Below are 57,286 nucleotides of genomic sequence, written 5' to 3' on the forward strand. Positions count from 1 at the left end.
CTGGCAATCATGTTCGATCGATTGGTTTAAGTCTACGGATCTGCCATCAATTTTTCCAGCTACAGCACTTTTTTTCAGACTGGTACTTATGGCACCTGCTGCTTCCTTAATCGTCGTTCCTTGCAGTACCTCTCTAATTGTTCCGTTTTGCAGTGTTACCTTGATCTCCATGATTGTTAGCCTCCATTTCTCAAAAATTGTTAGTGGTGAACGCAAAAAAACGCATCTCTCCCAGAAAGGGACGAGTGCGTTCAGCTCGTGGTTCCACCCTAATTCGACCTATCACAAGGATAGGACCTCATTGGTATCCGATATCGGGGATAAATCGGTGTCACATACTACCGCGAAATTTGGATCAACGGATTCAGCGCCACAGCTACAAAGGGGTAACTTCACAATCGTTTACTGGAGAAGCTTTCAGCCTGGACCTCTCTCTCTGGACAGTTCGTATAGGAAATCATGTCTTTGATCATTGCCATATGATGTTGCTCGTTCATAGTACTCAATTGCACACCATAAAGTCAAGAGGGAAAAACCCAGAAGTAGAGGATCTTTTTATTTATGGTCACCATTTGTGTATTGGCAAAGGAGATGAAGTACTCATTGGCGAAAGTATGATATCAACCCATTTAAGGAGGTTTGATATGCAGATTCTCGCTATGCTGACTATGCTAATCGACCATATTGGCTATATCTTTTTTCCAGAGGATATTGCTTGGAGATATGTAGGGAGAATAGCCTTTCCCATTTACTGTTACGGACTTGTGCAGGGACATATCCATACTTCATCCAGACCAAAATATTTGTTCCGACTGCTCATAATCGCTATTATTGCTCAGATTCCATACAATTTTGCAATTAATCCTGGCGGATGGAATGTTGTATTTACACTTCTGTTATCGGCAATCGTTTTGGTTATTTTGGATAAGCTTCCCACTCTATGGCTTGGTATACCTGTTGTCATTGGGGCTATCGCGTTAATGGATTATTTCCCTATAGACTATAATGCGTATGGTCTCCTATTAGTATTAATCTTCCGTTATACGAAGTCATACTGGCTTGTCGGAGCTCATTTAGCACTGAATGTATTCTATATGTTCTATAATTTTTGGACAGTGCAAATGCTTAGTATTATACCTACGCTGTTGATTGCTTTGACGCCTGCACTATGGGAATATTTAGAGCGTCACCGGGTGCCACGCTGGGTGTGGTGGTCTTTTTATCCAGCACATTTATTGATTTTGGGCATATTCAAGGGTCTGATTTACAATGATTGGCTTTCTATTGAATGGCGAAGTTTGTTGAATTTATAGTATTTTTACAATAATTAATACTTTGATTTACAAATGTTACCTTTGCTGAGATAATGGATTGATTTCAAAAAAATCTTAAAAAAGGAGACTTGCTATGAGGAGAATGAAAGCTAAGGCAAAATGGTTTATTCCTTTTGTCGCACTGCTGCTTGTTCTGGCCGGTTGTCAATCGGTTGGAGGTTTCGATGTTAATAAGGCATTGATCGGGGATGTCGATGTTAAATCATCAGAATCCAGCATGACGTTTTCTATGAACGCTGAGCCTTCAGAAGGAATTAGCGCAGAAGATAAGGAAATGGTCGATCTCATAAATTCTTTTTCCGTGAGTATCAGTAATGCAAAGTTACAAGAGAATGGTAATGTATCTGCAAATGGAACGATCGGCTATAAACAATTGAATATTCCTTTCGCATTGTTTATGGACAAACAAACTTTAGTCTTTACTGTTGAAGGAGCAAAACAACCGTTTTACTTCCCAATTCAAGGCTATGATGAGGTTTTTGCTGAAGTCGGTTTGGATCTGACTAAAGCTGAGGATCTTAGTAAGCTGCTAACGAAGTTTGTGGTGAAGAATCTTCCGAATCCAAGCGCAATTAGCGTAACACCAGTTAGTGAGGCTGTGTATGGTCAGCAAGTGAATATGACGAAGTTACATACCGAAGTGACGGGTGATGAGCTTCCAGCTTTGTTAAAAGGATTCCTGAAATCGATCTCTAAAGATACTGAAGGCTTTACAGAATTGGTTGGTGGTCTGTACGACTATCTGTACCCAGTGATCAAAGCTATGGACGAAAAAGGCTCCGGTGATTTGCGGAATCTTGGTTTTGGAGATATCCCTTTAGATGATAAAGAAGCAGTAGTTACCGTACTTCATGATGCAGCAAAATTGGCTGTCGATGCGGTACTTCTGGTATATGACAATCAACTGGATAGTCTTTACAAATCCACCCCTGAGCTTAAGACAGTGCTGAGTAAGGATACGAAGCTTGCTGTCGACATTTTTGTTGATAGCAGTCTACATGTTCGTAAACAGAATGTTGATCTGAAAGTGGCACTTCCAGGTACTGAAGATATGCCGTTAAAGAGTTTCTCCCTTAAGGCTTCCAGTCAGGTTTGGAACATTGGTGGTGCTGTAACCGCAGATCCAATCAGTACAAAAGGGGCACTTGATGTTTCTTCCGGTAGTTTAACGCCTGCAGAGACTTTGAACAATTTCGACCCGAATTCTAACGTTTATCGTATATTGAAAGACGATCTTGGTATCACCAAGAGAACGATTGTCATCGAGCCTGACGACGAATATTATTATCCGATCGTAGACAATTATACGACCTACATTCCACTGCGATACCTGGCAGAAGATTTAGATGCTACTGTGGAATGGGATACAGTCAATCGTGCCATTATCGTAACGGATGGTGTGTACGGTGATAAGCTGGTATTCAAATTCGGTTCTTCCGAAGCAGTAATTAACGGTGAAAAAGTGAAGCTTGCTGAGCCTGTATTTGTTGACGAATATGGTGATGCCTATGTATCACTGCGTGTGCTTGCTGAAGCACTTCATGCTTCTGTGTATGTAGATGATGAGGGTTGGATTACTATTACTCGGAAATAGTTGTTCGATCTTCATCAATCAAATAACACATCCAAACCCAGCTTCTTATTTCGCAGAAATGCGAGTGGGAGCTGGGTTTTTCCTTATAGAATATGCCATTCTTTTATTGCTTCGTTAAAACCACCTCTAAGTCGACATTACTTAACGCTTTTTCTTCAGCCATACTTTGAACATAACCTCCCAAGAAACCGTCCTGCTGTCCCTCCCAAAGCCTGTAGCCCGGCAACGCTTTAATATCTTTAGCGAATGTACCCGCAGTTCCTGCGAAGTATCGTACATTCAACATGGACATTACCTTCGCCATGGATTCTTTTTCAGCTTCTGTTAAAGGACTTTCCTTAAGACTATCCATAGCTTTGTCATAGGAGTTAGAAGCAAAGGCTTCTTCGGCATATGCCTTGAAGTTTAAGAGATTGTGATCTGTAATCTGGTTAGCTTCAGCCCAACCTTCAACGTTTAAGGCTGCTGTTTTATAATTTACGGCCCGCGTGACGGGATCGAAGGTCATGGCACCATATTGATGTGGATTGACGGCCATTGCACTCGTAGCGATATCAAAGATTGGCATTTGTTCAGTGGATTCTGTGTCTTGATTCGTGTCTGCTGGATCTACTTGAATGTCCTGCATATGAATATGGCCTGAAAGGACTAGATTCAGCCCATTCTTCCGTAGGGATTGTATAGCTTCCTGACTGTTATTAAGCTTAAATCCTGAAACAGACATAGAAGTATGGCTAAGTAAGTTATGGTGCATCACCGTAATCACTGAAGCGTGTTCTTTGGCTGCAAGCTTAACGGATTCGTCCATCCATGAAAGAGTAGAGGAAGCAATACGTCCATCCGTCTGAGGGAATCCGTATTTCAGATTATTAAGATATTGGCTGCTGTCTATCATGAGAATCCATAAGTTGGGGGCGGCCTCGACGATATAGCTTAATGATTCCTTATCACGTGATACAGCCTCTTTGTAGCCGAAATCCGCATACATTTTGACGAAGTCTTTGTCCGTAATTGAATCCGTAAGGAGCTGTTTATCGCCGCTGAAGGATCTAGCCCAAGGATTGAATATGTCGTGATTGCCAGGAATGACATAAACAGAGGTTCCTTGTTGTTCAATTCGTTTTAACTTTTCGGTTAACTTTTGATGGCAGCTGCGTTCCCCATTATTAGTTAAATCACCACTGAGGATGATAAACGCAGGCTTTTTCTGTTCAGCTTCATAGACCATAGCTTCAGCCATTTCATCACTGTAAGGCAGCATTTTCCCGTCACCGCCCGTGACATAGGTCTGAAAAGCCTGACCACCGTCCTGAAGATCCTTATCTAAAAAGTGAGTATCTGTAGCTACCCAGAAAGATACAGGTTTAAGTTCAGTCTGATCAAGTTCTACAGCATTTAAATTAGACGATTTTGTGTCTTTACAGCCAGTAAGCGCCAAGCTAAGGCAAAGGAGCATCATACAAGAGAATATGACCGTTTTTTTATGTAGGATGAGCGCTTTATCTGTTGTGAATTTCATATAAATAACCTTCCTTCTGTACTTTTGCTGCACTATTGTAGCTTATTTTCAGCAGTTATGTATATCGGAAAAGTGAAGAGGAGATGTTACTTACCGGGAGCCTTTTATATCCGACAATATTAGTTGTGAATAAATGTTGTGTTTTTAGAAAAAAGGTGATAAGATGTACAAAAGTAAGTTACTTAAATAAATGGAGGTAGTTATTTTATGTCTAACAATTTTCTAGAAGCGGTTAAAGGAAGACGTTCTATTTATGCTATTAGCAAAGAATCCACTGTAGCTGATGCTCAAATTATTGAAATCGTTGAGCAAGCAGTTTTGCATAGCCCAACTTCATTCAACTCCCAAAGCTCCAGAGCGGTTGTTCTTTTAGGTGAACAGCATGATAAATTATGGGATATCACTACTGAAACTTTGCGCAAAATCGTTCCAGCTGAACAATTTGAAGGAACAGCGCAAAAATTAGCATCTTTCAAAGCAGGTTACGGTTCCGTATTGTTCTTTGAAGATCAAGCTGTAGTGAAGAACCTTCAAGAAAACTTCGCGTTATATGCTGAGAACTTCCCAGTTTGGGCTAACCAATCCTCAGGTATTCTGCAGTTCGTAGTATGGACTTCACTTTCTGAAGTAGGTTTAGGCGCATCTCTGCAGCACTATAACCCACTGATTGATGACGAAGTGAAAGAAGCATGGGGCATTCCTCAAGAGTGGAAGCTGATTGCTCAAATGCCATTTGGTAAGACTGTAACTCCAGCAGGTGAGAAACAATTCCAACCTATTGAAGATCGCGTTAAAGTCTTCAAATAAGCTTAAAAGAGTGTTTAAAACCTCCTTGACCAGGCTAATTAATTATATAGTCTGGTCAAGGAGGTTTTTGGTATGCCATGGAATAAAGACGATTATCCAGATTCACTGAAAAACTTCACAGCACCTGTTCGTAATAAGGCGATTGATATTGCTAATGCACTCCTGGAAGATGGATATGAAGAGGGAAGGGCGATCTCTATTGCTACCGCACAAGCGAAAGAGTGGGGAGAGAACCGTGATAAACAGATCCGTAAAAAAGGACACTGATCATAAGCTCTGGAATAGGTACAAAAAAAGCAGGACAGCGTCTATTAACGCTTGTCCTGCTTTTTACAGTCGTATTATTTAGCGGATTCATTTCCTGCTTCTGCACTTGCAGATGGTTCAGGAGAAGCTGTTGCTTCTTTTTTGGCATCCGTAAGTGAATTTGTGATTGTTGCTTTTGCAGTTGTATCTGACAACCAAGTGGTGGAAAGAGTGGAAACCTTTTGAGACACAAGCGTCTTTTTGATTTCATCTTTCTTTTCTTCCAGGGTATAGTTTTTAGCGTCTTTGTGGTCGGTTACTTTAATGATGTGATAACCGTAATCGGATTTCACAGCATCACTTGTTTCCCCGACTTTAAGTTTAAAGGCTACATCGGAGAATTCAGCTACCATATCTCCACGTTTGAAGAAGTCTAGATCTCCACCGTTAGCTTTGGAACCAGTGTCCGAAGATTTTTCTTTAGCAAGTTCAGCGAAATCTGCTCCATCTTTCAATTGCTTCAGAATTGCATCAGCTTCTTCTTTAGTCTCAACGAGAATGTGGGAAGCACGAACTTGTTCTTCTTCATTGAAAGTAGCTTTATTTGCTTCATAGTAGTCTTTAATTTCTTGATCCGTTATAGTCACTTGCGGCTCAAGGATCTTACGCAGTTTTACTTGTAATGGCATTTGTTTCTTCAAGTCATCAACAGTCATTGAACTTTGTTGCAATGCAGCATTAAATGCAGCTTCTCCGCCGAATTGTGCTTTAAGGTCTTCTAATTCAGCATTGATGTCTTCATCAGTGACGGTTACGTTGACTTTTTTAGCTTCTTGATCAACGAGTTCTGTAGTAATCATAGCTTGTAGCGTGCTTTCTCCGCCTGCTTCGATTAATTTATCATAAAGTTGTTCTTTAGTAATGTTAGTTCCGTTAACGCTAGCAACAGCTGTGTTGCTGTCGTTCTTTTGGAATGGAGGCTTAATCAGTACAATGATGAGTGCCGCAGCCAGTACCACAGAGGCAATCATCCAGCCCTTGTTACCTTTAGGAGTAACTGGTGGAGCAGGTGGGGTCGTATTGTTGTTACTGCTGACTTTGTTCATTACTGGAATACTTTCCTCTTTTGTTGTATTCACAGGTTCTTCAGCAGGTAAGACCTCCACTTCATTTACTTCATTGGTATTATCGGAAGTGTTCAACTCTTCTTCCGTAGTCCCGTTGTTTTCTAAGTTCTCATTTTCATTCAGATCTTTTTTATCCATTATTAGTAATGACTCCCTTCAATATAGGTGTTGCTTGTCTATTTACAACTTTAACAGAAATCATGATCCTAAACCTTAAGAAAGTATAAAAAAAGATAGGATCTTTTTAAGTTTCTATTAATAAAAAGCAAAAAGCCGGAAATGGCATCGGTAACATGCCCTTCCGGCTTATGGGAATAAGATGTTTACTTCAGTCCTTTCAATAGATGACGAATACTTTCTTGTTTCCGTCGTGGGATCCGTACGTTTTTAGCGAATAGGCCCTTTTCTCCGAAATAAATGCAGTCGTCTTCGATAGAACTGATCTTGTTCAGATTGACATAACAGCCACCGTACACATGATAGTAAGTTGAGTTGGATAACAATCGCTTTAATTGCTCGGCAGTCATTCTCTTTTTTATGTTGTAGTTTCTGCCGTGAAAAATGACCAAATCATGGTCTCCGACCTTAAAGAACAGAATGTCTGTTTCCACCTCGAAGTCCTCGTATACATTTCTGGCTTCCAGCAGGATGCTACTCATTCATGTTCCCCCTTTGTACTTAATAAAAGACTAATGTTAGCGCTTTCATTATAACACACTCCCTAATCCTTGGAAAGCCTTATTTTTGAACTATTTGTCACACTTTTTACTTTATAGTTTGTCATTAACGTTTAAAAACTGTAAATTATATAATAGCAATACTTTGAAGGAGGAATATAGTGATGGAAAAGCAGACTAAGTTATTGCTGTTTACGGGTTCTTATGCAAGTGCCACGGAAAGCGGTGTGCAGGTATTTGAATTCGATGGCGAAGCAGGAGGTACGTTAAAATTAATCGACTCAGTTCAGGGCTTAACTAACCCTACCTTTGTTAATGTGGATGCTACAGCGCTGCGTTTATATGCCATAGGAGAAAAGCCGAATGGTGAGGGTGGAAAAGAGGGCGAAGTCGTTACCTTTGCAATCGATGCTAAGAGTGGGAAATTGAGCGAATTGAACCGAATAGCCACAATGCCTGCTTCAGGTAATGGCCAAACAACCACATGTCATATTTCTAGAGACTTAAACAATGAATACGTTGTTGTATGTAGTTATCATGGTGGCACTGTAGGCTTGATTACATTAGATGAAGAAAAAGTTGCTAGTCAACTTACGGATGTCGCCATTCATTCCGGCCACGGTCAACATCCTGAACGTCAGGATCGCCCGCATCCCCATTCAGCTATCTTCAGTCCGGACGGGCAGTATCTGTTTGTTTCTGATCTTGGTCTGGATATCATTCGGTCCTACAAAATCAACAGAGATTTGAACAAACTAGAAGTTCACGCTGATACGGTGCTTCATCCGGGAGCGGGACCTCGTCATTTTGCTTTTCATCCAGATGGAAAGTCAGCTTATGTAATAAACGAAGTGGATTCCACGATAACATCGTTTACATATGACAGTGCTACAGGTACTCTTCACACTGTAGATACAGTTTCTACTTTGCCTGAGGATTTTAAGGAAGAGAATACTTGTGCCGAAATTGCTACTTCAATAGATGGAAAATATCTTTACGCATCTAACCGTGGAGCAGATAATATCGCAGTATTTGCGGTGGATCCCGCTACTGCCAAGCTTACATTAATTGAATATGTATCCACTCGTGGAGGGCATCCTCGACACTTCTCTTTAACTCCGGATGGGGCTTATCTGATTGTTGCGAATCGTGACGCTAATAACTTGGTTGTATTCTCTATTGAAGCAGCTAGTGGTCGTCTCGTATTTACTGGAAATACAGCCGAGGTATCTAAGCCGGTATGTGTGAAGCCTGTGATTTTCCCTGTATAAAAGAAGCTCATTAACAAGAGTGAATTAGACAATTTAAGAAAATAATAAAGGGAACACCGGATATGTTGTCCGGTGTTCCCTTTATTATTGAAAAGAGGATGAAGAAATGAAATGAGCTTGTGAGCTATTTGAGTGAGACGGGCTTAAGAGGTACAATAGTGGATACTGCAGATTTAAATAGCACATTCTGTCTGCCATCACCTTGACCCTGTAAAGTGATTGTGAATGCATCATACGAGGTTACGACGCCTTGCATTTTCACACCATTCGTTGTGAAAATCGTCACGGGCACCTTTGTGGAAATAAACTGGTTCAACAAACGTTCCTGTAATTTTAGACTCTCCACTTTGGCAGCACTCCATCTTTTTGTATATTTATTTCTCTATAATTATAGCACGGGTTAGAGCTTCACTGGAAATGCGATCGACAGGCACAAAATTAGACACGGAGGTATTTATGCTTTATTATCAGAACTGGTCTAGAGGTTTTCGTTATTTTATAGGGTTTGCTGCTTGTTTCGTCGTTATTGCGATTCTAGTTCATATGAATAAGGTATCATCATTTGATAACTATATGATTCATTTGGTTCAATCCGCTGAATCACCTGGGCTGACCTCATTTGCGAAAGGATTATCTCTGATTGGTTCCTCTAAGGTAGCGATTGGAATATCTATCGGTACGATGGCTCTGCTCTATTTTCTGCTGAAACATCGGCTTGAGCTAATTCTATTCCTATGGGTTGGACTAGGCTCACAGCTATTGAATACACTTATGAAGTTGTGGTTTCAAAGGGAACGCCCGAATTTCCATCGTATTGTCCAAGAGATTGGGTATAGTTTCCCAAGTGGACACTCTATGGCGGCCTTCTCCTTGTATGGGGTAATTGCCTATTTACTGTGGCGTCATTTGCCGCGAAGAAGTGAACGGATCATGTTAATAATGTTTGCAGTATTCATGATCGTAGGCATTGGCTGGAGTCGTATTTATTTGGGAGTCCATTATCCTAGCGACGTCATTGGAGGTTTTGCTGCGAGTGGCGCATGGCTGATGTTATCCGTCGGTCTATTTGAAGCCTATAAAAAACGGATATCTTCATAAGGAATGGAGATACCCGTCGATTAGTTAAGGATTCATCACATGATGTTCCGAAGATTTGCGATCTTGGAAATGACCCATTTTACCTATTTTTTTCTTCAGCATAGAAGGAAGTCCAGCCTTTAGCTTTTGGGCTTCTTCTTTCGTTAGCCGTCCCTCGGTGATGGCTTGATCCAGCCGCTTACTTGCGGATTCGCTGAGCTTCTGAATATATTGATCCTCTGTCCAGCCTTTTTTCTCATGGGCTAGCTCGGGGAGGGTTTTGCCTGATTTAAGGCTATTGATTAGCTCTGTTCGATCCATCTCAAGCAGCTTGGCTGTTTCGAAAATAATGAAATGTCCGCCGGCTCTGAATTTCCCGTCTTTCCCTGGAGGGGGTCTATGACCTTTTTCCAAGGGCCCAGAATCAGGTGCAGCGGAAGTTACATTCTCAGCTGACGCATGCCCAATAGGAGCAAGAGCTGAAGACAGACTGAGGAAAAGAACCGCTGTAATAGTCGCGAATTTTTTGATGTTGTTATTCATTCACTCACCTCGTATGTTATATGTGATAGGTACTTACTTGAATTAGTATTCCCTGAAAGCTGAAAGAATCATGAGTGAGAGCTTAAATGATCTTAAAATTCATCAACTCTAGGCTTGGGTAATTAGAGGAATGAGGGATTAACAGATGTCCATATTGCAGAGTGGGCCAATTTTTAGGAGGGATATTTTTGGCTTTTGGAGCTCGCATATTTAAAACAGGAATGGCAGTCACGCTTGCCTTGTATCTAGCCGAACTGCTACATTTCCCATCTTCTGTGGGCGCTGCAATCGCAGCAATTTTCGCTATGCAGCCATCGATTTATCGCTCTTGGCGTTATTTTCTTGATCAGCTGACAACGACTACTATGGGCGCGATACTCGCTCTTCTGGGAGGAATGCTGTTATCCAATAGTCCAATTGCGGTTGGGTTGGTCTGCATTCTTGTCATAATGATCAGTATGAAAATTAACCGAGCGGATACAATTAGCCTGACGCTAGTCACAGTTATCACAGTGATGGAGGCTTCTGGAGAATGGCAGTTCGCACTGAATCGTTTCTTATTAACATTGACAGGGATTGTTTCTGCATTTCTAATCAATATTATAGTAGTTCCTCCGAAACCACGTAAACAGTACATCAAGCAGATTGAGAACGTCTTTGCCAGCCTATCCTTGCTGCTAAGAACGGCAGTATCTCATGAGATGAAGGAAAGTGTGTTTCGTGATGAAAAGCTTGCACTGGAGTCATCCATTAAATCTTTAGCGGATAAGTATGCTTTGTTTGAAGAGGAGCAGAAACAGCTAAAGCGGGCGAAGTACAGTCAGACTAGACAGATGGTTGTCTATAAGAACCTGTTATCATCTTTACAAAAAGGCTTCGATGTTCTTGAGGCTGTGGACCGGCATTATTTTCAAGCGGATCGAAGCGAAGAGACTGATGCATTGTTTGACAGTCATTTGGAGCAGTTAATCAAATATCATCAACTGATCTTGTTGAAATTTGAAGATAAACTAAAACCGAACACCAATGAATCAGAACCCTTGGGAGACGAGAATGATGGATTTTTGAATTCAACGATCCTAGGGTATAATGCGGAGAAAATAGGTCAACTACGTTTGTATGTTGTAGCCGCAGCTATTTACGATTACGGGTATCAATTAGAACGCCTGGATAAAGTGGCAGATCAAATGAATCGTATAGCGACTGAGGAAAAAGAAACGGATCGTGAAGCATAAAACATAACCTTTTGATGTGCAACATATAAGCTTAAGGATTATGTTCAGGGTGAAACTCCAAAAGGGGATGAAATGTAGTGGAGAATCATGAAATTGAATGGAAAGAAGAACAGCAGCGAGTAGACGGAGTGACCAAGCTTTTGTCTGCCCATATCCGGCGTTTATCTGAGGAGCTCGGACTTCATCGTAGTGATGTGGTAGATATGCGGAAAGACTTCTGGGAAGAGGTTACGGTAAACTTCAGTAGTCCAGATGATTTAGGGGAAACTTCAACAAGTCTTCGCCAACAATCCCAAATCTTGAATGAACGCGAACGCCATCATTTACAGTCAAGCAAGGCACTGAAAAAATATAAAAAGCTGCTCGTCTCTCCATACTTTGGGCGTATTGACTTTACAGAAGCACCAAATGGAGAAACTGAAAAGATATATCTAGGAATTGGATCTTTGATGGAGGATGATGGCACCTTCTTGATCTATGACTGGCGGGCACCCATATCGAGCTTATATTATGACGGAGCACCTGGTCCTGCAGCTTATGAAACGCCTGGTGGACTAGTTTCAGGCACAATGAATCTTAAGCGGCAATTTGTAATAGCTGATGGTGTTATTGAAGTGATGTTTGATACTGGTGTTACGATCGGTGACGAGCTTTTGCAGCAGGTGCTTAGCCATAGTGCCGATGATCGAATGAAGAGTATTGTAGCTACCATTCAGAAAGAGCAAAATGCGATTATCCGTAACGATAAAAGCCGGATGCTGGTTGTACAGGGTGCAGCAGGGAGCGGGAAAACCTCAGCTGCACTGCAACGGGTAGCTTATCTTTTGTATAAATACCGTGAAGTTCTGCAGGCAGATCAAATGCTTTTGTTCTCGCCAAACCCACTGTTTAATAGCTATGTATCTACCGTACTCCCAGAGCTAGGTGAAGAAAATATGCAGCAAACCACCTTCCAGATGTATTTGGAGCACCGTCTGGGACATGAATTTCAGCTTGAAGATGTCTTTAGTCAAACAGAAAGCCTATTGAATGCCCCTGACGGCCCTGAGGTGGCTATACGCAGAGAAGGCATCGCTTATAAATCATCCGTACCTTTTCTCGATGCAATTCGTCGATATGCTACGATGCTTGAGCATGAGGGCATGATGTTCAAACCCTTAATGTTTCAAGGAAGGGCAGTCGTCAGTAAGGAAGAGATGGAACGTCACTTCTATGCTTATGATCCAGCCATTAAGCTAGCGAACCGTGTAGACCTGATGACACGTTGGCTGCTGAAGAAGATCGCTGATTTTAGCCATGAGGAAAGAAATGCTTCATGGGTGGAAGATCAAATTGAGCTATTGGACTCCAGTGATTATCATCGTGCTTATCAGATGCTGCGACGTAAGAAGAAAGCTACGCAGGATAGCTTTGATGATTTTGATACGGAAAAAGAGGTGTTATCCCGGTATGTAGTCAGCCAACGCTTAAAACCACTGCGCGGGTGGACTAAACGAGGCCGTTTTGTGGATGTTAAGGGGTTGTACAGTACGCTGTTTACTGATCGTGAGCTTATGGAACGTCTAAATGGTGTTAATTCTCTACCGGAAATCTGGGATGAGATCTGTGAGCAAACGCTAAAATCTATCGCAGCTAACGAGCTGGCTTATGAAGATGCCACTCCATTCCTGTATTTAAAGGAGCTCAGCCAAGGCTTCCGTACCAACACGTTGATTCGTCATGTGATTGTGGATGAAGTACAAGACTACTCTCCTTTCCAATTAGAGTTTATGCGCCGTTTATTTCCAAGGGCTAAAATGACCGTATTGGGTGATCTGAATCAGGCGATTTATGCACAAGGTGAAGTGCTAGGCGATCTGTCTAGTTTGGTTAGCATCTATGGTGAAGAAAATACAGAAGTGATCTCATTAACCCGTAGCTACCGCTCCACTTATGAGATTGTGGAATTTACCCGGGCAATGATTCCTGGCGGGGAACGTATTGTGCCGTTTAATCGACGCGGAGAAGAACCTCAATTAAATGTAGTATCTAGCGAGGATGAGCTTCTAAATGCAGTTGAAATGGATATCCGGAATTTGCAATCAAAGGGGTATCATTATGTGGCTGTCATCTGTAAAACAGCAGAGGAAAGCGCACGGGTTCACGATGAACTACATAGTAAGCTACCGGTAAGGCTCGTTACGAAGGAAACACCGAATTTCCAGAAGGGAACACTGGTGCTACCTGCTTACTTAGCCAAAGGTGTGGAGTTTGATGCTGTTATCATCTACGATGGTTCAGCTGAACGATATGGCAGAGAAAGTGAGCGTAAATTGTTCTATACAGCTTGCACTAGGGCTATGCACTTGCTTCATATTTTTAGTCTGGGGGAACCGAACCGATTCCTTCCAAACGTAAATGCGAAGACCATGATTGCAAATTCGCTGTAAAGCCTAATCTTTTAAACTTAAGATCGTCCTTTCGCTTTGGCGGGGGACGGTCTTTTTGTATGGATGAATAAAGAGGGATGAACAAACCACAATATAGAGAGTCGCAAACAATGCAAAGGTGGTCAGTTCATGAAGGAAAGAAAATGGGATCTGTTTGCACTAGCATCCATTCCACTTATTATGACCCTCGGTAACTCCATGTTGTTGCCTATTTTGCCGCAGATTTCTAAAGAACTCGGCATTAGCTCTTTTCAGGTGAGTATGCTGATTACTGTCTATGGATTGATGGCTATTGTGATGATCCCTATTGCAGGGTACCTGTCTGATACGTATGGACGAAAAAAGGTGATTCTTCCGAGCCTGATCATTGCTGCTATTGGTGGTATCATCTGTGTGGTGGCGGCTTGGCTTATGAAGGGCATTAGTGCTTATTGGGTCATTCTGGCCGGTCGTTTGTTACAAGGCATAGGCGCGGCCGGTGCTTTTCCGATTGTGCTGCCCTTTGTTGGTGATTTGTTCAAGAAAGAAGAGGATGTAAGCAAAAGTCTGGGAATCATTGAGACCTCTAATACGTTTGGTAAAGTACTCAGCCCGATTCTTGGCGCTTATCTCGGTTTATGGCTCTGGTTCGCACCTTTTATCGCAATTCCTGTTCTATGTCTAATCTCATTTGGCTTAGTTTTGTTTCTGGTTCGAAAGCCGGAAGCAAAGGAGCAGCCTGAGAAACAGAGTATACGAAAATTTTTAAATGGAATTGTGAGCATTTTGCGTAAAAAGGGACGATGGCTGTATGCTATTTTTGCCATAGGTGGTATCTGTATGTTTGTGACCTTTGGCGTTCAATTCTATTTATCAGAGATACTGGAATCTAAGTATAAAATGCATGGGGCGATGAAGGGGTATGTACTGGCGGTACCGTTAGCCTTGTTATGTTTGTCCTCTTATGGAACTGGAAAGATTATTGGTCAAAACAAAACGCTAATGAAATGGCTTGGCTTTGGGGGGATGGTATTACTAACTGCAGCAATGATCTTTGCAGGGTTCAATAAAGGCATTTATTTCTTAGTTGGATTTATGGGTTTAGGCTGTGTTGGAATTGGGATTGTTCTGCCTTGCATGGATGCATTGATAACAGAAGGGATTGAAAAGGAGAATAGTGGAACTATAACCTCTCTCTATAGCAGTATGCGGTTCATCGGGGTATCTTTGGGGCCGCCGGTGGTATCGCTGCTGATGAGCAGTGGACATTGGGTATTGTTCGCTTTGATGGCTACAGTTGGCGCTATCGGTGGTTTGCTGACCTTATTTGCAGTTACGCCAAGCAAAGGAAGCAAGGGGGAATCCGGTGTGAAAGAAACAGAGAAGATCAATCCCCGCCTTTTGTCAAAGCGTGTTCGTCAGACTTCGGCGATGTCCATTGATGGAAAAAAGAGCTATCCTTAAGCTACGTTGCCATAGCTTCTGGGATAGCCCTCTTGATAAAAGAATAAAAGACTCTTCTTATGCCTGTGGTACGGATTCCCAATCCTTCAGGAAGCGTTCAATACCGTTATCTGTCAGCGGATGCTTCCAGAGGGTTGGCAGGAGCGAACCTGGGATGGTAGCAATGTGAGCACCAGCAAGCGCTGCTTGCTCTACATGTGCAATGTTACGAATGGATGCTGCAATAATTTCGGAAGTCATACCGTAGTTGGTCAGGATAGTCTTTAGATCCTTGATCAGTTTCATTCCGTCAACACCGATATCATCCAGACGTCCTACAAAAGGAGAGATATAAGTTGCGCCTGCTTTTGCAGCCATCAAGCCTTGAGCCGCTGAGAAGACAAGCGTTACGTTAGTTTTGATACCTTTTTTAGTAAGCTCATAACAAGCTTCCAAGCCATCTTCAGTCATAGGGAGTTTAATGACAACGTTTGGAGCCCATTCAGCAATCTCATATGCTTCTTTCAGCATTTCTTCTGCTGTCAAACCGATTACTTCTGCGCTAACAGGACCTGGAACGATGGCTACGATTTCTTTAATAACATCTTTAAACAATCTTCCTTCTTTAGCGATGAGCGACGGGTTAGTCGTTACGCCATCCACCAATCCGAGGCGAGTAATACGTTTGATCTCTTCAATATTTCCGGTGTCCAAGAAAAACTTCATTTTAAGTTTCCTCCCTTGATTTCCATATGGATTGACAAACAATATTCATATTTTCATTATGAGACATGTCAATCGAAGTTTCAACTGTTATTTTGAATATTTCAAAATAACTTTATAGATTGAGGGCCTTTTACACTTGTTAAATCGAAGATAATATAAGATTGGTCTATGCATCTATCCATGATAATATATAATCGGTATTGTTATTATGGCGTATTGGGTGGGACGTGATGAAATGTACTCGGTATTAGTTATTTTGCTTGTGCTCGTGTTGTCAGTTGCCGGATTCTTGGCCTATCAAAACAGCAAGTTGGTATCTAATCAGAAGAAATTAGGAACTTTATCACGCAATCCTGCACTAATGTATTCTATTTTTGACCAATCTTGCACTGCTAGTGTGGAAGATCCAGATGTAATTCCTTTAATTCAATACACAGTTTTTGTGGAGTCCAGTGGACAGGTAGTTGTGAATAAGCCTTTGGCTATCATTAATCTATGTAGAGTTAGCGCGGGTAAAGGGGATTTAGTTCTGGCTGATGTCGAACGTAGTGTGCTAGAGTGCATTAAATCGGCAGCTCCCTCGGATTCATTCATTACGCTTAAAGCTTACTTACATAGGGCTGCTAACCACGCTGAAAAAGAGATGATCCTAAATTTAGAGGATGTAGTGAAATTACAATATACATAGGGCAGAATGAAGATTATTGATTTTTTCGGCTGCAAGAAGGATAATACGAAATTGGATACAAGAAATGAGGGAAATAGAGTGCCGCCCGTTACAGAAGTGAATTTTGAAGTGGTTGACCCAGAGAATGCTGATTTAAGAGAGCTTATTACGTTTCTGGATGAGGAACTGAAGATGCGTTATCCGCATGAGACGATCTATGTCGTCGATTTCGAGGATCCCAAAGTAAAAGAAATGACTTTCGTAGTAGCCTACTTGAACGGTAAACCAGTGGGTTGCGGCGGGCTTCGTCCATTGGATTATATCGGCACTGAGAAGGCTGCGATGGAGTTGAAGCGTTTTTATGTAGATTCTAGTTATCGCAAAATGGGCATAGCTACTAATATGCTGTTATTCCTTGAGGCACAGGCAATCGCTGCCGGCTTTAGGGAGATCCGATTGGAGACTGGAATCAAACAGCCTGAAGCGATTGCGCTTTACGTCAAACACGGCTACCAACCGATTGATTTGTTTGGGCCCTATATCGGTGATCCGGATAGTCTCTGTTACGGCAAAATATTGGATGTCGGTGCTTAACCGGAATCCTACTGAATTATGGGAATTTCAAGTTTACTATAAATCTTTATAACGGATAACATGGGGGTATTTATATGAGCATCAATGTTAAACAATTAGCAGCAGAAAAAGCAGTAGAATACGTAGAAGATGGAATGAAGGTAGGTCTGGGTACGGGATCAACTGCTTACTGGGCGATCCGTAAGCTTGGCGAACGCGTCAGTGAAGGTCTAAAGATTACCGCAGTTGCTACTTCACGCGCTTCCGAGGAACAAGCACGAGAGCTAGGGATTCCACTGGTAGCTTTTGGTGATATTGATAGTCTGGACCTGACCATTGACGGAGCGGACGAGCTGGACAACAGCTTGCAACTAATTAAAGGCGGCGGCGGCGCTTTGCTTCGTGAAAAGATTGTAGCTAGTAATAGTACTCGGATGATCGTGATTGCCGATGAGGGTAAAGTTGTAAGCACGCTAGGCAAATTTCCACTGCCAGTGGAAATCGTTCCTTTCGCCTGGGAGTGGACTGTGGCGGAGCTTGCTAAACTGGGTTGCCAACCCGAATTGCGCCGTAACGGAGAAGAGTTGTACAAGACGGATAATGGCAACTACATAGCGGACTGCCGATTTGAAGAGATAGAATCTGCGCCAAAGCTTGCATTGACCATTCAAAGTATCCCGGGTGTTGTAGATCACGGCCTATTTATTGGAATTGCAGCGATGGCTATTGTTGGTAAACATGACGGAAGCATCGAAATAATAGAAGCTCAATCTAAGAATTGATTAACCGCAGACTTAGAGAAACTAGCCGTTCATGGCCGCTAAAAGGATTGACACGGGTAGTACTAACTCTGTATAGTGCTACTGTTATCTATTGGATGTTTCTCGGATTTGGACGTGAAGTTCACACTGGAGGTCCTCTTCAGTACAATCTGGTTCCATTACGTACGGTGTCACTTTATTTCAACTTGGATAACGGGTTATCACTGATCAATCGTCTAGTGAATCTGCTAGGAAATGTTGTAGTTTTTATTCCATTTGGTTTTCTTTGGCCATTAGTAAAGACACGTTCGATTTCTTGGCTTAGGATCTCGTTATATGCTGTCCCTTGCATACTGCTTTTGGAGTGTTTGCAAATGCTGCTGCATGTGGGAAGCTTCGATATTGATGATTTACTATTAAACATGCTAGGTGTGTGGATAGGCTACGGATTGTTTCGAGTGATTAGCTTTAAAAGTAACAAAGAAGGAGAAATGTGAAGAATGTTGATTGATCTTAAACCCCTCATTGGTACACCTGAGGTGAATGAGCTGTTGACCTATGCGGTCATTGATGATCCGAGTGCCCTACAACAGACCTCGTCTGAGTATAGCGAACAAGCCGGGCTTAAACTGTACGGGTGGGAAGAGGAAGAATTACTGCTTGGTCTCGTGGGCTTTGAAGAAACAGAAGATGGCTCTTTGGATATTCGGCATATTGCTGTATTGCCAGAGAACAGAGGAAAAGGTTATGCACGGGGGATGATTCTGGAGCTGCTTACTACGCGGCAGCCGCGTTATCTTGTAGCAGAAACTGAGGATGAGATCGCTGCAGATTTCTACCGTAGTCTTGGTTTCATGGTGTACAGCCTCGGTGAAAATGCAGCAGGTATTGAGACGCTGAGATGTGTCTATGAAGTGGATGAGATCGAGGATGAGGAATAAAAAATATGTAGAAGACATAAAATGGCAGGTCGAGATGAAATCTCGGCCTGTTTTTTTGTTGTGCAGATCATAAATTATTCAGCAGCATTGTAAGTTGACTTTTGAAAAAAATGGGATTATAGTTTGACAATGAAACTGTTCTACAGTCGAACTATATTTTTGGAGGTAGGAAGCTTTGGAGGATGAGGTTCAGCATTGGATTAACCGTTATATGGATGCATACATGATGGTGACAAGACAAGTAGCGGCAAGAATTAAGGATAGTATTGCTGCGGATACAACGAATGATCAGTACCAGATTCTGCGTCTGATTAATGCTCAGGAACAATGTACGTCTACATATCTAGCTGAAACCTTTTGCGTGGGTAAAAGCTCCATTACAGCGATAATTAACAGACTGGTGCAAGCAGGCATTATCGTGCGAACCCGAGACGAGAACGATCGTCGTCAGGTGTATTTATCGATGTCTGAGCATGGCAAAAGAGTATTTGAAGCAGCAGAGTCGCAAGTACATGAAGTGGTGGCCCCGTATTTGTTTCATTTTGAAAAGAAGGATATTGAGATGTTCATCATGATGTTTGAGAAACTGGCGAATTTAATTCAGAATGACAATGGAGGGAAGAGCCAATGAAGACGATTCTAAAAGCAAGATGGGCGGTCATCGCAATCTGGCTCGCTGTAGCGGTTGTGCTAATGATGACGGCCCCATCGTTCTCAGATCTTGTCCGTGAGAAGGGGCAGGTTACGGTTCCTGAGGGATACCCTTCATCAAGAGCAGCAGAAATCATGAAGGAAGCGGCAAGTGACAAGGGTGGCGAATCACTCCATCAGGTAGCTCTTGTATTCAATAACCCGAAGGGGATCGGAGCAGAAGAAACAGCAAGTATTCAACAGGGCGTTGAGAAGCTGGCTGCAAATAAGGAAGCTCTACAATTAGATTCTATCACCGATCCTTTTTCACAAAGCGAGCTTAAGGATACGCTGATTGCCAAAGATGGCAAGACCATAATGGTGGCGTTGTCCGTAAAAGGTGAAGGAGAGGCTGTTACTGCGCTGCCAGATAAAGTGGATGAATTGCTTACAGATGTTAAAGCAGATCATTATTTGACCAGTGAAGGTCTCATTACAGAAGATATGATCGCAAGCTCAGAAGCAGGTCTAAAGAAGTCGGAGTATATTACAGTTGTATTTATTCTACTTATTCTATTCGTCGTTTTTCGTTCGTTTGTAGCGCCTTTTGTACCGCTGCTGACAGTAGGTCTCAGCTATATTGTATCCCAGTCTGTCGTGGCTTTTTTGGTGGATCGTTATGATTTTCCATTATCTACGTTTACTCAAATCTTTATGGTCGCCGTCATGTTCGGGATCGGTACGGATTATTGTATTCTGCTGATCAGCCGTTTTAAGGAAGAAATGATGACCGCAGAAGATACCAAAAGTGCTATTATTGCAACTTATCGTAAAGCTGGAGGAACGGTTTTCTATTCAGGCTTAGCGGTGTTCGTAGGTTTTGTAGCGATTGGTTTATCGAAATTCATTCTTTATCGTTCAGCAGTAGCTGTTGCAGTTGGAATTGCAGTTATGCTATTGGCACTTGTGACGATTGTTCCATTCTTCATGGCGGTGCTTGGCAAAAAGCTATTCTGGCCTTCCCGTGGCAAGCTGGAGCATAGTGAGAGCCGGATTTGGGGATGGGCAGGTTCTTTTTCTTTAAAAAGACCGTGGGCCGCTCTTCTAATTGTTGCAGTAATCGTAGCCCCCTTCTTACTCACCTATAGCGGTAAGCTGTCCTTTAACAGCTTGGAGGAAATCGGCTCGGAATATGCTTCGGTAAAAGGGTTCAATATTATTTCGGAGAGCTTCGGGCCAGGGGAATCAATGCCTGGCAAGATCGTAATCAAGAATGATGATCGCATGGACAATTCAGAATACCTGGGCCTTGCGGAGAAAATCAGCCGCGAGCTGGAAAAAGTGGATAGCGTAAAATCTGTTCGCAGCATGTCACGTCCAACAGGTGAGCTGATTAGTGATTTCTTGATTCCTAATCAAGTTGGTACACTTTCTGATGGATTGGATCAGAGTAACGATGGACTGACCAAGATCCAAACCGGATTGTCTGAAGCAAGTAAACAGCTTAGCGATAATGCTCCTAAACTGACAGAGGCTGTTGCAGGAAGTGCTAAACTGACAGAAGGCACAGCAGACCTCAAAGACGGAATCGTTGCTTTAGGCACCGGGCTAGCCCGGATTGAGAGCGGGATAAAGAGTGGCTCAGCGGGTGCCGGAGAAATCAAATCCGGTCTTCAGCAGGCAGCAACTAGTGCTAAACAGTTAGCAGATGCTAATACGAAGTTACTTGAGGGCTATAAAAAAATCGGCGGCGGCTTAACCCAGCTGGATGAAGGACTAGGACAGCTTCCGAAGCAGCTACAAGGCGTTGCAGAGGCATTAAAAGGCCTGGACGGTTCCTTCGCTGGCTTAGAGAGCAGTTATCCGGAAATTGTTCAGGATGTAAATTATTTGACGATCAAAGGCACAGTAGCACAAAGTGGTACGGGTGTAGCGCAGCTAGCAGCCGGTCTTGGTCAGGTTTCAGAACAGCTTAAAGGTGCAGCTACTGGCTTAAATGAAGCGAATGCCGGTTATGCCAAAGCTGCGGCTGGGCAAACCGCGCTCGCGCAAGGTTTAGCTAAGCTTGTAGCTGGAATCGGTCAACTGCAATCTGGACTCGATCAGGCGGCAGCAGGTCAAGGGCAGATCGTAGATAAGATTCCATCTATCACAAGTGGTCTTGATCAATTGCAAGGCGGACAGAAGCAGTTAGCGGACGGCTTTGGTGAATTGACAGGGCAAATTGGAGCCTTAACCACTGGACTAAGCGATAGTGCTGATGGATTGAAGCAAATTACTAGCGGTCTGGGCTCGGCACAAGAATACTTGAATCAGATTCAAGCGGCTAAGGATGAAGAACTGAGCGGATTCTTTGTACCAGCTGAGGCACTTAAAGCTGAAGGTATAAAGCAGGTATTTGATACGTACTTGTCTGATGACCGTAAGGTGATGACATTGGACGTGGTATTCACCGAGAATCCTTACAGCTCAGAGGCTATAGATAGTGTGGGTGATATTCAAGCAGCAGTAGATCGTGCAGTAAAAGGAACGAAGCTTGAAAATGCTGAAACAGCTATTAGCGGGGTTACAAGCAGTCAAAGCGATTTGCGGAATATTTCCAATGAAGACTACTCGCGTACAGTAATCTTAATGTTGAGCGGTATTTTCATCATATTAGTGTTACTGCTTCGTTCAATCGTAATGCCGATATACCTTATTATTTCACTTTTGATCACTTACTTTTCAGCGTTGGGTGTTACGGAGGCTATTTTCGTTAATCTACTGCACTATGAGGGGATTACCTGGACGACGCCATTCTTTAGTTTTGTTATGCTGATTGCACTAGGTGTGGATTATAGCATTTTCTTAATGGCCCGGTTTAACGAAAATAAAACTTGGGATGTAAAAGAAGCGATTCTACACGCCATGCGCAATATGGGTACAGTTATCCTTTCTGCTGTAGTTATTTTGGGAGGGACCTTCGCTTCGATGTATCCTTCAGGGGTACTGTCGATGATGCAGATTGCAACAGTGGTGCTCGTGGGATTGGCCTTGTATGCTCTAATATTCTTGCCATTCTTTGTCCCTGTTATGGTACGAATCTTTGGTCGAGGAAATTGGTGGCCATTCTCAGTTAAAGAGAGCGGAGAAGCTAACAAACAGGATTTAAATATGTAAATGGGGACTATATCCCATTTATGAAAATCAGAAGTCATAACAAGTTGTTTTTTGCAGCCAGTCACCGATCAATGAATCGGTGACTGGCTTTTTTGAGTAGAATGAATCGCTTCGATGGGGCATTATTAGCGGGGAGAACTACTAATCCGTTCAATTGTCATGGGTCTTTTATCCATTGTTGTCTGGTTCTTTAGGTTATTGTTATTATGTTTTCGGAAAATTATAATAACTCTGGATTCGTTTTCAAAGTCTCCAAATTACAACTAGAAAGCGAGATGATGAATGATGAAAGTAAACATGAAGATCAGCAGTATCGCAAAGAAGGTTGCTCCATTTGTTATTACAGCTGGGGTTATTGCCGGAGTAGGACTTATTATCGATACCGATAAAGCATTTGGACACGGTTATGTATCCGAACCTTCAAGTCGTGCGAAGCTTGGTGCAGCGAATAATGTGGGTTCTGTTCAATATGAGCCACAGAGTCTAGAGGCACCAAAGGGCTTCCCATTGGCGGGTCCTGCGGACGGGAAGATAGCATCAGCGGGTGGCATGTTCGGAGGAATTCTGGATCAACAAACAAGTGATCGCTGGATTAAACATGATATGGTCGGCGGATTAAATGACATCACTTGGTATATTACAGCACAACATAGAACAACAAAATGGCATTACTATATTACGAAAAAAGGTTGGAATCCTAATGCACCGATTAAACGTTCTGATTTAGAGCTTATTGGAACTTTTGAGAATGGCGGTAAACAGCCTGAGCGTTCTGTGACACATAAAGTAAATGTCCCAACTGACCGCAGTGGATATCATGTTATTTTGGCTGTGTGGGATATTGATGATACTGCGAATGCCTTCTACCAAGTGATTGATGTGAATCTAAAAAACGGTGATTTAGGACCTGGGGTACAACCAGACACAGAGAAGCCGTCGACGGTAACAGGGTTACACACGATGAGTGTAGAATCGAGCACTGTAGACCTTATGTGGGATGCTGCAACAGATAACGTAGGCGTAGATCATTACTTGATTTACCGCGGTGAGAACATTGGTAATGCGAAACAAGTTGGTATTTCCTCAACAACGAGCTATAAAGACATAACTGTAGGATCCGGCAAAATCTATACATATTACATTGTAGCAGTGGATAGTGCAGGAAACACGTCAGGTTCAAGTAATAGTATTGTTGTTAGCACACCAAACCCGGAAGAGGTTATCCCTCCAGTGGAAACACCAGATACTGTGAAGCCTTCGATGGTTGAGGGGCTGCATACCATGTCAGTGAAACACAATAGTGTTAATCTAATGTGGAACGCCGCCCAAGATAATGTAGGGGTTGATCATTATGTTGTATATCGGGATGGTGTTAAACTGACCCAAAGCAAGGAAACTTCCTTTACGGATTTAACGGTGCAAGCTTCCACTACGTACAATTATTATGTGAGAGCTGTAGACGCTGCTGGTAATATTTCAGACAAGAGCTCTTTGTATACAGTCACAACCCTTGTGAAACCCGTATTACCAGATGTAGCAGCTTGGAATGCATCCGGGTTGTATATTGTTGGAACAAAAGTTGAATACAAGGGTAACCTTTATGAAGCTCGAGTGACATTTAGAAGTTATGGTGATAACAACTGGAATGGGTCTGTCAATAATTTTGTGTAAACTCTTTTAAGCACAGATTCCCCCGAGGGGGAAGTCGCGAATTTAACGCAAGTGTTGACCGACCCGATCGGGGAAAAAGACCGACAGCTGGAGCAGCATTTGCCCCCAGTTTTGGACACGTCCTGTCCATTTCCGAGTGACGTCGACGGTGGCCAGATAGAGCATTTTTAGTAGCGCCTCATCTGTGGGAAAGATGCTTTTTCCCTTCGTCACTTTACGAAGCTGACGGTGGTAACTCTCAATCATATTGGTGGTGTAAATCAGTTTGCGGATCTCAGGCGGGTACTTGAAAAAGGTAGCGAGTTCGTCCCAATTGGTCCGCCAGGAACGGATAATGAGGGGATATTTCGCTCCCCAAACTTCCTCGAAACGGTCGAGTTCAAGCAAGGCACCTTCCTCGGTAGCTGCCTTGTAAATAGGCTTTAAGTCGGCTGTTACCTTCTTAATATCCTTGTACGACACGTACCGTGTGGAGCTGCGGATTTGGTGAATAATACACTTCTGGATTTCCGTTTGAGGATAGCAGGCGGCAATCGCTTGAGAGAATCCGGACAGGTTATCCACGCAGATAATGAGAATGTCCTGAACCCCGCGATTCTTCAGTTCATTCAGCACACTCAGCCAGAACTTGGAGGACTCATTCTCACCAATCCACATCCCCAGCACGTCTTTGTTTCCGTCCAGATCAATGCCAATGACCATGTAGGCAGCCTTATTGATAATGGCCCCATCTTGCTTGACTTTGAAGTGGATCGCATCCAAATAGACGACGGCATAGACCCCTTGCAGAGGCCGGTTCTGCCATTCTTTAATGAGAGGCACAATCTTGTTCGTGACATTGGAAATGAGCGTTGGAGATACCTCAATACCATACATCTGCCCTAAATGGTCCTGAATTTCTCGGGTGCTAATCCCTTTCGCATACAGCGCAATAATTTGTTCTTCGATGCCCGTTACATTCGACTGATGCTTCTTGACGACCAAGGGCTCAAACTCGCCCAACCGATCCCGAGGAATAGCGATTTCCTGCTCACCATACTCACTGACTACGGTTTTACGGCTCTTTCCGTTACGGCTGTTTGGCGTGAGCTTCGCTTTCACCTCATGCTTTCCATAGCCCAAATGAGTATCCATTTCGGCTTCCAGCATCTCCTGAATCGTCTCCGCAAACAGCTCTTTTAGAGCATTCTGCGCATCCTGTGCGCTTACCAAATTGTTTTCCTTAATAAATTCCCGTAACTGCTGTTTTGTCCAAAGTCCCATGTGTTCTCCCCAGCCTTTCTCTTACTTCCATTTTAATGGGTTTGAGAGTTTACACAATATATTTTACAGACTCACTGGAATCCGGAGTCGGCATTATCACTCTGGAAATTAGTAACGAACTAACGAATAACATCAGATCACCGTCTAATTTCAAATAGATTATAAAAAATACGGAAATCATTTCTGGTCATTAGAAATGGTTTCCGTATTTTTAGGTTAAGAAGCCTTTAAAGTTTATTTCATCTTGGCGAAAAAGCTGCGTAACGCCCAACCGCGTTCTTGCCGTTTTTTATATTTCGGCAGTGAACGATAAACAGCGGTGGATTCTTCGAACGCTCGTTTCGCATCTTCTGATCTGCCAAGTGCTTTATACATAGAGCCGGCTAGATAATACGCCTCAGAGGAAGAAGACTGGATTTCTTGATACTGAGTAACGTAATGTAATGCTTTATCATGATCTGTATGGCGAAAAGTTTCAGCTAACCAAAGATAAGGCTGTCCATATCGGGCCTTACTGTTGATCTCCAGACCTCGAAGCATCTGTGCCTCGCCTTCCTCCAAAGCGCCCAGCTTTAGATTCACATGTCCAAGCTCTACCCAATATTCAGCAGATTGTTCATAACGGTCCTCGATTTGGAGTAGGAGATCCTTTGATTCCCTGTATTTTTTACGTTCAGCCAAACTCCGAGCTAAATCAAATTTGGATGAGACATCATTAGGATTCAAAGAAATGGTTGTACGCAGCTTGGAAATTTGACGCATTCTTTTGAAGGGCTTTGTAATACTGGGGAAGATGCCCACATATCGTCGATCCAAGAAATATAAGATAAGAAGCAGGATGAATATAGCCAGAAAAGGGTTGCCCACTAATCTGAAGAGCAGTAAAACACCAATAAATTTAAGCATAACTTCCCTCCATAATCATTTGGTTCCGGTATTGCGATTGAAAAGACTAGATCTAAAGCAGCGTAATTATAACATAAATCAAAGCAATCTGAATCCCGGGATTTAAAAATAATACAACTTTGAACAGCTTTATACCGTCTTAGTGTAAGATGAATAATAATTACAATAATATCATAAGAAGGGAAAAACAAGATGAACTTATTTGCAAGGAAGATACGACTGTTTAGTTTGGTTGTTTGTTCTGCTTTAATGGCTACAGTGTCAGTTCCACAAGCGAATGCAGCTCCATCATCTGCTAAGCTGAGCGGAATTAAGGAGATTGTTGCTGCGCCTGGTTTTTGGGGTGGCAGCTCCTTTGCATTGGGAAAGGACGGAACCGTTTGGGCCTGGGGTAGTAATATGTTTGGACAGTTTGCGAATGGAACAGCAGGACCAGAGGGATGGACGATTACTCCACACAGTATCGCAGCGCTTGAACATACGAAGCAGCTAGAGATCGGTGGGGCTTATTTTGTAGCGTTGAAGGAAGATGGAACGGTTACGGCTTGGGGAGATTATCAGGACAAGAGTGCAGCGGAAGCTGGAAATGGGGCAAGCTCCAAACAACATAAGGTACTGCTGCCTCAAGTGATCTCGGGGATGACAGATGTAGTTAGTGTAACCTCAGGACTATACAATACTTTAGCTTTGAAAAAGGATGGGAGCGTACTCCAGTGGAGTCCTCCAGACGCTTCTAATGTAGGGTACACAGAGCTGCCTGCTGCTACGAAGGTGCAGGGCTTAAGTGAGGTGAAGTGGATCGGGAACAGTATTTATCAGGCCGCGATTCGAACTAACGGTACCCTGTGGACTTGGAGCGCTAACCCGCAAATAGAGAATACACAAGCGGTGAAGAAACCGACCGCAGTTAAGGATTTATACCATGTGAAGTCCGTTTCAATGAGTGATCGCAGTATACTGGCTTTAACCGAGAGTGGAAGCGTCTGGGGAACGATTGACAGCAATAATTATAATGAAATCACGATGAAAAAGATGCCAAGTCTTTCGAATATTGTATCCGTTCAGACGAAAAATGGATTCAATCTTGTTGCTAATAAAAAAGGAGAATACTGGGTATGGGAAGCTGGTACCTTGATGCACGGCCTACAAAAGATCACAGCCATAAAGCAGATCTCTAAACTTACGCTGGATTTAGGCGGCTTTGCAGCGGTTAAGAAAGATGGCACCGTGTGGACATGGAGTACTAATTATGTAACCGACAGCAAATGGGTCTTCACTCAGCCAAAGCAAATTAAAGGCTTGAGCAATCCGGTTTCTTTTGTTAGCGGTGAGAATAGTAAGTATGCAGTCTTGAAGGATGGAACTGCCGTGGCTTGGGGGACGAATATGTTTGGACAACTCGGAATTAGCGCTGTTGATTCACGTCCTTTTACTTTATCTCCTATTTTGAAACCTGTTACGGTAATTGTTGATGGGAAGAAAATCGACTCCGTACAGTCTGCTATTTTTATAAATGGAAGTGTAAAAGTACCGATTAGGGAAGTAGCGGAAAGTCTTGGCTACACACTCTCATGGGAGGGAGAAATGACGCTCTCGAAAGAAGGGAAGAAAATCACTTTTAAAGAAGAGGGAGCCATTAAAGTAAGTTATACTTCACTTGTTCCAGCGGCAGCTTTGGCTAAGGCACTAGGTGTTACTGCTGAGTGGAATAGTACACTGTACCAATTAACGTTACATACAAAAAGATGACTTTCATTTAACACTTTGTTTAATTTATTGATGTACAATAAGTGAATTAATCTGTATTGAACCATAATAACCAGTCTGGAGTGATAGGTATGGCATTTACAGTATGTGTGTTCGCCGGATCGAATCCAGGTCTTAACTCAGAATATACGGAAATGGCTAGAGAATTGGGTTATCATATAGCTGCACAAGGATGTAGGCTGGTTTACGGAGGTTCAAGAAATGGCCTTATGGGACAGGTGGCGGACGGAGTGTTGGCAAATGGTGGTGAAGTCGTCGGTATCATGCCCGTGGATCTTTTTAAAGATGAAATCAGGCATTCTGGGCTGACGAATTTGATTGAGGTTTCTAGTATGCATGAACGTAAGGCGATAATGAGCGGTATGGCCGATGCATTTATTGCCCTGCCGGGTGGTCTTGGAACCTTTGATGAGTTATTTGAGATCCTATGCTGGATGCAGATTGGGATTCATCAGAAGCCTATTGGACTGCTGAATATTAGAGGTTATTTTAATCCGCTGCTAGCCATGATCTCTCATAGTGTAAGTGAAGGGTTTGCTCCAAAAAATGCGTTGAAAATGTTAGATATGAACTCTGATCCCGAATATTTGCTTGAACTGATGAGAGGTCAAGTTGATCATAGTAATAAAGGGAATGGGAACGCTAGATTTCCTTCACAGCGTTGAGAAAATGAGTAGGAATTTAACAACCTCCAGCTGTTTTATACAGCTTGGAGGTTGTTTTCATATGATCATGTGATAAACTTGTTTCGGTCTATATGTTGCTGGGTAATTAACTTTTAATAAGTAGTAGTGGTTACTCCGAGTAACTCAGGAAATGATTACCTAAGGAGGTTGGAATTCAATGAATGTGATGGTACATAATCTTATGGCTTACAATCATCAGTTTTTTAGACCTCAGCCCGTGGTCAATCCTAAGCAAGAGAGATCTAATAAGAAGAAGCAGAGTTTTCAGGAAGTCTTAGATGAGAAAATGAAAGTGTATGGCAAATACAGAATCATTAAGTAAAAGCTACTACATATGCCTGTTGAAAAAATCCGGAATGCAGTGATCTTAGGGTCACTGCATTCCGGATTTTTTTTAGGGTCTAACCTCAAAAAATTGGCAGCTCTTACGGGAGTAGTAAGTCAGATCACTAACTCTGGACTGAATAACGACATCGAAATCAGTGAAGCGGACAACGGTTGCTCCTGAATTCACCAAATGATCGTCCTGAAAGACTCGGACAGGTAATTTTCGGTCAACGGCTTCTTGGAAATCACTGTCTGTAAACAGCGGGCGGTTAATCGGCATAGATATTAAACTCCTTTTGATCATGTAATGAAGTTAGAAATAAAAATAGTATACCTGTGGAAGCAAGAGAAATCCAATATAAGTGATGATAATGAACAATTTATGAGCAACATATTTGGACAAAATTCTATGCGCCCACTGCAGACATAACATAGTTATGACTGTACTAAGGGGGTTTAAATATGCACTGGCTTTCCATCATTATTATTGGTCTGGCTTCAAATTTGGATAACTTAGGAATAGGCGTTTCCTTTGGCGCACGGTCCACAAGAATTACCCCATTTTCAAATCTGATCATTGCTATTCTGTCGATGCTGGCTACATATATCTCAATAACCTCAGGTGAGTATGTTTCAGAATATTTTTCTGAAGCGAACGGAAATGCCATCGGTGGCTGCTTGATTCTGTTTATGGGAATCTGGAGCATTAGAGCGGTGTATAAGAAGCCAACTTCAAGTGTAAGCATGGATATAGAGAGCAACGTCCTCAGCACATCTACTACAGATACTGGCTATCGTCATGTTTTAAGATGGCAAGAATCGGTGTGGTTGGGTGTGGCGCTGGCTATCAATTGTATTGCTACAGGCTTTGGAGCAGGGATCAGCGGCGTGAACGCAACATTCACAGCGATCTCAGTAGGTGCCTTTTCATTTATTACTGTTGCTGCCGGAATGAAAATCGGGAATCGAATGTCCAAAACTTGGCTAGGCAAACATTCTGATCTTATCGGCGGATTGTTATTAGTAGGCATAGGTCTGTATGAAATATTTATTTAAGGAGGACCTGAGGTCAAAGATACGAAGTAAATGTTAAGACCACATTTTATTGGATGTGGTTTGTTAGCTGTAGCGGACACATTCGTAGTCTCTTAATAATGTCCTACCCTGGTGGGGAAAACAAATTTTATGGTAATGAACTTTGAGCCCTCTTATGAGGGTTTTTTTATTGAATCAGAAGTATTTCCACCATAAATCGGAAGTTTGCCTCCTCAAAAAAAGAATATAAACCCTGTAGACTAAATCTTGTAAGAGAAACCTTTGAAAGGGGTACAGGGGAATGAATAAAGTAAAACACTTGGCGCTTTCGTTAGTCGCTATCATGCTCGTAGGTTCACTGGCAGCATGCGGAGGCAACAACGCCGAGAACAACGCATCAAGTAAAAATACAGGAAACAACGCAGCAAGCACAAGTGAACCAACAAAAGATGAGGGTACTGAGCCTGCTGAGAAAATCGAACTCTCTTTCTGGACACTCGGAAACGTGAACTATGAGGATTTAGCGAAGGAGTACACGAAGGAACATCCTAACGTTACGATCAAGGTTCAAAATACGGGTGACCAAACGGCTCATCATAATAATTTGACCACTGCATTGTCTGCTGGATCGGGAGCACCTGATATTTTCCAACTTGAAATCGGTTTCATGGAGCGTTTTATCAATGCACAGGATAAATTCTATAACCTGAATGATCTTGGTGCTAAAGATATTCAAGCGAACTATTTGGATTGGAAATGGAAACAAGCCTCTTCCGTAGATGGCAGCTTCCAGTTGGGTTTACCTACAGATATCGGTCCGACCGTTGTTTATTACAGAACAGATTTGGCGGAAGCAGCAGGATTACCAAGTGACCCGGAAGGATTCGGCGGAGCCATTGATACATGGGACAAGTTCGCTGCTGTAGCCAAAGCATTTAAAGAAAAGACAGGTAAGCCTTTTGTAGATCTTACAGATCTTACCTTTAACGCATTGCGTGACCAATCCGCGGATGAAATCTACTTCAGCAAAGCGGATGGCAGCTTTATCGGAGACACCAACCCGCAAGTTCGCAAAGCTTATGATTTTACGGTTAAAGGTATCCAAGAAGGTTGGATCAGCAATCTAATGCTTTGGTCTCCAGAATGGGGCCAAGGAATGAACGATGGATCTTTTGCAGTCGTCATGGGACCGGCTTGGATGGCGGGAAATGTTAAGAGTAATGCTCCAGATACTACTGGAAAATGGAAAATCGCACAGCTTCCTGAAGGTGCCGGTAACTGGGGTGGTTCGTTCCTGACACTGCCTAAAGAGGGCAAACACTCGAAAGAAGCTTATGATTTCATCGCTTGGATGGATAACAAAGATAATCAACTGGAATCATTCAAGACAAAAGGGCTGATGCCTTCCATTCCTGCCCTGTACGAAGATCCTGCATTCGTAGATTTCAAGGATGAATTCTTCGGTGGTCAACAAACCGCAGTTGAATTTGGTAAAGCAGCTAATCGTGTAAAACCTGTGTACTACGGTCCACTTCATGACCAAACCGATACCTTCTTCAAAAATGCACTGAAAAACGTGTTGGAGAAAAAGGCTGATCCGGCCAAAGAGTGGGATGAAGCTGTTAAACAAGCGAAGAAACTGGCTGAACGCAGCTAAGACTTCCAACAGAAAGAGTGCAATGTCTGAAAGGTCCGGATTCATGGAGAACAGCATTCTCTGTGAATTCGGATTTAATTATAAGAAATTATAAGTTTCACGCAATACTTCATAAACGCTTACCGTCCTTATAAGGACGCCGAAGACGTTTTTGCTTGATACGTTCGATTACCTGGAGGTGTGACATGGCACAACCTGTTATCTCGAGTCCGCATGCCGAGAGCAAACGCCCGTTTTTAACTGAACAAAGAAGGAGCCGCATCACTGCGTATACTTTCATTTCTCCTTTTTTTATTCTGTTCTTGATATTTGGACTATATCCGATCTTCTTTACGATCTACCTCTCATTCTTTAAATGGGATGCCTTGAACCCTATGAAATTCGTAGGGATGAAAAACTATGAACTGGTCACAAGTGATCCTACCTTTTGGATTTCTTTTAGCAACACCTTAATAATGGGGCTGATCGGAACGGTTCCGCAGATTCTATTGGCGCTTTTGATTGCCGTTTTGTTGAATTCCGGAATGACTCGGTTTAAGAAAACATTCCGGGTACTCTTTTTCATGCCGAATATTACGTCTATCGTTGCAGTTACCCTGGTGTTTAGTACGTTGTTTGGGAACAACGGAATGATCAACTGGATACTTAACGGACTAGGGCTTGATAGTATGGCCTTCAACTCTGGCTGGTGGGGAGTAAAAATTGCGATCTCAACCATGGTGATGTGGCGCTGGACAGGGTACAATGCCATTATTTTTCTATCAGGGCTTCAAAGTATTCCTACAGATTTATATGAAGCGGCTCGAATTGATGGGGCGAACAGAAGACAACAATTCACCTTCATTACAATGCCACTCCTGAAACCTTTTATCGTATTCGTCACTTTACTGTCGACCATAGGTGCGTTGCAGTTGTTTACTGAGCCTTATGTATTCCTGGGCCAATCAGGTACGGGATCTACTCGTCAGGAAGGTATTACTATGGTTACTTATTTGTACAGTGAGGCATTCCGCAATGGATTCTTCGGTACGGCGGCGGCTACGGCAGTTCTGCTGTTTGTGGTCACGATTATATTCTCTGTCCTTAATATGCTGGTTTCAAGCCGCATGGGTGGAGATACAGGAGGGGGTAAAGCGTGAGTACTGTGCGTCTATTAAAAAAAGATCCGGATGATCTTGGGATTTTCGGCAAAGCTTTATTTTATCTCATTCTGATTCTTGGTGCGCTCGTGTCCATCTTTCCTTTTTACTGGATGTTTGTAGTTGGCACAAATGATAGGGGCGCAGTATTCCATGTACCTCCTTTGCTTACGGTTGGGAACCAGTTTTTTGACAATTTCCAGCGGGTACTGGATAAAACAGATTTCTTTCAAGCACTAGGAAACTCATTATTCGTCTCGTCGATGGTAACTATATCGGTCGTGTTTTTCTGTACACTTGCTGGTTATGCTTTTGCTAAATATGAATTCCCGTTTAAAAATATTCTGTTTTACTTTGTAATTGCCACTCTATTTGTACCGCAGCAGCTTGGTGTGTTACCTACTTATGTAATTATGGCCAAGCTCCACTGGATCGACTCTTTCAAGGCGCTGATTGTACCAGCTATGGTTAATGCCTTCGGAATCTTTTGGATGCGGCAGTATATTTCTACAGCTGTACATACGGAACTGATCGAAGCTGGACGGATTGATGGCGGCGGACATTTCCGGATTTTTTGGAACATCGCCATTCCAGTTATCACTCCTGCGATGGCTACACTAGGCATACTGAATTTTATGACCGTATGGAATGACTTCTTCTGGCCTTTGGTCGTGTTGAAGAATCAAGAACACTTTACAATACAAATCGCGCTCCAGCAGTTATTCTCCAATCGCGACGGTCTCGATTATGGAATGATCATGTCAGCTACATTCACGGCAACCTTGCCACTGCTGATCGTATTCCTGTTGTTTAGTCGCTGGGTGATTGCGGGACTTACCTCAGGAGCTATAAAGAGCTGATCTTACTTTTAACCTTTACAAGGGAATAGGCGGTTTCGTGAAGAATACTAGAGGACAGAGACAGCAGGGGGAAGGGGAATATCATGAAGCTCCGCCGTAAAATCTTGTTCGCTATTATTCTTCTCGTCTTTATTCCGGTGATTCTGATGGGGATTGTTACTTACGTCAACTTCTCTAACGCTATGGAGAAAAAATCAAGTAACTTCTACTGGGTTTCACTGCTCGAAACGGATAGAAAGCTCAAATTCGCATTTAGTGAAATCTCCTCGATTACAAATTCTGCGATCACACAACCGGTGATTCAACAATCGCTCAAGCAGACTAACTTTGTGCTCACCTATGATCGCAAGCAGGAGCTCAACAATTTACTCATTAATCATCCGATGATTACTTCATTTAGTTTATATAGTAAAGATCGGCTGCTCTATCAATACAATGCACCGATGTCCTTTGAGGAAATGAAGAGACAGAGTTGGTTTAGTACGATGGAAAGCGCTGAGGGACGCCCTGTATGGTCAGGGCCTGGTGAGAACGGTTCAGCGTTATCGGGTCATCCGGTACTTGTGCAAGCCAGAGTAATCAAGGATTATTATTCTCTTGAAGATATAGGCTATTTAGTTGTTAATGTTAAACCTGATTTACTGGATCAGATTTTCTGGGAGGCAGCTACGCTTAAGAAGGGTGATATTCTGCTGGTAAACAAGCTGGGGAATATCGTTTTTAACAAATCCGGTGAACATATTGGGCAGCGCACGGAGTTCCCTTTTTTAGAAAATGATTATGCCAAGGAACAAAACTATTACATCGACAACTATCAGGGGGAAAAATCACTCATAACCTTCCTTCCTTCACATAATAAAGACTGGTATTTGGCAGCGATTACACCGATGAATCTAATCTCTTCGGAATCCATATCTATTCGTAACATTGCGATTATTTTGAGTACGGTTTCATTGTTATCCGCCATTTTGTTTGACCGATATTTTGTTAGAAGGCTCGTTTATAGCATTAACAGCGCGGTCAACGGGATGAAACGGGTGAAGCAGGGGATTTTTACACCTATCACTACACGTTATCGTGCGGATGATGAGAGTGATTTTCTGATTGATGGCTTTAACCGGATGAGCACACAGATCAACGAATTGATTGTGCAAGTGCAGACGGAGCAGGGTCGCAAAAAGGAAGCGGAAATGAAGGCATTAATGGCGCAGATTAATCCTCATTTTATTTATAATTCACTAGAATCGATTAATTCGATGGCCGTGCTGCAAGGTAATAAAGATATTAGTAAAATGGTCATTTCACTCGGCAAGCTGCTGCGAATCAGTATTAGTCAGAATCAAGAGCTAATACCGCTGCAAATGGAGTTTGAACATGTTCGCCATTATCTGGATATTCAAAAGTTCCGTTTTGAGGATAAATTCTCGTACATTATAAATCTTCCTGAAGGTCTTAGAACGTTTATGACTCAGAAACTGATTGTTCAGCCCATTGTAGAGAATGCATTGTACCATGCAATTGAACCGATGGAGGACCCTGGAATCATAGAAATCACAGCCTATGAAATGGGTACGGATATGATCATTATCGTAAAAGATAACGGTCCGGGCTTCGACTTAGCCAAGATGATGAATCTTTGGGCCAAAGAGGGAGGAGGCCAGAAGAAATATAGTGACAGCGGTGTTGGGCTTAAGAATGTACATGAGCGCCTGAATATCCGATTCGGCAGTCCATATGGCTTACTTGTGTGTTCATCCCCTGGATTTGGTTCAACGATTCGAATTCGTATACCAAAAATACTGCCATAATCGATCATACAGAGGAAACAGGGGGAGATTGACATGAAGTGGTTATTGAAGTGGGGCTGGATGTGGATATATCTAGTGCTGATATCTGGCGCTGTTCTATTTATTACTTTAGGAGATCACGAACCGATTGAAGATAATTCACCAGAAAAAATAACGCTGACTTTCCGTCATTTCTGGATCAAAGAGCATGATCGGCCACTGCTGGCTATCTTTGAAGAGATCGTGGATAAATACCAAATTGCGCATCCGAATGTGAAAGTCAATTTTGAAGGACTAGACCAGACGATTCACCGTGAACAAAAGCTGAAAAGCGAGATGGTTACTGGGACGCCACCAGATATGTTTGTCTTATTTGGTGGAGCTGAAATAGAGCCATATGTGCGCTCTAATCGACTGGTTGATCTGACTGATTTTGTCCGTGAGAACGGTCTAACCAATCAATTCAAAGATCTGCATCTATGGACCTTTGACAACCATATTTATGGATTGCCTATCGAAGGAAACGCTGAACCGCTGTATTTCAATAAGACTATATTCAACAAGCTTGGTCTCGGGGCGCCTACAACGCTTCAGGAACTCGATGATGTTATCCTGAGGCTCAAGGCTGGAGGATACATTCCGTTTGCACTTGGGAACGAGGATCGTTGGCCCGCCGGGATCTTTGCACATTATTTAATGGATCGTTATGCTGGTTCCGAGCTGATCCAGAAGCTAATCACAGGTGAAGATCAAGCGAGCTTTCAGAATGAGTCCTATTTAAAGGCTTTCGAGCATTTGGATCACTGGATAAAAGAAGGGGCCTTTAGTACCCAGTCTAATGATCTTTCAACTGAAAATGCAGTCGGATTGTTTACAAGCGGCAAAGCTGCGATGTATTTAAACGGGAACTGGGATATCAATTTATTTTCTGGTAGTGCGGCTCCAACTGATTTTCAGAATGAGGTAGGCGTAATACCATTTCCTGCATTGAAGCAAGGTGAGGAGCCTTCGATTGCGGGAGGTTACACCATAGGCATTGGTCTTTCCTCTGAACTAAATGGAGCTAAACGGGAGGCCGCTTTGGATCTTATGAAGGCTTTTTATACGCAGGAAATTCAGACCCGAATTGTATATGAAGGCCTGAGAATTCCATCCATTCGAATTGCTTTTGATCCGGAGAAGACCGGTCCGGTATTCGCGCAAGTGATGGAATTGATGGAAGAGAACCGCAAGAGCTTTGTGCCTTACGATAACGTATTATCACCTGAAGTTAAGAAAATGTTCCTAAGTGTCATCGAAAAAATGATTAACGAAGAAATGTCTGCGAATCATGCCTTAAAGCTAGTGCAGGCATCATCAATGGAATACTGGAATCTGATCCAAAACTCAAGTGTTCAATAAGCATGGAGGTGCTGGAATGGATGAAATAGAAGAGAAATATAAAGTACTGCTCGTAGATGATGAGCCGATTATTCTTCGTAGTCTAAAGGTAGCTATTCCATGGGACGATCTCCAGATGGAAATTGTGGGAGAGGCTCGAAATGGAGAACTAGCCCTCCGCTTAATAGAAGAAACTACACCGCATATTATAATCAGCGATATCCGTATGCCTGTGATTGACGGAATCACTTTGATGAAGGAAGTATTACCAAAGAATCCTAAGCTGGTATTTATCTTTATAAGTGGATATGGGGAGTTCGAATATGCGAGAGAAGCTTTGCGTCAAGGAGCCTTTGATTATTTGCTGAAACCCATCGACCATGACGAACTGGTTGCAATGCTACAACGAGCGAAGACGAGGCTGGATGAGCAGAAAGAGAACGATCAGATGATGCATTCTGTACAGATGCTGTCGATGCTAGCCCGTGAACGGATGTTTGCTGAAATCACTTTGGGAAACGCAAGGCCGCTTGAGCATCTGAAATGGCTGGAGAACAGTGAACTTGAGAGCGGATATTTCATGGCTGTTGTCCAATTGGATGATTATTCTGTGCTTACTGGGCAGTGGAGCGTGGAAGAAAAGCGGCTGTGGCTGTTTGCGATCCGTAATATTGTTGAAGAGTGGTCGCTGGAGCATGGCGTGCTTACGGTCTTCCCTTTTCATAACGGAGAGTGGGTTTTGCTCTTTCCTGGATCTTTAAGTGCGAGTAGAAGAGAACTTGGTGAACAATTGATTTCTGGGATCAAAAGGTACTCCAAGCTAAGCTGCTCTGTAGGAATCAGTCGCTGTACACAAGGTATTGATCAATTAAGTACGGTATATCCTTTGGCTGCGAAGGCTTTGTATCAACGTTTCTATTCTGGTCTTGCCGGGGTGTTTATAGATGAGGAAACAACATTTCCAGGCAATAAAGAAGTAAAGTATCCTAAAGAGCTGGAGACCTCCCTGATAGAGAGCATTCGTACTTTAAATAGAAACCGAATGTCAGCTTTGTTCGATGATATGGCACTATATATTGAATCACAAGTCATTCCTAAAGAGATTGCAGAACGTCTTCTTGTGGAGTTGGTTGTTGTGCTATACAGGCATTTTGAACATTTGAATCTAAACTCGGATTGGTCTTTACATGGATTACTAAGCAAGCTGCACCATTTCGGTACCTTGAGTGAAATGATATCTGCTCTGAAGGAAGAATTTGTGGAGCGATTGGATCAAGGAAGTAAACCCGTGAATCGAGATGACACACGCAGCGCCATCGAGAAGACGAAACGTTACATCGAGAGTAATTACCATATGGAATTAAGTATTGAAGAAGTATCGGAGCTTGCCGATCTTAGTGTCAGTCATTTTTGTACTTTATTCAAACAACTCACAGGCTATACCTTCTTGGAGTATGTGACTCACTGTCGAATGGAGAAGGCGAAATATATTTTGCAGAGCAGTAATGTAAAGGTGTATCAAATCGCTCCGCTTGTTGGTTATCAGGACCCAAGATATTTTACTCAGGTCTTTAAGAAAGCTAGTGGTCAGACACCTACGGAATATCGAGAAGAGCATACGAGGCAAGTTAATTAACGAAAAAGCACATGGATATATAGTAAAAGGGGGAAATTCAGGGCATAAGTATGACATTTATCATACTCTTCACTTGATGTTTATGACTTATAGGATGACACTTTATCTTCTATACTGAGATTAGATGAAAAGATCCTTAGCCAGACACATCAAGGAGGAAACGATAAAAGATGACTACAAAACAGACATCACAGCTCTCCAGTCTTAAAAAGAGTGTAGCCCCTTACGAAAAAAACGACCGCAATGCGAGCATAAGACAGCTCATTAATACTTTAGGGCCACTTGTGCTGTTATGGGGCGGAGCTTATTTCTCTTTATCCGTTTCCTACTGGCTTACTCTTTTGCTGGCCATTCCTGCAGCAGGATTTGTAATTCGAACTTTTATTATTTTCCATGACTGTACACATGGTTCGTTCTTTAAGAATCGTAGAGCGAATGACATTATCGGAACGATCACAGGTGTATTAACGCTTGTTCCCTATCGGCAGTGGAAGCATAGTCATTCCATTCATCACGCCAGCTCCAGCAACCTCGATAAAAGAGGGATCGGTGATATATGGATTATGACTGTCGACGAATATGAAGCAGCTTCATTCTGGAAACGCCTGTATTACCGGATTTACCGTAATCCGATCGTGATGTTCGGAATTGGACCTATTGCTGTGTTTATGATTCAGTATCGCTTTAATGCTAAAGGCGCTAGACGTAAAGAACGGATGAATACTTATTTAACAAATGTATCTATTGCAGCGCTCTATGCTTTGCTTATTTGGGCGATCGGCTGGCAAGCCTTTATCATGGTGCAATTACCAATAGCTTTTGTATCCGGCTTTCTCGGAATATGGTTGTTCTATGTGCAGCATCAGTTCGAGGATTCTTACTTCGAGAATGAATCGGAGTGGAGTTATGTTATGGCTGCAGTAGAGGGAAGCTCATATTACAAGCTACCTAAGCTATTGCAATGGATTACAGGGAACATCGGGTTCCACCATGTCCATCATTTAAGTCCAAAGGTACCCAACTATAATTTAGAAAAAGCACATAATGCTACGCCGCCATTGCAAAAAGCAACGACTATAACACTTAGTTCTAGCCTGAAGGCTCTACACTTCCGTCTTTGGGATGAAGAGAATAAGAGCTTTATCAGCTTTAAACAGATGAAGTCGAGACTAAACAAACCTAAGGTAGCAGCAGAAGTCTTGCAAGTTCATAAGACTAGACTCCAAGGCGAATAATAACTATCGGTTCGAACAAAATAGGAGTACAGAGCAAGGTTAGAGCCGGAGAAATCATTCGTGGCTCTAATCTTTTTCTATTTAGGATAGTGGATCAACAGATTTTCACTGAATTTGTGCTAGAATAAGGAGAGTAATGTATGGTAAAAAGGAGAGCGGTCATGCAAAAGTGGCATCATATTTTTCATAAAAGCACAGGTCTATCCCCTTATGTATGGGTCGTTTTTTACATTCTACCGTTTTATTTTATATTTCGCTCCTCCTCTACCTATCAAGTCGTTTCGGGAATCTTGATGATTGCTGTATTTTTTGTATGTTATGTACTTTCTTTTGTTTCTAAAGGCTGGCTGGTGTATTTCTGGACGAGTGTTCAAATTATAGTGTCTATAACGATGACGCTTTTGTTCGGATATATGTATTTTGCGCTTTTCCTAGCCTTTTTTATTGGGAACATACAGAATCGAGTAGGTTTCTTCACGCTGTATTCTATCCATCTGTTAACTACTATCATTACAATCAATTATGAGCTGCTTTCGCGTAATTCAGTGTTTATTAGTCAACTTCCGTTCGTGCTTGTAAGTATGATTGCAGTGATTCTACTTCCAATTAGTACCTATAACCGAAATAATCAAGGTAAGTTACAAGATCAATTGGAAGATGCGAATAAGCGGATCTCCGAACTCGTTAAGATTGAAGAACGCCAACGGATTTCGCGGGATCTTCATGATACTTTAGGTCAGAAGCTCTCTTTAATTGGTCTTAAGAGTGACTTGGCGGGGAAGCTAATTGATTCAAATCCTACGCAAGCTAAAGCTGAGATTGATGATGTACGACAGACAGCGAGAAGTGCGCTGAAAGAGGTTCGGGAAATGGTTACGCGAATGCGAGGCATTCGGCTTGAAGATGAACTTATTCATATTCAGCAGTTTCTTGCAGCTGCTGAGATTGATTTTATTTTGGAGGGGAATCCGAAGCTAACAAACACCTCATTGATTACGGAGAATGTCCTCAGCATGTGTATAAAGGAAGCTGTCACTAATGTTGTGAAGCACAGTGGGGCAAAGTCTTGCTCTATTCTGATTAAACCCTCACGGACGGATCTAGTCATTAAAGTGAAAGATGATGGGACCGGTATACCTGGGAATGATCTTTATTTTAAAGGTCATGGGCTGCAAGGCATGAGAGAGCGTCTTGAATTCGTAAATGGCTGTATGGACATCGTGAGAGATAGCGGGACTACAATTGTAATTAAAGTACCCAATGCATTCAAACATCAGGAACAGGAGGTCATCCTATAATGATTAAAATTGTAATCGCTGAGGATCAACGAATGCTCCTTGGGGCGCTGGCTTCTTTACTCGATTTAGAAGAGGATATGAAGGTCGTAGGCCGAGCAAGCAATGGGGAAGAAGCTGTAGCTATGGTTCAGCAGCTTAAACCGGATATCTGTATTATGGATATTGAGATGCCGGCGATGAGCGGTCTTGACGCTGCAGAAGCCCTGAAGAATAGCGGCTGCAAAACGATGATATTAACGACCTTTGCTCGGGCGGGATATTTCGAACGTGCGCTCAAGGCGGGGGTTCACGCTTATTTACTGAAGGACAGCCCTAGTGAAGAGCTGGCCCTTTCTATCCGGAATGTAATGGCAGGCAGACGTATGTATGCACCAGAGCTGATGGATGAAGCTTACAGCGGTGAAGTGAATCCATTGACTCAGCGGGAGAAGGAAGTACTCGGACTGATCGCTGATGGTAAAAATACGAAAGAAATTGCCAGCGAGCTGTACATTACCACCGGTACAGTACGGAATTACATTTCGGTTATTCTTGATAAGTTAGACGTTGGGAATCGGATTGAAGCGATCACTCGATTTAAGGAAAAAGGCTGGTTTAAATGAATATCTTAAATTTTTTAATGTTATTTTGATGTTAACACTCGCCAAATGTTCTCCAGCCGTATATCATTAATTATCGGCCTATTATTCACTAATAGGACAGTTAATCAAAAGGAAGTGTATTTTCTGATGTCAAGAAAGCTAAGAGCCGGCATAGTTGGCGGCACAGGAATGGTAGGTCAGCGTTTTATTGCCCTTCTAGAGAATCATCCTTGGTTTGAAGTAACTGCGATTGCTGCCAGTGCGAGATCTGCTGGGAAAACGTATGAAGAATCGGCCAAGGGCAGATGGAAGCTATCCACACCAATGCCTGAGAACGTGAAGAATATTATGGTCCAAGATGCTTCTAAGGTAGAAGAAGTAGCTGCGGACGTGGATTTGATCTTTTGCGCAGTAGACATGAAGAAAGAGGAGATTAAAGCGCTCGAGGAGGCTTATGCTCGTACGGGTACTCCAGTAATCTCTAATAACTCAGCGCATCGCTGGACACCTGACGTGCCTATGGTTATTCCTGAAATTAACCCGGAGCATCTTGAGGTTATAGCGCAGCAAAGAAAACGTTTGGGAACAGAGACCGGGTTCATTGCTGTTAAACCTAACTGCTCCATTCAAAGTTATGTGCCTGCACTTCATGCACTTAAAGAATTCAACCCGTCTAAAGTTGTCGTTACAACCTACCAAGCGATTTCCGGTGCAGGTAAGACTTTTGCTGACTGGCCTGAAATGCTGGACAACGTGATTCCTTATATTGGTGGGGAGGAAGAGAAGAGCGAGCAGGAACCTTTACGGATCTGGGGAAGTGTTCAAGAGGAAGGCATCGTAAAAAGTGAAGCGCCAACCATTACTTCGCAGTGTATCCGTGTGCCTGTAGCCGATGGTCATATGGCTGCTGTATTTGTTTCTTTTGAGAAGAAACCATCTAAAGAAGAGATTCTAAACCTCTGGAATAGCTTCAAAGGACGCCCTCAAGAGCTTGAGCTGCCTAGCGCACCTAAACAGTTCATTACCTATTTCGAAGAGGAGAACCGTCCTCAAACCAAACTGGATCGTGATATCGAGAACGGAATGGGCGTATCAACAGGCAGACTTCGGGAAGATGCCATCTATGATTACAAGTTTGTAGGTCTCTCCCATAACACCTTGCGTGGAGCTGCTGGCGGGGCTGTATTGATTGCTGAGCTTCTGAAAGCAGAAGGTTATATTCAGCCTAAATAAGATATACAGGCTCTAAAACGGTTCTGTAATAGACACCTCATCAAAGCTTAGTCTTTGGTGGGGTGTTTTTTATTGAAAGCATTTGGTGAAATAAGTTAGGAAGGAGCTGATATATTTGTATAAATATTTATTAGCTTTTATATTATTACCGTTAATACTATTCAATAGCGGATGCACATCATCAACTCAAGAAGTACAAGAGTATGGAGTGTCTTCCATTAATGAGGGGATTCCTATTCCGATAAATGCTAAAGAAATCGAAGTGACGACAACTTCCAATAACCCCAATATAAAAATAGGAGTAAAGTATGAATTGAAAAATATAGGGGGAGAACTAGGTATGTATCCACCTGAAAGCTATTTCAATAAATTAAGGGATTCAGGGTGGGTGGAGTTGAAGGATAAGCGTTTGGGGCATGTGCAATTTTTCGAAAAAGAGGATACCGTAATTGCCATTGAAATACACGAAGATACCTTTAGTATTTATGAAATGAATAAAGATGCTTAAACAGAAACAAGAAGAGTGTGGTAAGATAGGTTAAGTGTATAAACTATACGAATTCTGAATGACTGACGGAGTGATATGATGGGTGCAAAAAGTAAAGGTGGCGGCACGGGCAGAGGTACGGGGAGTAAGGGCTGGACACGCTGGAACAAAACAGCAAAACCAGTTAAACCTGCAAAAGGTGCCCCAACCACGGGTCCAGGCGCTAAAGATGCAAATGGAAGCAAGGGCAATAACGTGAAAAAAAGTGGAAGCACGAAATAGCTCCCTTAAACTAGGTTATTCCTGAAAGTTAACATCTGATTTTGATCGTTAAAATCAGGTGTTTTTTTATGGATATAAGCAAGTGTCAGTATCAGATGGAAAGTAGGATCATTAGTGAGAATTGATAAATATATAAGCGAAACAGGCTTCTGTTCCAGAAGGGAAACGAAACGATTAATTGCTGCAGGCCGGATCAGTGTGAATGGCGTCGTCTGTGAGGCAAATATTCTTATAGAGCCAGAAGACATCGTATGGATTGATGGAGAGCCCATAACAACCAGCAAAGGGGAGCCGGTATATCTCGCTCTGAACAAGCCGATCGGTATCACCTGTACAGCTGCCCCAAATGTAGAAGGGAATATTATAGATTTTGTAGGATATCCTTCAAGGATTTTTGCGATCGGGAGATTAGATAAAAACTCGGAAGGCCTCATTCTGTTAACCAACGATGGAGATATCGTAAACAAAATGATGCGTTCCGAGAATGGACACGAAAAAGAGTATGTAGTTCATGTTGACAAGCCGATAACGCCAGAATTCGTAAATGCAATGTCTAGTGGTGTGGACATTCTTGGCGTTACAACTAAACCTTGCGAGGTCTTTCGGATCGCGGAATGTCAGTTTAGAATTATCCTAACTCAAGGCCTTAATCTGCAAATACGCAGAATGTGCAAGGAGTTAGGATATAGAGTACTTAAACTAGAGCGAATAAGAATTATGAATATAACGATTGATGGTTTGGAGCGAGGACAGTGGCGTCCTTTGAGCGGAGAAGAGCTAAGTGAGCTTATGTCCCGCTTAAATTAACTTCGTGAACAAATCCTCTGGCTGCTAAGGCGATGTCTTCAGCGCCTGCAATCGCTGAGATCACGGAGATACCGTCCGCACCTGCAGCTAATACCGGAGCTGCATTGTGCTCCGTGATGCCTCCTATACCGACCAAAGGAATCGTAATGCCGCTGTTTCTTATTTCCTCAATAACTAATGTGCCTCGAACAGCTTGGGCATCGTCTTTGGAAGAGGTAGGATAAATAGGTCCAATGCCTAGATAATCGGCTCCATCTGCTATGGCCTGCTGCGCTTCGCTGAGCGAATGAGCGGACACACCAATGATCTTATCTTCTCCAAGCAGTTGCCTAATCGCTAGGGCAGGGGTGTCCTCTTGTCCTACATGAATGCCGTCCGCATCAAGGGCGATGGCTAGATCAATATCGTCATTAACGATAAAAGGAACTCCGTTAGCACGACATATTTTTTGGAGCCGTCTTCCTAAATTAAATTTAACTTGAGCAGTTAATGCCCCGGTACCTTTTTCACGAAATTGAAACATCGTTATGCCTCCAGCGACGGCTTCTTTTAGTACTTTGGCTGGGGCTATCTGACAATTCACGCTACCCATAATGAAATAGATTTTTAATAAATCCCGTAGTTGATCACTGTCTATTCGCTTCAAGGTTCATCCCTCGCAATCTATTCTGATAAGCAAAATGATTCGTCGGACCATGTCCAACCCCTATGCCCAGCTCGTCTTCAATCGCTGCTTGTATAAAAGCCTTTGCTATGTTTATAGCTTCAGGAACAGATTTACCCTTAGCAAGCTCGGCAGTAACTGCTGCTGAATAAGTACAGCCTGTACCATGTGTGTGCCTGGTCTGAATTCGTTCACTCTCCATAAAGATGAACTCGTGACCATCATATAGGAGATCTACAACAGCTTTAGTTGCGGTATCATGCCCACCTTTTAGCACTACATAACTAGAGCCCATGGCATGGATGATTGTGGCCGCTTCTTTACGATCGTCGATTGTAGTGATGCTCATGTTAGTAATCATTTCAGCCTCTGGAATATTAGGCGTCGTCACTAAGGCTAGCGGGAGAAGATGTTTGATTAAGGACTGGACAGCTTCTTGTTGTAATAGCGTAGAGCCGCCTTTAGCAACCATGACTGGATCAACTACAAGATTACGCCAGCCGTATTGCTGAACCTTCTCTGCTACGACTCGAATGATGTCACTGTTAAAAAGCATCCCTGTCTTCACAGCATCGGGCTTCAGATCAAGCCCAATGGAATCAAGCTGCTGAGTAATAGCTTGCAGTGATAACGGAAATACGCCTTGAACACCTAATGTGTTCTGGGCTGTCACAGCTGTTAGTGCGGACATACCGTATACAGCAAGTTCTTGAAAGGTTTTTAGATCTGCCTGAATCCCTGCTCCGCCGCCGCTATCCGAGCCGGCTATGGTTAAAGCTTTGGATATCATGATTACGTTCGCTCCTTTGTATGTCGTTATCTGAGTTGCTTGATTATTGATTTCTCTTTATACGTTTCAGGTGTGACCAAACTCAATTGATTGAGAAACTCCATTTGAAAGCTCCCCGGACCTTTGCCAGTAGTTAGTTCAGCGGAAATCTCAGCAGCTACTCCATAGAATGAGATGGCTTCCACTGCGGCTGCAAGAGATGCCCCTTCACTTACCGCTAGAAATGCCCCGACTACTGCACTGAGCAGACATCCGGTTCCCGTTACTTTCGTTAGAATAGGGTGACCGTTGCTAGTAATGTAGGTGTTAACTCCATTGGTGATAACATCGTCTTTTCCGGTGATGATCACTACACAACCTAACTTCCGCGCGGCAGTCTCAGCTAAGACGACTACATCGCCATCCCCTTCGCCTGCATCCACCCCTTTAATAGACCAGCTTTCACCAATAACATTGGCAACTTCAGCCACATTCCCACGTAGTGCGGTAATTTGCATCTCATTCACTAGCTTTTGAGTGACAGCTGTTCGATATGAAGTTGCTCCCGCACCTACTGGATCAAGAACTAAGGGAACCCCGTGCTTATTCGCAGATTGTCCTGCGAGCACCATGGATTGAATGGCATAGTCATTCAGTGTGCCGATATTTAGTACCACTGCAGCTGAAAATGCGGCGATATCCACCACTTCTTCGTGAGCATCCGCCATAAAGGGGGAGGCACCGAGCGCCAAAAGCCCGTTTGCTGAGAAGTTGGCTACGACGATATTGGTTATATTGTGGACCAGTGGATTGGATTCCCGTACTTTGGATAGATAACTCATGATATTTCCTCCTCAAGTTTAATGAGCAAATAGCTAATGGTTAAAGATTGATAAAAGCATCCTCTGCCTTGATGTCGTTAGACAGTAAATCATTGTCGGATAGCCACTGTCGTACCTTTTCCCAAGACGCTGGCTCTTGATAACCAAAATTTTGGTCACCTGCATTCATTAGAGGCAGAAGAATCTGCAAGCTCTTTTCTTCTATTTCCTTATCTAGTGGAGAGGTCGCATCTTCGTGTGCAAGCAGTAACTTTAACGCGTTTTCCGGATTTTCCTGGACAAATTGTTGTCCTTTTGTAATGGCGCTTAGAAACTTTTTGAAGTAGGACTCGGAATTTTGTACCCCTTGCTCACTGGCGACAAGGACTAGCTCGTAATAATCGGGTACTCCGAAGTCTGTGGGATTAAACGAGTGAACGGGATGCCCTTCTTTTTCGAGAATTAATTGTTCGTGGTTAATGAACCCGCCCATAATGGCATCTACCTGCCCGGTCGCAATTGCTGGAATAAGGTCGAAGCCTACATCGATTAGTTTACTGGCGTTAGGGTCACCCCCGTCGTTCTGGATCATTGTACGAATCATGGCTTCATAAAGTGGGATGGAAGAATACCCAATTTGTTTACCTGTAAGGTCTTTAGGACTTTGGATATCTCCGGACTGAGGCACCATTAAATGATTAAGCGGATGCCTTACAATCGCTGCAATCGAACGTACTGGAATCTTTTCACTACGTGCCATAAGCACCTGAGGCTGATAACTAAGTGCTAAATCAACTTGATTCGCTGCTACAAGCTTTAGTGCATCATTGGTGTCTGCCGGCATTTGGATCTCTACATCCAGACCTTCCTCTTGGAAATAACCATTTTGCTCAGCCGCATATAAAAATGAGTGAACGGCGTTGGGATACCAATCGAGCATGATTGTCAGCTTGTGCGTTTGTTTGTTTTCGCTATTTGAAGCATTACTTACTTTGGATGTATTTCCGCAGCTGCTTAAGATTAGGACAAAACAGATGAGATATAAGGGTAAAAGCCATTTTTTTTGAATGATTAAAGTATTCATCGATTAGATCCTCTTTTCTTTAAAAATAATGCTTCTAGCAGAGCTATCATCAGAAATAGCATTACACCGAGCGCGGACAACAGAAATACTGCGGCGAACATTTCGTCACTTTGCATATTTCCAGCCATTCTTCGGCTAAAGTAACCGAGTCCTTTGCTGCCGCCGAGCCATTCGCCGATGGTTGCTCCAATTACACAGTACACAATGGATAGCTTTAGTCCTGAGAAAAAAGAGGGCAGCGCCAGCGGGATTTGTGTTTTTGTAAGCAGTTGCCAGCGGTTTGCACTAAAGGTTAATAATAGATCCTTATATGCCTGACCACTTGTACGAAGCCCATCATATGTACTCACAACGACTGGAAAAAAAGCAGTTAGAAAAACTACAGCGACTTTGCTCCACAGCGTATATCCGAACCACATGATAAAAATGGGGGATAGCGCAATTAATGGGATCGTCTGACTGATAATAAGGAAAGGGTAGATGGCCTTTTCAAGCGGTCGAAATAAGAACATTCCAGTACCCAGCAATGCACCACAGATAACCGAAAGTACAAAACCTACTAATATTTCCTGCAGCGTCGCCAATAAATGCTGTCCGAGTAATTGCTTATGCTCGATCAATGCGATACCTATTGCAGAAGGAGCAGGGAGGATAAAAGCTGGAATCCAGTGAAGACGAACAGCTGATTCCCAGATCGCAACAACGAACAACACTAGTAAAATGAAGGGGCCATAATTGTCTAGTTGTTTTTTAAAAGGTATGGGCTGCATACAGTCTCCGCTCCAACTCTTCCCGCAATGCTATAAAACGGGGTTCATAGTTCATTTTGTAATGTCTTGGCCTCGGCAAATCAACAACGATCTCCTGTAATTCGCTATGTGCGCCTCCAGACATTAAATAAATCCGATCGCTTAGTAATAGTGCTTCTTCGAGATCATGGGTGATGAGCATCACTGTTTGATTCAGTTCATCCCAAAGCTCTAACAACCAGCGGTGTATCTCACGTTTGGTCATAGCGTCGAGCGCTCCAAACGGTTCATCTAGCAGCATAAGACTGCCACCGCCGCCAGACACTAGCGTGCGAAGAAATGCGACCCGCTGTTTCATACCACCGGATAGCTCATGAGGGTATGCCTTCTCAACATCACCTAAACCGAAGCGTGACAGCAGGTCTCGAATGTGTGAAATTGTCTGTTGTTTAGTGGACCTTGGCTTAATTTCCCAGGGTAAAAGGCAGTTGTCGAGCACCGTTCTCCACGGTAATAGCAAATCCTGCTGCGGCATGTATGCGATCTGACCTAAGCGAGTAGATGCCGCTGGCCGACCCGAATGAATCATTATTTTTCCATGAGTGGGTTCTAGCAAGCCTGCTATGGTTTTGAAAAGCGTACTTTTTCCGCATCCGCTAGCCCCGATAACAGCGACAAACTCACCTTGCTTAATATCCATGGTTAAGTTTGCAAATACAGGGAGCTGTTTAGACTCAGGAAAAGAGTAGGCTAAGTCTTGAATGGATAGGATTGTCGTGATGATAGAACCTCCTAAAAGTTTTGTATAGCATAGCTTCTTGAGGAACTTCGTACAAAACTTGCTTCGGAAGCATATGCCTAAGTTTTGTATAGCATAGCTACTTGAGGAACTTCATACAAAACTGGCAACGGAAGCATATGCCTAAGTTTTGTAATTGAAAGTAAATAAATAAAGACCCATTCATTTCCGGAGGGAAACAAATGGGTCAAAAAGTTCATTCTGCATAGGAACACTAAAAAATGCATGGGATGAAAATTCTGCTCCACTTCCCTCCGCTGGTATGATCCAGATCAGGTTCCAAGGGTCCGAAGCATAAAGCTCCGTCTCAGTCGGCCGACTCCCCTAGTGAAATAACAGGTCCATATTTAATTTGTTTATAAATATACCATAACTTTCTGAGATGTAAAGAGAGGATCTTATGAAGAATTATTATAAGAATGGGCAATATAAGGGTAAAGAGAGGGGATTCTATAATGAAAAAACTCAGTTTAACTATTCTATTGGTGTTAACCGTGGTGTTTGTAGCGGGGTGCGGCAATAATTCGAATACCGATACTTCCAACAACTCTTCAGCTGGAACGAATGGCGGAACTGCTGCAACTGCGAAAAATAGCTTGGAAGCTGTTAAAGCGAGCGGCAAATTACGGATAGGAACCGAAGGAACCTATGCACCCTTTACGTATCACGATGCATCGGGAAAACTGACTGGTTTTGACGTAGAAATTGCTGAGGAAGTAGCAAAGCGTCTCGGTGCTGACCCTGAATTTTCTGAGACACAGTGGGACGGTCTCTTTGCCGGATTGGACGCTAAGCGGTTTGATGTTATTTTTAACGAAGTATCCATTAATGAAGAGCGTAAAGCGAAATATGATTTCTCTGAGCCATACATCGTATCTAAAGCGGTATTGATTGTGAGTGAAAACAATGAGGATATTAAAGCATTTGCGGATCTTAAGGGTAAAAAATCAGGACAATCTCTGACCAGTAATCTATCCGAAATCGCTCGTGAGAACGGCGCTGAAATCGTTGCTGTAGACGGCTTCAATCAAGCGGTGGATTTACTGACCTCAGGCCGCATTGATGCAACGGTAAATGATGGATTGTCTTATCTGGACCTGAAAAAGCAGAAGCCTGATGTGAAAATTAAAGTGGTGGATGAGATTCCTAATGGTTCGGAAAGTGCCGCTGTATTCCTAAAAGGAAACGACGACTTGGTAAAAGCAGTTAGTGATGCAATTATTGAAATGAAGAGCGATGGAACTTATTTAAAGATTTCTGAGAAATACTTTGGTGCTGACGTTTCAAAATAATTCAAGGTTTCAGAAGCTAAACTAGCCTGGAGCTAAAAAGGATGTCTGAAAATGGATGACCGAAAAATACAAATTTTCTTAGATTCACTGCTACCCCTGCTAAAAGCGGGGGTGGCTTTTACCATTCCTTTAGCATTGATATCCTTTTTACTGGGACTGATAATAGCGATTTTGACTGCACTGGCTCGTCTCTCCCCATGGGTACTTCCGATGCTAATCGCTCGTTTTTATGTATGGGTCATTCGCGGAACTCCTTTGTTAGTACAATTATTTATTATTTTCTATGGTTTGCCTGCAGTTGGGATTGTACTAGACCCATTTATAGCCGCGACCATTGGGTTTACACTTAGTGTTGGGGCTTATTCATCTGAAATTGTACGTGCTGCTATCCTGTCGATACATAAAGGTCAGTGGGAAGCGGCCTTCTCCGTTGGGATGACTCGAGCGCAAGCGCTTCGACGCATTATTCTTCCACAAGCTGCCCGTGTCTCTGTACCGCCGTTATCGAATTCCTTTATTAGCTTGGTCAAAGACACTTCTCTGGCAGCGACTATTACTTATACGGAGATGTTCAGAACAGCACAGCAGGTTGCTTCCACCACCTATGAGCCACTGTTGATCTACTGCGAAGCAGGGTTGTTCTACTTACTATTTTGCTCAGTGTTGTCAGCACTGCAAAATTACTTGGAGAAACGACTGAGTCGTTTTTCTGCGAGCTAAAGGAGGGACTATGATGATTGAAATACTTAATTTGCATAAATCCTTCGGTGAGCTGCAGGTATTAAAGGGTCTTGATCTCAGGATGGAACTTGGTAAGGTTCTGGTCATTATAGGTCCATCTGGCTCTGGCAAAACAACGCTTTTACGCTGTTTTAATCTACTTGAAGTCCCTGATCAAGGAAGCTTATCACTCAGCGATATTAAAATTAATTTCTCGGAAAACAAGAAAATACCGCAGAAGTCCATTTTGGCGTTACGTAAAAAAACAGGCATGGTCTTTCAATCCTATAATCTTTTTCCGCATATGACGGCACTTGGCAATGTGATGGAGGGACAAGTGACTGTCCAGAAACGATCCAAGGATGAAGCACGCGGACGTGCCCTTCAGTTGTTAGGTAAAGTAGGTTTGGCAGACAAAGCGGATGCTTATCCGCACCAACTGTCAGGTGGCCAGCAGCAACGGGTTGCCATCGCTCGTGCTATGGCAGTAGATCCAGAGGTGCTATTGTTCGATGAACCTACCTCGGCGCTCGATCCTGAGTTGGTGGGGGAAGTGCTTAAAGTTATTAAACAGTTGGCAGCAGAAGGAATGACAATGGTGATTGTGACTCATGAAATGAAATTTGCTGCCGATGTGGCTGACCGGATCATTCTGATGGATGGAGGCTATATTCTGGAGCAAGGGACTCCGCAAGAAGTTCTTGAGCACACGAAACATCCCCGTGCGCTGCAATTTCTGAATAGAATTAGTGGTGAAGAAGGATAGAAGAAGATCAACACGCAAAAAAAAAGCAGTTCAGGTTTATACCTGGGCTGCTTTTTCGTATACATCATTCAGATCAGTGAAGTGCCGCGAATTGATTAGGATTTAATACCGGTCTTAAGAAATTCCAAAGCGTTATAGAGCATAATGGCAGCTTCGGCACGCGTAATTTCGCTCTTCGGATTAAACTTCCCGTTAGCGTCTAAGCTATTGATCTTGTATTTAAGCGATCGTTGAACACTGCCTTGATAGGAAGGGTTGAGCGCAGTATCGTCAGTGATATCTACTGGCACAATATTTATCATTGGCAGATTACCAATGCCTTCGACTCCTTGTACTAAGTAATTAGTGAACTCTTCTTTGGTCATTGTTTTGGTAGGGTCAATATCTTTGGGAAGCTCGACATGGTTGTAGTAAGCATTGATAAAAGCTTCAGCATACCATGCTTTATCTTTGACTTTAGTGAACAAGCCGCTGGCAATAGGAGCTTTGTTGAAATCAATGGCCGCGAGGCTAAGCTGGAGACCCCCTGAGATGAATTGAATTCCTTGAGCTGTTGTTACTTTGGAGCTAGGCATGAATTGGGATTCGCTAACCCCTTTAATTAAGCCTTGATTCTTTAAAGAAATGATTTTTTCTTTACCGTTTATGTTATCAAGATCCTTAAAGGTATTTCCGGCTGCAAATATTTGGCCACCCAAAGAGAAGGAGAGAATGGTAACAGTTGTAATCGCGGCTAACGTTCTTTTTTTCATATTCATGGTCATTTCACCTCGTTGTATGGATAGGCCTCGTGGCCGCTATCAAATAATTAAACGCAGAAAAATATGGAAAGGTTGCGGTCAAACCTATATAATTTCACGAAAAAGTAGAATTTGGCAGAAAAATAGGCAGGAATGAATGAAAGAACTTTGGATAAGAGAGCTAGAATGTTATAATGATGTTAGGCTCTATTCATTCGTGATTATTTTTGATATGATTATATCGTAACGATTACTATTTACGTTTAATATTTTGATGCATAAATGGGTGCGTCTCAGTGGATACGGATGTTAAATCATTCCGGGAAGGTAGGAGATCAAATGGATCAAATTTCAAATATCAGTCAGCTGTTTGCGGCGCAAAAGTATAAATTAACGCCCCAGCGTGAAGCTATAGTGAAAATATTGCTCGACAATGAGAAAGATCATCTTAGTGTAGAAGAAGTATATATGCTTGTTAAGAACAGCTATCCGCATTTAGGGCTGGCAACGGTATACCGTACACTCGAGCTCTTATGCGAGCTTCACATTGTTGAAAAGATGAATTTCGGAGATGGAGTTGCTCGATACGATCTGCGAGGGAACGATCATTCCCACATGCATCATCATTTGATATGCAGCGTGTGCGGCAGGTTGGAGGAAATTAAGGATGACTGGCTGGTGGAGCTGGAGAAAAGAGTGGAACGTGAATATGGCTTTAACGTCACGGATCACCGTCTTGATTTCAAAGGTACTTATGGCACATGTAAACGAACAGGCTGCAAAAAAGAAAAAGCAAACAAAGCGGTCTCTTAAGCCGCTATCTAACTAAAAGAAGAAGCTGTCTCAGAAGTAGTAAATACTGCTTAGGGGCAGCTTCTTTTTCGGAAAGTGATATGAATGGAAATGGGGAAATCCTCCCAATAAATCGGCGAAATATCTATATGTCACAACAAATCAGTTGAATTATAGGGAGATATTCCTTAATCTGCACGCAAACAGCGCTTCTTAAAAACCTGAGAAGCGCTACGTTGCGTTTTAAACAGTTAAAGGAGATCCTACTTATGGGTAAGCCTATGTCATTTTTATTAGCTTCGAGTGGGCACGAAGGATTTAATCCATGTTCCAAAGCTGCCAGGGTTACGGCTTTGCACGAGGATCACACCTTCTCCGCGGAATCGGCAGACGAGCGCTTCACCACTGGTTAAACTGTTTAACCAGCCAGAGGCTGCTTTTTCTACCTTGTAGTCCATATAATCTGGCCAAGCGACAAGATGCCCATTGTCGATAATCATCTCTTCGCCAGGTGCTAAGTTAATGGCGTGGATGGCTCCGAAGGAGGACAGGAATACAGTTCCTCTACCACTGATTTCTACAATGAAGAAGCCTTCACCAGAGAAGAGACCGCGCGTTAAATTTTGCATTTTGGTGTTGACTTGAATGCCTTCTGTTCCAGCTAAGAATCCATCCTTTTGAACTAACAACTTATATGAACCATCTAATTCGATAGCTTGGATATCACCCAATGATCCAGGAGACAGTAGTACCTCACTTTGACCACGGATAGCTCTGAGCTCCTGAAAGAAGAACTTTTCTCCGCTCAGCATTCTTCCCAGACCTCGCATAACTCCGCCATCAGCGGTTCCTTTTAATTCGACGTTGGGAGACATTGCAACCATAGCGCCCATTTCAGCTTTAACGCTTTCGCCTGGATCCAGATATACCTTCAGCATTGCAAATGCACCTTCGTACAAAACATCATATCTCATCACTAAAACCTCCGAATCTATTTAAATAAGTTAGAACACTAGCAGTGATCTCATTGTAACGGAATTCCGGCTGCGCTCATAGTCTGAATTATGTTAAAATATAGTTGTCTTATAGTTCACTAATGAATAGGAGAGTGGTGCCACATGGCACGAACCAAAACACAAAAAGCCTTGTTAAAGGCAGAGCGCTCAGGCACCTGGTGCGCAGCTCAAAGTCGAAGATCCAATGGGGATTATGGCTCCATTTCACAGCATGTACGATTAACGCCGAGCAAGCAACAGCAACTGAATAAGAATAAACACAAGGAGCGGATCTTCCAAGATGATGCTCCTTTTCATTTGGCAATTTGATAAGGTGATGTAACTAAGAATATACTGATAGAAGACATAGATGGATAGGAGATATGTAACTAATGAAACAAAACAAATATGACGATACGAATTTCTTCTCAGCGTATAAGCAAATGCCACGTTCCATTGGGGGACTTGAAGCCGCAGGAGAATGGCATGTACTAAAGTCACTCCTCCCAGATTTACATAATAAAAGTGTTCTTGATTTAGGCTGCGGATTTGGCTGGCACTGTTTGTATGCACGTGAGCAGCAGGCAAGTTCAGTCATTGGCGTAGATATCTCTGAAAAAATGCTTCAAGAAGCGCGTGAAAAAACAAACGACCCAGCAATCTCTTATATCCAGATGCCGATTGAGGATATTGATTTTGCGAGCGAACAATTTGATGTGGTCATTAGTTCACTGGCCTTTCATTATATCGAGTCCTTTGAAGCTATTTGCCGAAAGGTACATCCTTACCTAAAGCCAGGCGGCAGTTTTATATTTTCAGTGGAACATCCCATCTTTACTTCTCGAAATGAACAAGACTGGTATGTGGATGACCAAGGAAAACGTCTACATTGGCCTGTCGATCATTATCAGACTGAGGGATTGCGTGAGACCACTTTCTTAACAGAAAATGTGATTAAGTATCACCGCACCATCTCAACCTATTTCAATGACTTGATTGAAGCCGGGTTTGCTATCAAAGCAGTTAGAGAGCCTAAGCCTTCAGAAGAAATGAAAAACGATCCGTGGATGAAGGACGAGGATCGAAGACCAATGTTCCTAATTATTTCAGCTGAAAAACAATAATCTCACCAACCAGAGTTTTGTATGAGTATTGAAGCAAGGGCTATGCCTAAAGTAGTTTATCTACTAAAGGGACAGCCCTGTTTTCATTTATGCGGCGTATCTTTAATCATACTTGTGCTCTGCTGTGTACACGGTACTGTCTAGGAGACATGCCGAATCGACTTCGGAATACGCGGTGAAAATAAGTGTAATTTGCAAAACCACAGGTTTCCGCTACTTGCTCCAGCGGCATTGGACTGAAGGTTATTCGTTCTCTTGCCATCTCTAACCGGACATCATTTACATATTTAATAATGCTGGTACCGAAGGCTTCCTTAAACAAATGAACGGCACGGGAGACAGATATATCTACATGCGCTGCAACATCCTCTAAGAGAAAAGGCAAGGTTGCATGTTCCTCTACATATTGCTTCATGCGGTAAGCTAGGTAACCTTTTGGTGAAATGGCTGGCTGATCTGTAATGAGGCGGTCGATTTCCATACATAGGATTTGTAAATAACAGGCAGATATCGCTGGTGAGAAATCCGAAAGACGTCTATGCTCAAGAATCAGCTGGCGAAACAAGCCGAGAAAATTCTCACTTAAAGGCACACTTAAGAGTGAGGGTCTCTGAGCACGTTCCCACCATTCAGCAATCCATGTTCCTTCACAAAAAATATGATAATCTCCGCTTTCAATCCGCGGCTTACCTACAGGATACTCTTCCTTATCAATGATTAAATAATAAGGATCATTAGGAGCGAAGAGCATGATATCGCCGCTCTCCACTGGAGTCATCACACCGTCGATCATTGCTCTGCTTCGACCCTCTGTTTGCAGACGAATTAAATAGTTCTGATTTCCATGACTGTGAGACATATGAAAAGGTTTGCGGTGAAAAGAAAATCCGGCGGATAATACGTGACAGGTAGTTGATTGAGTCATGGTTCCTCCTTGATGTTCAGAAATGATAATCAGATTGTTCATGTTTTAATCATATTATTCATTTTATTATATACGCTTTCATATTACTATGTACCTAAGCAATAAAGAAAGAAATCGACCATCTACGCTATACGGAGTCGATATTAGCTATGCAAACAAGAATGGCAGTTAAAGGAAACTAATGGGAATCAGATTAGTCAATTCTGCAACAGCATTATTGTTCAAGTGATTGCTGCTATTGATCTCTTTGGGGACGAGCAGCGGAAAGAAG

At 42.7% G+C, this 57,286-nt stretch carries 59 protein-coding genes and 1 riboswitch (1 of these 60 running past the window's edge); of the genes, 40 read left to right on the plus strand and 19 right to left on the minus strand.

The genetic code is table 11. From position 1 onward, the window contains the following. Positions 1–171, minus strand: the start of a protein-coding gene (thrS, locus tag NSU15_RS12675) for a threonine--tRNA ligase (protein ID WP_339290687.1). 1,743 nt of this gene lie to the left of the window's left edge; the window shows 171 of its 1,914 coding nt (coding positions 1–171); its start codon is at positions 169–171; the stop codon falls past the left edge of the window. 473 nt (positions 172–644) lie between these two features. Here thrS and NSU15_RS12680 point away from each other — a divergent pair, with 473 nt between their 5' ends. Both NSU15_RS12680 and NSU15_RS12685 read left to right on the plus strand, forming a co-directional pair. Continuing rightward, entirely contained in the window at positions 645–1,313 is a 669-nt protein-coding gene (locus tag NSU15_RS12680; protein ID WP_076117590.1) for a TraX family protein, read from the plus strand. A gap of 94 nt (positions 1,314–1,407) precedes the next feature. Beyond that, entirely contained in the window at positions 1,408–2,928 is a 1,521-nt protein-coding gene (locus NSU15_RS12685) for a copper amine oxidase N-terminal domain-containing protein (protein WP_339290689.1), read from the plus strand. A 103-nt stretch (positions 2,929–3,031) separates the two neighbouring features. Here NSU15_RS12685 and NSU15_RS12690 read toward each other — a convergent pair whose 3' ends face one another. After that, entirely contained in the window at positions 3,032–4,447 is a 1,416-nt protein-coding gene (locus NSU15_RS12690; RefSeq protein WP_339290691.1) for a metallophosphoesterase, read from the minus strand. Positions 4,448–4,654: 207 nt separating this feature from the next. On the opposite strand from NSU15_RS12690, the gene NSU15_RS12695 reads away from it, so the two are divergent. Both NSU15_RS12695 and NSU15_RS12700 read left to right on the plus strand, forming a co-directional pair. Beyond that, entirely contained in the window at positions 4,655–5,254 is a 600-nt protein-coding gene (locus NSU15_RS12695; RefSeq protein WP_339290693.1) for a nitroreductase family protein, read from the plus strand. 72 nt (positions 5,255–5,326) lie between these two features. Next, entirely contained in the window at positions 5,327–5,521 is a 195-nt protein-coding gene (locus tag NSU15_RS12700; RefSeq protein ID WP_060622303.1) for a hypothetical protein, read from the plus strand. 74 nt (positions 5,522–5,595) lie between these two features. Here the strand turns inward: NSU15_RS12700 and NSU15_RS12705 are convergent, their stop codons facing one another. Both NSU15_RS12705 and NSU15_RS12710 read right to left on the minus strand, forming a co-directional pair. Further along, positions 5,596–6,765: a peptidylprolyl isomerase gene (locus NSU15_RS12705; RefSeq protein WP_076117586.1), complete on the minus strand. Its 1,170-nt coding sequence runs from the start codon at positions 6,763–6,765 to the stop codon at positions 5,596–5,598. A 185-nt stretch (positions 6,766–6,950) separates the two neighbouring features. Continuing rightward, entirely contained in the window at positions 6,951–7,286 is a 336-nt protein-coding gene (locus NSU15_RS12710) for a hypothetical protein (RefSeq protein ID WP_076117585.1), read from the minus strand. A gap of 182 nt (positions 7,287–7,468) precedes the next feature. On the opposite strand from NSU15_RS12710, the gene NSU15_RS12715 reads away from it, so the two are divergent. After that, on the plus strand, positions 7,469–8,575 hold the full coding sequence (locus tag NSU15_RS12715; protein WP_076117583.1) for a lactonase family protein: 1,107 nt from the start codon (positions 7,469–7,471) through the stop codon (positions 8,573–8,575). Between the two features lie 124 nt (positions 8,576–8,699). Here NSU15_RS12715 and hfq read toward each other — a convergent pair whose 3' ends face one another. Continuing rightward, positions 8,700–8,921 carry an RNA chaperone Hfq gene (hfq, locus tag NSU15_RS12720; RefSeq protein WP_042126951.1) on the minus strand — a complete coding sequence of 74 codons (222 nt, stop codon included), beginning with the start codon at positions 8,919–8,921 and terminating at the stop codon, positions 8,700–8,702. Between the two features lie 110 nt (positions 8,922–9,031). Between hfq and NSU15_RS12725 the strand changes: the two genes are divergently transcribed. Beyond that, a complete protein-coding gene (locus NSU15_RS12725; protein ID WP_076117582.1) occupies positions 9,032–9,673 on the plus strand; it encodes a phosphatase PAP2 family protein in 642 nt (213 codons plus the stop codon). A gap of 24 nt (positions 9,674–9,697) precedes the next feature. Here the strand turns inward: NSU15_RS12725 and NSU15_RS12730 are convergent, their stop codons facing one another. Then, entirely contained in the window at positions 9,698–10,195 is a 498-nt protein-coding gene (locus NSU15_RS12730; protein WP_076117580.1) for a hypothetical protein, read from the minus strand. 188 nt (positions 10,196–10,383) lie between these two features. Between NSU15_RS12730 and NSU15_RS12735 the strand changes: the two genes are divergently transcribed. The 3 genes from NSU15_RS12735 (at position 10,384) to NSU15_RS12745 (ending at position 15,302) form a co-directional block, all read left to right on the plus strand. Then, positions 10,384–11,430, plus strand: coding sequence for an aromatic acid exporter family protein (locus NSU15_RS12735; protein WP_042126955.1), 1,047 nt, complete (start codon positions 10,384–10,386; stop codon positions 11,428–11,430). 77 nt (positions 11,431–11,507) lie between these two features. Next, positions 11,508–13,859, plus strand: a complete 2,352-nt coding sequence (gene helD / locus NSU15_RS12740; protein ID WP_339290697.1) for an RNA polymerase recycling motor HelD — start codon at positions 11,508–11,510, stop codon at positions 13,857–13,859. Between the two features lie 129 nt (positions 13,860–13,988). Next, positions 13,989–15,302 (plus strand): MFS transporter, encoded by a 1,314-nt coding sequence (locus tag NSU15_RS12745; protein WP_339290699.1) that lies wholly within the window; start codon positions 13,989–13,991, stop codon positions 15,300–15,302. A 57-nt stretch (positions 15,303–15,359) separates the two neighbouring features. On the opposite strand, the gene fsa is transcribed toward NSU15_RS12745, so the two are convergent. Further along, a complete protein-coding gene (gene fsa, locus NSU15_RS12750) occupies positions 15,360–16,007 on the minus strand; it encodes a fructose-6-phosphate aldolase (RefSeq protein WP_042126959.1) in 648 nt (215 codons plus the stop codon). Positions 16,008–16,215: 208 nt separating this feature from the next. Between fsa and NSU15_RS12755 the strand changes: the two genes are divergently transcribed. The 8 genes from NSU15_RS12755 (at position 16,216) to NSU15_RS12790 (ending at position 24,409) form a co-directional block, all read left to right on the plus strand. Continuing rightward, the gene (locus tag NSU15_RS12755; protein ID WP_339290701.1) at positions 16,216–16,695 is read left to right on the plus strand and encodes a hypothetical protein; all 480 of its coding nucleotides are present in this window, start codon (positions 16,216–16,218) and stop codon (positions 16,693–16,695) included. A 6-nt stretch (positions 16,696–16,701) separates the two neighbouring features. Continuing rightward, a complete protein-coding gene (locus NSU15_RS12760; protein WP_339290703.1) occupies positions 16,702–17,268 on the plus strand; it encodes a GNAT family N-acetyltransferase in 567 nt (188 codons plus the stop codon). 80 nt (positions 17,269–17,348) lie between these two features. After that, positions 17,349–18,029, plus strand: coding sequence for a ribose-5-phosphate isomerase RpiA (gene rpiA / locus NSU15_RS12765; RefSeq protein ID WP_139328475.1), 681 nt, complete (start codon positions 17,349–17,351; stop codon positions 18,027–18,029). Continuing rightward, on the plus strand, positions 18,026–18,505 hold the full coding sequence (locus tag NSU15_RS12770) for a VanZ family protein (protein WP_052414579.1): 480 nt from the start codon (positions 18,026–18,028) through the stop codon (positions 18,503–18,505). The genes rpiA and NSU15_RS12770 overlap by 4 nt, the downstream gene beginning before the upstream one ends. A gap of 3 nt (positions 18,506–18,508) precedes the next feature. Then, the gene (locus NSU15_RS12775) at positions 18,509–18,949 is read left to right on the plus strand and encodes a GNAT family N-acetyltransferase (protein ID WP_339290706.1); all 441 of its coding nucleotides are present in this window, start codon (positions 18,509–18,511) and stop codon (positions 18,947–18,949) included. A gap of 175 nt (positions 18,950–19,124) precedes the next feature. Beyond that, complete coding sequence (locus NSU15_RS12780; RefSeq protein WP_339290708.1) at positions 19,125–19,580, plus strand: MarR family transcriptional regulator; 456 nt, start codon at positions 19,125–19,127, stop codon at positions 19,578–19,580. Further along, a complete protein-coding gene (locus NSU15_RS12785; RefSeq protein ID WP_339290710.1) occupies positions 19,577–22,738 on the plus strand; it encodes an MMPL family transporter in 3,162 nt (1,053 codons plus the stop codon). The genes NSU15_RS12780 and NSU15_RS12785 overlap by 4 nt, the downstream gene beginning before the upstream one ends. A gap of 282 nt (positions 22,739–23,020) precedes the next feature. After that, positions 23,021–24,409, plus strand: a complete 1,389-nt coding sequence (locus tag NSU15_RS12790; RefSeq protein WP_339290712.1) for a lytic polysaccharide monooxygenase — start codon at positions 23,021–23,023, stop codon at positions 24,407–24,409. 42 nt (positions 24,410–24,451) lie between these two features. Here the strand turns inward: NSU15_RS12790 and NSU15_RS12795 are convergent, their stop codons facing one another. Further along, positions 24,452–25,672, minus strand: a complete 1,221-nt coding sequence (locus NSU15_RS12795; protein ID WP_076119303.1) for an IS256 family transposase — start codon at positions 25,670–25,672, stop codon at positions 24,452–24,454. A gap of 234 nt (positions 25,673–25,906) precedes the next feature. Beyond that, entirely contained in the window at positions 25,907–26,578 is a 672-nt protein-coding gene (locus tag NSU15_RS12800) for a tetratricopeptide repeat protein (protein ID WP_042126970.1), read from the minus strand. A gap of 249 nt (positions 26,579–26,827) precedes the next feature. Here NSU15_RS12800 and NSU15_RS12805 point away from each other — a divergent pair, with 249 nt between their 5' ends. The 3 genes from NSU15_RS12805 to NSU15_RS12815 all read left to right on the plus strand — a co-directional run bounded on the left by NSU15_RS12805 (position 26,828) and on the right by NSU15_RS12815 (position 29,353). Continuing rightward, positions 26,828–28,327, plus strand: coding sequence for a hypothetical protein (locus tag NSU15_RS12805; RefSeq protein WP_339290714.1), 1,500 nt, complete (start codon positions 26,828–26,830; stop codon positions 28,325–28,327). An 89-nt stretch (positions 28,328–28,416) separates the two neighbouring features. Continuing rightward, complete coding sequence (locus NSU15_RS12810) at positions 28,417–29,010, plus strand: TIGR00730 family Rossman fold protein (RefSeq protein WP_076117567.1); 594 nt, start codon at positions 28,417–28,419, stop codon at positions 29,008–29,010. A gap of 178 nt (positions 29,011–29,188) precedes the next feature. Next, complete coding sequence (locus tag NSU15_RS12815) at positions 29,189–29,353, plus strand: hypothetical protein (RefSeq protein WP_170880233.1); 165 nt, start codon at positions 29,189–29,191, stop codon at positions 29,351–29,353. A gap of 72 nt (positions 29,354–29,425) precedes the next feature. On the opposite strand, the gene NSU15_RS12820 is transcribed toward NSU15_RS12815, so the two are convergent. Next, the gene (locus tag NSU15_RS12820) at positions 29,426–29,638 is read right to left on the minus strand and encodes a hypothetical protein (RefSeq protein WP_042126976.1); all 213 of its coding nucleotides are present in this window, start codon (positions 29,636–29,638) and stop codon (positions 29,426–29,428) included. Between the two features lie 182 nt (positions 29,639–29,820). Here NSU15_RS12820 and NSU15_RS12825 point away from each other — a divergent pair, with 182 nt between their 5' ends. From NSU15_RS12825 to NSU15_RS12890, 14 genes are all read left to right on the plus strand, one after another. Then, on the plus strand, positions 29,821–30,414 hold the full coding sequence (locus NSU15_RS12825; protein WP_339290717.1) for a manganese efflux pump: 594 nt from the start codon (positions 29,821–29,823) through the stop codon (positions 30,412–30,414). Between the two features lie 280 nt (positions 30,415–30,694). Beyond that, positions 30,695–32,050: an extracellular solute-binding protein gene (locus tag NSU15_RS12830; RefSeq protein WP_094868589.1), complete on the plus strand. Its 1,356-nt coding sequence runs from the start codon at positions 30,695–30,697 to the stop codon at positions 32,048–32,050. A gap of 185 nt (positions 32,051–32,235) precedes the next feature. Beyond that, a complete protein-coding gene (locus NSU15_RS12835) occupies positions 32,236–33,189 on the plus strand; it encodes a sugar ABC transporter permease (RefSeq protein WP_042126981.1) in 954 nt (317 codons plus the stop codon). Beyond that, a complete protein-coding gene (locus NSU15_RS12840; RefSeq protein ID WP_042126982.1) occupies positions 33,186–34,049 on the plus strand; it encodes a carbohydrate ABC transporter permease in 864 nt (287 codons plus the stop codon). The genes NSU15_RS12835 and NSU15_RS12840 overlap by 4 nt, the downstream gene beginning before the upstream one ends. Positions 34,050–34,132: 83 nt before the next feature. Beyond that, entirely contained in the window at positions 34,133–35,857 is a 1,725-nt protein-coding gene (locus NSU15_RS12845; protein ID WP_339290721.1) for a sensor histidine kinase, read from the plus strand. 33 nt (positions 35,858–35,890) lie between these two features. After that, complete coding sequence (locus tag NSU15_RS12850; protein WP_339290723.1) at positions 35,891–37,237, plus strand: extracellular solute-binding protein; 1,347 nt, start codon at positions 35,891–35,893, stop codon at positions 37,235–37,237. A 16-nt stretch (positions 37,238–37,253) separates the two neighbouring features. Continuing rightward, positions 37,254–38,852, plus strand: coding sequence for a response regulator (locus tag NSU15_RS12855; RefSeq protein WP_339290725.1), 1,599 nt, complete (start codon positions 37,254–37,256; stop codon positions 38,850–38,852). A 170-nt stretch (positions 38,853–39,022) separates the two neighbouring features. After that, the gene (locus tag NSU15_RS12860; protein ID WP_042126991.1) at positions 39,023–40,087 is read left to right on the plus strand and encodes a fatty acid desaturase; all 1,065 of its coding nucleotides are present in this window, start codon (positions 39,023–39,025) and stop codon (positions 40,085–40,087) included. A gap of 161 nt (positions 40,088–40,248) precedes the next feature. Continuing rightward, positions 40,249–41,385 (plus strand): sensor histidine kinase, encoded by a 1,137-nt coding sequence (locus tag NSU15_RS12865; RefSeq protein ID WP_042126993.1) that lies wholly within the window; start codon positions 40,249–40,251, stop codon positions 41,383–41,385. Then, the gene (locus tag NSU15_RS12870; protein ID WP_042126995.1) at positions 41,385–41,987 is read left to right on the plus strand and encodes a response regulator transcription factor; all 603 of its coding nucleotides are present in this window, start codon (positions 41,385–41,387) and stop codon (positions 41,985–41,987) included. Before NSU15_RS12865 ends, NSU15_RS12870 begins: the two co-directional genes overlap by 1 nt. Before the next feature lie 126 nt (positions 41,988–42,113). After that, positions 42,114–43,199 (plus strand): aspartate-semialdehyde dehydrogenase, encoded by a 1,086-nt coding sequence (gene asd / locus NSU15_RS12875; RefSeq protein ID WP_042126997.1) that lies wholly within the window; start codon positions 42,114–42,116, stop codon positions 43,197–43,199. Between the two features lie 115 nt (positions 43,200–43,314). Then, the gene (locus NSU15_RS12880) at positions 43,315–43,707 is read left to right on the plus strand and encodes a hypothetical protein (protein WP_042126999.1); all 393 of its coding nucleotides are present in this window, start codon (positions 43,315–43,317) and stop codon (positions 43,705–43,707) included. Between the two features lie 78 nt (positions 43,708–43,785). Continuing rightward, a complete protein-coding gene (locus tag NSU15_RS12885) occupies positions 43,786–43,968 on the plus strand; it encodes a DUF3934 family protein (RefSeq protein WP_042127002.1) in 183 nt (60 codons plus the stop codon). Positions 43,969–44,082: 114 nt separating this feature from the next. Continuing rightward, the gene (locus NSU15_RS12890) at positions 44,083–44,775 is read left to right on the plus strand and encodes a pseudouridine synthase (protein WP_076117556.1); all 693 of its coding nucleotides are present in this window, start codon (positions 44,083–44,085) and stop codon (positions 44,773–44,775) included. Here NSU15_RS12890 and thiE read toward each other — a convergent pair. The 6 genes from thiE to NSU15_RS12920 are packed head-to-tail and all read right to left on the minus strand — an operon-like array spanning position 44,756 to position 49,562. Further along, complete coding sequence (gene thiE / locus NSU15_RS12895) at positions 44,756–45,412, minus strand: thiamine phosphate synthase (RefSeq protein ID WP_139328474.1); 657 nt, start codon at positions 45,410–45,412, stop codon at positions 44,756–44,758. The two genes, NSU15_RS12890 and thiE, sit on opposite strands and share 20 nt — an antisense overlap. Beyond that, positions 45,402–46,229, minus strand: a complete 828-nt coding sequence (gene thiD / locus NSU15_RS12900; protein ID WP_042127006.1) for a bifunctional hydroxymethylpyrimidine kinase/phosphomethylpyrimidine kinase — start codon at positions 46,227–46,229, stop codon at positions 45,402–45,404. The genes thiE and thiD overlap by 11 nt, the downstream gene beginning before the upstream one ends. Before the next feature lie 26 nt (positions 46,230–46,255). Further along, positions 46,256–47,050 carry a hydroxyethylthiazole kinase gene (thiM, locus tag NSU15_RS12905; RefSeq protein WP_076117553.1) on the minus strand — a complete coding sequence of 265 codons (795 nt, stop codon included), beginning with the start codon at positions 47,048–47,050 and terminating at the stop codon, positions 46,256–46,258. Positions 47,051–47,090: 40 nt separating this feature from the next. Continuing rightward, positions 47,091–48,113, minus strand: coding sequence for an ABC transporter substrate-binding protein (locus tag NSU15_RS12910; protein WP_139328465.1), 1,023 nt, complete (start codon positions 48,111–48,113; stop codon positions 47,091–47,093). Continuing rightward, entirely contained in the window at positions 48,110–48,883 is a 774-nt protein-coding gene (locus NSU15_RS12915; RefSeq protein WP_170880232.1) for an ABC transporter permease, read from the minus strand. Before NSU15_RS12915 ends, NSU15_RS12910 begins: the two co-directional genes overlap by 4 nt. Further along, positions 48,864–49,562 (minus strand): ABC transporter ATP-binding protein, encoded by a 699-nt coding sequence (locus NSU15_RS12920; protein WP_081389737.1) that lies wholly within the window; start codon positions 49,560–49,562, stop codon positions 48,864–48,866. The genes NSU15_RS12915 and NSU15_RS12920 overlap by 20 nt, the downstream gene beginning before the upstream one ends. A gap of 331 nt (positions 49,563–49,893) precedes the next feature. After that, a riboswitch (TPP riboswitch) is annotated at positions 49,894–49,997 on the minus strand. 119 nt (positions 49,998–50,116) lie between these two features. On the opposite strand from NSU15_RS12920, the gene NSU15_RS12925 reads away from it, so the two are divergent. Genes NSU15_RS12925 through NSU15_RS12935 form a run of 3 tightly spaced genes read left to right on the plus strand, consistent with a single transcriptional unit; the run spans position 50,117 to position 52,439 of the window. Continuing rightward, positions 50,117–50,953, plus strand: coding sequence for an amino acid ABC transporter substrate-binding protein (locus NSU15_RS12925; protein WP_076117550.1), 837 nt, complete (start codon positions 50,117–50,119; stop codon positions 50,951–50,953). Positions 50,954–51,004: 51 nt separating this feature from the next. After that, complete coding sequence (locus tag NSU15_RS12930; RefSeq protein ID WP_076117548.1) at positions 51,005–51,673, plus strand: amino acid ABC transporter permease; 669 nt, start codon at positions 51,005–51,007, stop codon at positions 51,671–51,673. A 13-nt stretch (positions 51,674–51,686) separates the two neighbouring features. Next, positions 51,687–52,439: an amino acid ABC transporter ATP-binding protein gene (locus NSU15_RS12935; RefSeq protein ID WP_339291334.1), complete on the plus strand. Its 753-nt coding sequence runs from the start codon at positions 51,687–51,689 to the stop codon at positions 52,437–52,439. 95 nt (positions 52,440–52,534) lie between these two features. Here the strand turns inward: NSU15_RS12935 and NSU15_RS12940 are convergent, their stop codons facing one another. After that, on the minus strand, positions 52,535–53,197 hold the full coding sequence (locus NSU15_RS12940; RefSeq protein WP_339290731.1) for an S-layer homology domain-containing protein: 663 nt from the start codon (positions 53,195–53,197) through the stop codon (positions 52,535–52,537). A 321-nt stretch (positions 53,198–53,518) separates the two neighbouring features. On the opposite strand from NSU15_RS12940, the gene NSU15_RS12945 reads away from it, so the two are divergent. Continuing rightward, the gene (locus NSU15_RS12945; RefSeq protein ID WP_042127021.1) at positions 53,519–53,992 is read left to right on the plus strand and encodes a transcriptional repressor; all 474 of its coding nucleotides are present in this window, start codon (positions 53,519–53,521) and stop codon (positions 53,990–53,992) included. Positions 53,993–54,264: 272 nt separating this feature from the next. Here the strand turns inward: NSU15_RS12945 and NSU15_RS12950 are convergent, their stop codons facing one another. Further along, positions 54,265–54,945, minus strand: a complete 681-nt coding sequence (locus NSU15_RS12950; protein ID WP_042127023.1) for a TIGR00266 family protein — start codon at positions 54,943–54,945, stop codon at positions 54,265–54,267. A 144-nt stretch (positions 54,946–55,089) separates the two neighbouring features. On the opposite strand from NSU15_RS12950, the gene NSU15_RS12955 reads away from it, so the two are divergent. Both NSU15_RS12955 and NSU15_RS12960 read left to right on the plus strand, forming a co-directional pair. After that, positions 55,090–55,296 (plus strand): hypothetical protein, encoded by a 207-nt coding sequence (locus tag NSU15_RS12955; RefSeq protein WP_339290732.1) that lies wholly within the window; start codon positions 55,090–55,092, stop codon positions 55,294–55,296. Positions 55,297–55,358: 62 nt separating this feature from the next. Beyond that, positions 55,359–56,090, plus strand: coding sequence for a class I SAM-dependent methyltransferase (locus tag NSU15_RS12960; RefSeq protein WP_076117542.1), 732 nt, complete (start codon positions 55,359–55,361; stop codon positions 56,088–56,090). A 106-nt stretch (positions 56,091–56,196) separates the two neighbouring features. Here NSU15_RS12960 and NSU15_RS12965 read toward each other — a convergent pair whose 3' ends face one another. Continuing rightward, entirely contained in the window at positions 56,197–57,015 is an 819-nt protein-coding gene (locus tag NSU15_RS12965; protein ID WP_042127028.1) for an AraC family transcriptional regulator, read from the minus strand. Positions 57,016–57,286 lie beyond the last annotated feature (271 nt).

This window comes from Paenibacillus sp. FSL E2-0201 (assembly GCF_037963325.1).
Lineage (GTDB): Bacteria > Bacillota > Bacilli > Paenibacillales > Paenibacillaceae > Paenibacillus_AQ.

Bases quoted from the DNA above. Each gene is read 5' to 3' on its own strand.
- NSU15_RS12865 (WP_042126993.1), top strand. From the start codon at position 40,249: ATGCAAAAGTGGCATCATATTTTTCATAAAAGCACAGGTCTATCCCCT.
- NSU15_RS12920 (WP_081389737.1), bottom strand. From the start codon at position 49,562: ATGGATATTAAGCAAGGTGAGTTTGTCGCTGTTATCGGGGCTAGCGGA.
- NSU15_RS12825 (WP_339290717.1), top strand. From the start codon at position 29,821: ATGCACTGGCTTTCCATCATTATTATTGGTCTGGCTTCAAATTTGGAT.
- NSU15_RS12785 (WP_339290710.1), top strand. From the start codon at position 19,577: ATGAAGACGATTCTAAAAGCAAGATGGGCGGTCATCGCAATCTGGCTC.
- NSU15_RS12795 (WP_076119303.1), bottom strand. From the start codon at position 25,672: ATGGGACTTTGGACAAAACAGCAGTTACGGGAATTTATTAAGGAAAAC.
- NSU15_RS12945 (WP_042127021.1), top strand. From the start codon at position 53,519: ATGGATCAAATTTCAAATATCAGTCAGCTGTTTGCGGCGCAAAAGTAT.
- NSU15_RS12925 (WP_076117550.1), top strand. From the start codon at position 50,117: ATGAAAAAACTCAGTTTAACTATTCTATTGGTGTTAACCGTGGTGTTT.
- NSU15_RS12950 (WP_042127023.1), bottom strand. From the start codon at position 54,945: ATGAGATATGATGTTTTGTACGAAGGTGCATTTGCAATGCTGAAGGTA.
- NSU15_RS12835 (WP_042126981.1), top strand. From the start codon at position 32,236: ATGGCACAACCTGTTATCTCGAGTCCGCATGCCGAGAGCAAACGCCCG.
- NSU15_RS12915 (WP_170880232.1), bottom strand. From the start codon at position 48,883: ATGCAGCCCATACCTTTTAAAAAACAACTAGACAATTATGGCCCCTTC.
- NSU15_RS12820 (WP_042126976.1), bottom strand. From the start codon at position 29,638: ATGCCGATTAACCGCCCGCTGTTTACAGACAGTGATTTCCAAGAAGCC.
- NSU15_RS12935 (WP_339291334.1), top strand. From the start codon at position 51,687: ATGATTGAAATACTTAATTTGCATAAATCCTTCGGTGAGCTGCAGGTA.
- NSU15_RS12745 (WP_339290699.1), top strand. From the start codon at position 13,989: ATGAAGGAAAGAAAATGGGATCTGTTTGCACTAGCATCCATTCCACTT.
- NSU15_RS12860 (WP_042126991.1), top strand. From the start codon at position 39,023: ATGACTACAAAACAGACATCACAGCTCTCCAGTCTTAAAAAGAGTGTA.
- thiM (WP_076117553.1), bottom strand. From the start codon at position 47,050: ATGAGTTATCTATCCAAAGTACGGGAATCCAATCCACTGGTCCACAAT.
- NSU15_RS12695 (WP_339290693.1), top strand. From the start codon at position 4,655: ATGTCTAACAATTTTCTAGAAGCGGTTAAAGGAAGACGTTCTATTTAT.
- NSU15_RS12830 (WP_094868589.1), top strand. From the start codon at position 30,695: ATGAATAAAGTAAAACACTTGGCGCTTTCGTTAGTCGCTATCATGCTC.
- NSU15_RS12775 (WP_339290706.1), top strand. From the start codon at position 18,509: ATGTTGATTGATCTTAAACCCCTCATTGGTACACCTGAGGTGAATGAG.
- NSU15_RS12790 (WP_339290712.1), top strand. From the start codon at position 23,021: ATGATGAAAGTAAACATGAAGATCAGCAGTATCGCAAAGAAGGTTGCT.
- NSU15_RS12845 (WP_339290721.1), top strand. From the start codon at position 34,133: ATGAAGCTCCGCCGTAAAATCTTGTTCGCTATTATTCTTCTCGTCTTT.
- NSU15_RS12955 (WP_339290732.1), top strand. From the start codon at position 55,090: ATGGCACGAACCAAAACACAAAAAGCCTTGTTAAAGGCAGAGCGCTCA.
- NSU15_RS12910 (WP_139328465.1), bottom strand. From the start codon at position 48,113: ATGAATACTTTAATCATTCAAAAAAAATGGCTTTTACCCTTATATCTC.
- NSU15_RS12885 (WP_042127002.1), top strand. From the start codon at position 43,786: ATGGGTGCAAAAAGTAAAGGTGGCGGCACGGGCAGAGGTACGGGGAGT.
- NSU15_RS12960 (WP_076117542.1), top strand. From the start codon at position 55,359: ATGAAACAAAACAAATATGACGATACGAATTTCTTCTCAGCGTATAAG.
- NSU15_RS12855 (WP_339290725.1), top strand. From the start codon at position 37,254: ATGGATGAAATAGAAGAGAAATATAAAGTACTGCTCGTAGATGATGAG.
- NSU15_RS12800 (WP_042126970.1), bottom strand. From the start codon at position 26,578: ATGCTTAAATTTATTGGTGTTTTACTGCTCTTCAGATTAGTGGGCAAC.
- NSU15_RS12705 (WP_076117586.1), bottom strand. From the start codon at position 6,765: ATGGATAAAAAAGATCTGAATGAAAATGAGAACTTAGAAAACAACGGG.
- NSU15_RS12715 (WP_076117583.1), top strand. From the start codon at position 7,469: ATGGAAAAGCAGACTAAGTTATTGCTGTTTACGGGTTCTTATGCAAGT.
- NSU15_RS12730 (WP_076117580.1), bottom strand. From the start codon at position 10,195: ATGAATAACAACATCAAAAAATTCGCGACTATTACAGCGGTTCTTTTC.
- NSU15_RS12725 (WP_076117582.1), top strand. From the start codon at position 9,032: ATGCTTTATTATCAGAACTGGTCTAGAGGTTTTCGTTATTTTATAGGG.
- NSU15_RS12940 (WP_339290731.1), bottom strand. From the start codon at position 53,197: ATGAATATGAAAAAAAGAACGTTAGCCGCGATTACAACTGTTACCATT.
- NSU15_RS12930 (WP_076117548.1), top strand. From the start codon at position 51,005: ATGGATGACCGAAAAATACAAATTTTCTTAGATTCACTGCTACCCCTG.
- NSU15_RS12850 (WP_339290723.1), top strand. From the start codon at position 35,891: ATGAAGTGGTTATTGAAGTGGGGCTGGATGTGGATATATCTAGTGCTG.
- asd (WP_042126997.1), top strand. From the start codon at position 42,114: ATGTCAAGAAAGCTAAGAGCCGGCATAGTTGGCGGCACAGGAATGGTA.
- NSU15_RS12810 (WP_076117567.1), top strand. From the start codon at position 28,417: ATGGCATTTACAGTATGTGTGTTCGCCGGATCGAATCCAGGTCTTAAC.
- NSU15_RS12680 (WP_076117590.1), top strand. From the start codon at position 645: ATGCAGATTCTCGCTATGCTGACTATGCTAATCGACCATATTGGCTAT.
- NSU15_RS12805 (WP_339290714.1), top strand. From the start codon at position 26,828: ATGGCTACAGTGTCAGTTCCACAAGCGAATGCAGCTCCATCATCTGCT.
- NSU15_RS12815 (WP_170880233.1), top strand. From the start codon at position 29,189: ATGAATGTGATGGTACATAATCTTATGGCTTACAATCATCAGTTTTTT.
- NSU15_RS12965 (WP_042127028.1), bottom strand. From the start codon at position 57,015: ATGACTCAATCAACTACCTGTCACGTATTATCCGCCGGATTTTCTTTT.
- NSU15_RS12685 (WP_339290689.1), top strand. From the start codon at position 1,408: ATGAGGAGAATGAAAGCTAAGGCAAAATGGTTTATTCCTTTTGTCGCA.
- NSU15_RS12710 (WP_076117585.1), bottom strand. From the start codon at position 7,286: ATGAGTAGCATCCTGCTGGAAGCCAGAAATGTATACGAGGACTTCGAG.
- NSU15_RS12700 (WP_060622303.1), top strand. From the start codon at position 5,327: ATGCCATGGAATAAAGACGATTATCCAGATTCACTGAAAAACTTCACA.
- NSU15_RS12760 (WP_339290703.1), top strand. From the start codon at position 16,702: ATGAAGATTATTGATTTTTTCGGCTGCAAGAAGGATAATACGAAATTG.
- NSU15_RS12690 (WP_339290691.1), bottom strand. From the start codon at position 4,447: ATGAAATTCACAACAGATAAAGCGCTCATCCTACATAAAAAAACGGTC.
- fsa (WP_042126959.1), bottom strand. From the start codon at position 16,007: ATGAAGTTTTTCTTGGACACCGGAAATATTGAAGAGATCAAACGTATT.
- NSU15_RS12870 (WP_042126995.1), top strand. From the start codon at position 41,385: ATGATTAAAATTGTAATCGCTGAGGATCAACGAATGCTCCTTGGGGCG.
- thiD (WP_042127006.1), bottom strand. From the start codon at position 46,229: ATGATATCCAAAGCTTTAACCATAGCCGGCTCGGATAGCGGCGGCGGA.
- NSU15_RS12755 (WP_339290701.1), top strand. From the start codon at position 16,216: ATGGCGTATTGGGTGGGACGTGATGAAATGTACTCGGTATTAGTTATT.